The sequence below is a fragment of the Emticicia fontis genome (assembly GCF_054779675.1).
In genome coordinates, this window is the sequence record NZ_BAAGXU010000051.1 from 1 (window position 1) to 57,671 (window position 57,671).

Genomic DNA, 57,671 nt, shown 5'->3' on the forward strand with positions numbered 1-57,671 from the left:
GGTTACTGTTACCGTATAAGTACCCGGAATGGTGATGGTCGCTGTCGCATTCGTCCCTAAGCCTGATGACCATTGGTAAATATCTCCACCATTTGCTGTTCTGGTTACACTTGTAGTTGTACAAGTCAAATTATCTGTGCCTGTGATACTTACACTTGGTGGCGTTGTGCTTTGAGTCACACTTGTGGTCGCTGTGGCGGTACAGCCATTTGTGCCTGTCACTGTTACCGTATATGTACCCGGAATGGTGATGGTCGCTGTCGCATTCGTCCCTAAACTATTGGACCATAAATAAATCCCTCCGCCACTGGCTTGCCTTGTGACACTCGTTGTGGTACAACTTAGGTTGGTCGTGCCGGTGATATTTGCACTTGGTGGCGTTGTGCTCTGCGTGACACTTGTCGTTGCAGTGGCTGTACAGCCATTTGTGCCTGTTACAGTCACTGTATAAATACCCGGACTGGTGATGGTCGCTGTGGCATTTGTTCCTAAACTATTTGACCATAAGTATGTCTCGCCTCCACTAGCAGTTCTGGTTACACTTGTAGTTGTACAATCCAGATTGGTTGTGCCTGTGATATTGACCGTTGGAGTGGTACAGTTAATAACCTGAGAAAGTGCACTTGATATGCTGTTATCATAGATAGCATCACCATTATACTCAGCAGTAATAGAATGCATACCTACCGATAATGTACTGGTTGTAAAAGTAGCTACGCCACTGGTTAAAGTAGCTGTACCCAATATAGTACTACCTTCTTTAAAAGTAACTGTACCTGTGGCTGCTGTTGGTGTTAAGGTCGCTGTGAATTGAATATTGGCGCCTGCACTAGCGGGATTATTGTTGGAAGTGAGGGTGGTGGTAGTAGATGAAATACTGTATTTTGCTAAAAAAGATTCAAACGGTCCAACTGCTACTAATTCATTGCTTCCGGAAGCATAAGTTGAGCTGAAACCAGCCTTTTGTTTAAAAGTTCCACCCAGATAGAGCGCAGTTTCAGAAACGGCTATCATGGGATCTGCTTCTAAGTCCGGTCCTCCCATTCTTTTCACTAATTGAAAATCTCCGTTAAAGCTATATCTGGCCAGGAATACATCAGACACTCCGGCACTGGTAATCATATTGGTATTAAAGTCAGATGGTGTATTGAAGTTGGCTGTTCCCCGAAAAATTCCTGAAACATAAAGATGATTTCCCGATACTGCTATACACTCTCCACTATCCGTATCTGTTCCGCCGGCGCGTTTCATCCATAGTATGTTCCCATTAGCATCATACTTAGCTATGAATGCATCAATCTGGCCCTCACTCGTCAATTCATTGCCTCCACTGGCAGTCGGAGTGTTAAAATTAGCTATTCCAGTAAAAGAACCTGCCAGATAAACATCTGTTCCGGATGATGCCAGGCTTACTCCTCCATCAAAACCTGTGCCTCCAGCCCTCTTAAACCATAGAATATCTCCTGAACTATTATATTTGGCCAAAAACATATCTGTATTACCAGCACTTATCAATGTGTTACTACCTGTTGAAGACGGGGTATTAAAATTGGCTGTTCCTTCAAAATAACCCGTAATATACACCTCTGAACCCACTGTTAAAACACTGAATACATCCTCATTCCCATTTCCACCTGCTCTTTTAACCCATTGAAAATCACCTGAAGTATTAAATTTTGCTAGAAATACATCTAATGCACTTGCACTTGTTATCTGTGTATTGGCTGAACTTGCTGACGGATTAAAATCTGAGGTTCCAGTAAATGTTCCTGTTAAATATACCTCAGAACCTGATACCGTGACAGCACGTCCTTCATCAGAAGTTGAACTTCCTGCGCTTTTTAACCATTTCAATATCCCATCGGTATCATATTTTGCAAGAAATATATCTCCATGCCCCAGACTCACCAATTCATTACTACCAGTGGCCGAAGGTGTATTAAAATTAGCCGTATTACTGAAGTATCCTGTAATATATAAATCTGTACCTGATATGGCAATGCTGTTTGCTCTGTCATATCCTGTTCCTCCTGCTCTTTTGGCCCATTGAATCGCTCCTAAACTATTGTATTTGGCCATAAAAATATCATAATCGCCAGCGCTTGTCAGAGTTATTCCATCAAGCTGAATGGTGCCTTTAAAATAACCTGCCTTATAAACATTACCCATTGCATCCTGAACTATACTGACAGCACGCGTATCCAGTGTAGCTGAAGTATTTGCTGATTGCCTGATAAAACTTAAACCCGGTTCTGTAAGCGCATTTACCACTTGTGATACTGCGCTTGATGTGCTTGCTAAATTTGTGCCATCACCGCTGTATTCGGCAGTGATACCATGTGTACCAACTGTCAGTAAACTGGTATTCAGGTTTGCTACGCCACTACTTAAAATAGCTGTGCCTAAGATAGTGCTACCTTCTTTAAACATAACAGTACCTGTGGCTGTGCTTGGTGTGAGGGTAGCGGTTAGTTGCACGTTGGCGCCTACACTGGCGGGGTTGTTGTTGGAGGTGAGGACGGTGGTGGTAGCACTACCAGCAATAGTTAAACCAGCTGTAGCTGTAACTGCACTACAACCCCCACTCGCAGTAATCGTATAAGTCACTGTATAATTGTCTGTAGTACTGGTAGCTGGTGTGATTTGTCCTGATAAAGCATTAATGGTCAATCCTGTAGGCGTAGAGCTAAAAGTACCACCTGTTGTACCTGAGAAGGTTACATCTGCAACACTGCCAGTCTGTGCATAGGGAGAGCCCGGATAGCTGATACTGGCGGTTGCGTTACACCTTTCATAAATAAAAGGCACTACGTATGAACAAGCTCCGCCACTCGGGGTTATTTTGGCATAAAGTGTTGATGAGCCTGTTATGACATTGGCATTGGGAGTAAAAGTATTGGGTGCAGTAAATGTACCTGCCGAGGTTGTTGCACCAGCATCCGTAAAAATACCATTGACTGTTCCGTCATAAGTACCTCCATAAGTAAAAATAGGTGTTGGATTATTGTTGACTATGATGGATGAGTTCGTATTGCTATTAAAAGTACCTCCGTTGTCTAGTATGGCATACTTCAATACGCCATTATTCGCAAAAGTACCGCTATTGCTTAACCTCCCTCCAATCTCTATGTTACCATTATTTGTTAATGTCGAGGGAGGAAAGATATAGAAATCACTTGTATTTTTAAGTGTTGCGCAGGCATAATTAGTAAGTGAAGTTCCAGTGTATAATGTATTTTCTCCTGTGATATTAATCAAGCCATAGTTGTTCGCAGAACCACTAGAAACCTGAAATGCATAATTCCCCATTCCAGTAATTGTTGCGCCTGTTTCGTTGGTAAATGACGCTGTACTACCATGCAGGATACAGGTTTTAGCGTTTATGTCTACAGTTCCTCCAGTTTTATTAATAAAACTGGCTGTAAAAGACGTAACAAGCCCTCTATTGTTTGGCGAAGATATTGAAAGAGTGCCATAATTATTAAATGTAGAAGAACCGTCTACTTTTAAAGCTGCATACCCATAGTCGCTTCCGACAGTATTACTTACATTGATGGTGCCATAGTTTGTTAGAGTAGCATCAGAAAGTAAAATTGGATTATCATCACTTGTTGAAACTGTTAGTGTTGCCTCTCTAGCATTGAGGATAAGACTTGCGCCTGGGTCATATAGAACTACGTTTTTCGCTACGGCAGCAGTTCCTGAAAATATAACAGGGTCGTTCGTCACGTCTATGATATACACAGGATTAGTAGCCGTAGGCACTCCATTAGGCGACCAGTTACATGGATTTGACCAATCGGTGCTGGCTACGCCTGTCCAGGTCATAATTTCTGTTGCTGTGGCTACCTGAGTGCATGTTCCTGTTCCCTGGATGTTGAAATTATACGGATTTTCATTACTATCATTATTAGCAATACTTATTGAAGCACTTCTGAGACCATCCCCATATGGGTCAAAAGTGATCTGAAAGGTGGTACTGCCGGATGCTGAAACCGGAGATGAAGGCGGTGCTGTAACACTGAAATCTGAAGCGTTTGTGCCACTAATAGCTACTTTGGGAGTGCCGCTCAGAATCAAATTTCCCTGCCCGGAGTTTTCGATAGTAAAAGTTTTTACTACGGTTTCACCAGTTACTGCCGCTGAACCAAAATCTGTATAGTCTGCGCTTGAAGGACTTGTGTCTCCGTCCAAAATGGAAACATTATTTCCTTTGATGTTTATTTCAGGAGATGCACCTGTGCCCTGAATTGAAAAAGTATACGGATTCTCATTACTATCGTTATTAGTGATACTCACAGAGGCAGTTCTGGTTCCAGGTGCAGAGGCGGTAAAACTTATCTCAAATGTCGTAGAGCCAAGACCTGTTACAGGTGAATTTGGCTGACTTGTTACTGTAAAATCGGAAGCATTAGTACCGCTGATAGCTACTTTGGGATTGGCACTTAAAGTAATTGGGGCGTTACCTGTATTATTAATAGTAAAGGTTCTGGTTATACTAGGAATTGCAGATGTTTGTGTACCAAAATTAGTATGGTCAGTTGTAGTAGGGCTAGTGTCTCCACTATTGATAACCACACTATTTCCTCTTACTTCTATTTCGGGAGAATAATCATACGTAAAAGGAACGACATAACTACATGCCCCACCACTTGGCGTTATTTTAGCATATAATGTCTGTGACCCTGCCGATAATCCTGAGGGTACAAAAGTATTAGGGGCTGTAAATGTTCCTGCTGAAGTAGTAGCTCCGGTATTTTTGTAGATTCCGTTAATAGTACCATTAAATGTACCTCCATAACTAAAGATTGAACCATTAGTAGGGTTATTATTGACAATAGCAGAGCCATTACCGGTATTGCTGACCGAACCTGAAAGTGAAACATATTTTAAGATACCACTATTAGTAAAGGACTTACCACTATCTAACACCAAATCTCCTGCAATTTGAATTAAGCCGCTATTATTGGTTGTTTTGCAATAGTAAACTCCGGCAGTTGCTATTATTTTCCCACAGGCATTATTTGTAACTGTTCCATCATTAGAATAAATTATATAGGGAGAGCTTACGGAAGAGTTATAATTGATACTTCCACTATTAGTAATAGTGAGATGGTCATCATAAAAACCTGTTTCTGCATCATAGATACTTATTGTGCCTGTATTGGTTAAAGTTAAATAATCTCCTCTAAAAGCATATGGCGTATTAGTAGAATTTATAGTGCCACTATTATTTACTTTCAATGGGTTTACATCGCTTGAACGAATACTGATTATACTAACGTTTATATTTACAGTTCCATTATTCGTAAAAGTTGATGAAGTTCCTGCGCCTGAGCCAAAAGATGATAAAAACATTCCTGTTAAAGTTCCACCAGCGCTTGTTTCAGCTCGTATTGTACCATTATTTATTAGGTTTGCACCTTCCAAGATATTAATCGTACAACTATTTTCTCCTACTCCTATACCTTTCAGCGTGGCTCCACTATTAATAGTTAAGGTTCTGCTTGAACCTTCTAATCTAATAAATGTCACACTGATACTTCCGCTATAAATAACTGCATTCCGTTGAGCGCTGGCGTCAATAACAATATAGTCGGTAGAATTAGGGACCCTTCCAAGATCCCAGTTAGAAGTGGTGGCCCAGTTGTCACTTGTTGTGCCTGTCCAGGTGATATAGGTTTGGGCAAAAGCATGTTGGCTTAGCAATAAAGCCACAAAGAGGTAAAATATTTTTTTCATGGGGTAGAGATTTTTTTCAATAGCTGTATTTTAATTATAAATAAGAGTCGGGTTTATCAACTTTTTTGTTTTATGCTTCTTCTTACATGCTTATTTCTTCTTCTTGAAACCTGTATAACCTCGTTATTACTCAATTTGACAGAAGCTTCTTTCTTTTCATAGCCAACTATACAATCGAGGTTTATGAGCACCGAGCGACTGGCTCTGAAAAATTTATAAGGCGGTAAGCGCTTGGCTAAAATCCCAAGCGTGGTGGCAGACAAAATCTTGCTGCCGTCATGCAAATGAACCATGGTATAATTACTATCAGACCGCATGAAGAGTATGGTATTCGGGTCTATTTTATGGTGCCAGCCAAGGCGTATCAAGGCGGGTTGGGTCATGGTTTTAGAGTGGGTGTGATGATAAAAAATTATGTCCAAAAGTAGCATAGAAGGCAAGGCAGGGGTTATCGTAAAAATTACGTTCTTTTCCTCTTTTCTTTCATTTTTAAAAAAGTAATATATCTTTCGGCTTTTTTAGACATAAAACAAGGTATTTTAACCACTCAATAACTGACCTTATGCATTGCTTTTATTGTTCCGCTTCTATGTTTAACTTTGGTATCTAAAGAGTCTGAACCTGTATGTTGATAAGAATACTACTTTTACAATTCCTTTCTTTTGCCTGTCTTGCACAGCAGAATCTATGGCAGTCTATCAGCATTGCCAATGGTCTTTCGCAGGGTATGATTTATGACATGATGCAAGACCGGGAGGGCTTTATGTGGATTGCTACCAAGGATGGTCTGAACAGATATGATGGCTATAACTTCAAGGTCTTTACACATAACCCATATAAAGAATATAGTATTTCGGGCAATACCTGCACGGCTCTGCTGGAAGATTCTCAAGGGCGTATCTGGGTAAGTACGGAGAAAGACGGGCTGAATTTATTTGACCCGAGAACTCAGAGATTTTATCATGCTACTCCTCCTATTGCTGCCAACGAAAGTATTTTTATCATTACGTTCATCAAAGAAGATATTGCAGGTAATATATGGCTCATTACCGATAATCCCGAAAAAGTATTTTTTATTGCAAAAAAGGGCTTCCCTACTAAACCCGATTTCAGCAAATGGTTTCAGAAACCTGATGCCTACGCTAAAAAAAAAGCTCAATTTAAATTTGACGCACACTCGATAGGAGTCCGATTCATAAAAGATTTCTTCTGGAGAGAAAATCTGGTGGATACTCCTAAAGAAGAATTCAAAGTTTTGCAGGATAAGCAAAAACGCTATTGGGTTTTTGGGCAAGACAAAGTCATTTGCTATGCGGGGCAGAATGCCATTAAAACAATTCCATTTCCATCAGCCGGAATACCTATTGCCAACCTGTTAGAAGACGGAAGCATTGCTATTTCGAATCAGCAATATCTTTGGGTTTTTAAGCCGGAAGAACTCTTAAAAACCGACCAGCTGAATCCTCGGAATGCACTGGCAACAATGCCTATTTTATTAAAGGGAATAAGGGAGGTTTTTAAAGATAAAAATGAGAATATCTGGGCAGGGACTTATGGCTATGGCTTATTGAAACTAAACAATAATTTCAAGCTATTTCATTCTATTTTGCCGCTATATTCTCCCAGCCATCTTTTAGAAAGTAGTGATGGAAAATTATTTATGCATGGCAATTACAGGCCTCGCTATCGCTTTTATGAGATTAATGCTACTGATAACGCTATTACACAAATACCCGTTGAGATAAATCACCCGAATTATGTACAGGATGCACTCTTCCAGAGTAAAAATGGTAATTACTATTTAATTCATCATATACTCGAAAACAAATACATGAGTTGTTATTCGGCCAATTGGCAATTGCTGAAACAATATGATATTACTCAATACAGTAATCCCTTTAATTATAGTCATAAATTTATAGAAGAGAAGGACGGGCAGTTGTGGATTGGACTAGCCAACGGCAATATATTAAAACTAAATCCAGAGACTGAGCAATTTCAGTATTTTAGTTATCAGCATGTACTACCAAAAAATAATTCTTTAACAGAAACCTTCGCCTTTTACAAGGATGACAATCAGGTTTTCTGGATTGGTACGCAGAAGGGCTTAATCAAAGCAGAAAATCTTACAACCAAGCCTAAATACACCATTTTTAAAAACAGCCAGACTGATGAGCAAAGCCTGAGTAATGATTTTGTGTCGGCAATAATTAATGACCCTTACCAAGCTCAAAGATATTTATGGGTAAGCACTAAGGGAGGCGGATTAGAAAGATTAGATAAGCAAACAGGTAAGTTTGAGCATTTTACTGAAGAACAAGGTCTACCAAATAGGGTTGTTTATGGTATTCTGCCAGACGAAAAAAATAATCTATGGCTTTCGACTAATCGTGGGTTATCACGCTTTAACCCTAAAACGCTAACCTTTACCAATTATAATAAATCAGATGGCTTGCAGGAGGATGAATTTAATACGAACTCTTATTATAAAGGGCCATCGGGTAAATTGTATTTTGGGGGAATAAACGGGATTAGTATTGTTAATCCGGCGGCAGCTAATGATGGCAAACGAGCACCCGTCTTGAAAATGATTGGCCTGAAAATCAATAATAGAACTATAGATGTAATCACTGAAGAATCTATTTTAAAACTACCTATAGAACAACTAGACAAACTGGAAGTAGCCCATAACCAGAATCAGCTATCGTTTGAATTTGGTATTATGAATTTTACCAATCCTGTAAAAAATCGTTACCGCTATCAATTGGTCGGTATAGATGATGATTGGGTTGAGGCAGGCACAAACCATTTTGCCAATTATGCCCAGCTTCCAGCAGGGAGTTACACTTTTAAAGTGATGGGCACTGTTGATGGAGAAGTCTGGAGCAAGCCCATCGCTTTAGCTATTCAGGTTAATCCACCCTTTTATCTGAGCTGGTGGGCTTATCTGCTTTATCTCAGTATTTTTGTTTATGTAATTTATCGATTATATCAGAACCAGTTAAATAGAGTCCGCTTACAGGAGCAACTCTTATATAAAGGAAAAGAAGCCGAAAGATTAGCAGAATTAGACTCGCTGAAAACCCGTTTTTTTGCCAATATTTCACATGAGTTCCGTACTCCTCTTACACTTCTGGCTGGCCCCTTAGCTGATGTCAGTAAAAAATATCCGAAAGAAAGTATCTTTGGGGTAATGCAACGTAATCTAAGCAGGTTACAGACGCTTATCAACCAGATGCTTGATTTATCGAAACTGGAGGCAGGAAAAATGAATCCACAGATTCAACAAGATGATTTAGCGGCTTTTATCAAACATCTGCTGTCTTCGTTTGATTCATTAGCTGAAAGCAAACATATCACTTTCAGTTATGAAAAAAGCCAGATACCTCATCAGGCGTATTTTGATGCAGATAAACTGGAGAAGATTATTACTAACCTGTTATCTAATGCTTTTAAGTTTACACCCAATGATGGGACAGTTGATATAGAGACCACTTTTACAGACAAGCAAATCACTATTAGTATACAAGATTCGGGCATTGGTATTGAACAGGAGCGACTTCCGTTTATCTTTGACCGCTTCTATCAGGTTGAAGATACTATTTCGTCGAAAAGTTATACCCGGAATTATGAGGGAACAGGTATAGGGCTGGCCTTAGTAAAAGAGTTAGTAGACATATTGAAAGGCAAAATAAACGTTGAAAGTCAGCTTGGAAAAGGCACACAATTCACCTTGAGTATACCTATTGATAAAGCGACCTGGGAGTCATGGATTAGTCAGGAATCTCCGGCTGTATATGAAAATACCGTTGACCAGATTAAGACTGACACGACCTCTTTAAATGAGAATCATGTATCTGAAAAATCAGTTGAAAATCCTGTTGATACTGAGCAACCGATTCTTTTGATTATTGAAGATAACGACGATTTAAGGGCTTATATCAGAAGTCATTTTGAATTATCTTATCAGATTGTAGAAGCCTTTGATGGGCAGGATGGTTATGAAAAAGCCATTGCAATGATTCCCGACCTGGTTATTTGCGATTTGATGATGCCAAGGCTTGACGGTTTTAGCTTCTGCAAATTAGTAAAATCAGATATTCGAACTAATCATATTCCGGTGATTATGCTGACGGCTCGTGCTGCGCTTGAAGACCGCCTGGAAGGGTTGGAATTAGGTGCGGATGATTATCTGGCCAAACCATTTAATACAGAAGAGTTACAGATTCGGGTACGTAACCTGATTACTATCAGACAGGCTTTACAACAAAAATACCAAAGGGAAATTAGAACCATTGAAATACCTACCTCTGAATTAAAAGCCAGTTCGCTGGACGAACAGTTTCTGGAAAAGATTTATGGTATTGTTGATCGAAACCTATCAAATACAGACTTTAATATTAATCTTCTGGCTGATGAGATGAGTATGACGACCGGGCAATTGCGCCGTAAGCTGAAAGCCATTACTAACCAGAATATTGTAGAGTTTATCCGCTATTATAAACTGCAAAAGGCATCTATACTTTTGCAGAATAAATCAATCAGTGTATCAGACGTAGCCTATCAACTGGGTTTTGAGAGTTTACCCTATTTCTCAAAAATATTCTTTGATGCCTTTAGAAAGAACCCTTCGGAGTGGAATGGTTAAATGTATTGAGTGAATGAATGATTGATAAATACTATTTAATCACTCATTCACTCAATTTCCTATCATCCTCCTTTAATACGGTTCAATTCATCTTCTGAGCCGCTTCTGCGATTGCGGGCACCTTTGATTTCGTTGCTACCAAAACGGTAAGTGAAGTTTACTCTTAACTGCTGAGACTCCCATTTGAAACGTAGATTAGTAGCTACCCCACCATATTCAGAATGATACCCTCCCCTACCGGTGTGCAATACATCGGTAAAGCTCACTTTCAGAGTCGCATTGTCTTTCCAGAATTTCTTTTGTACACCTGCATCCATTGTACCCATAGCAGTATTATAATCAATGCGGCGGTAAGGAGAATTATACCAGCCTGAAAGCTCGATTGTCCAGTTGTTTTTCAATTTGAAGGTACTTTGTGCATTGGCATTAGCGGCAGTTGTACTATTGTTTATTCTTAACCCATTCTTTAAATCACCACGGAATACATTGGTATAGCCACTTACATTCACAAAGATATTCCACCATTTGGTTAGGTCAGTTGCCAGACTTATATCAAGACTGAAGCCTTGTGTATAATCTAAGTTCTGAGCGATAAAGTATGTACGGCTCTCATCATAAGGCAGTCTAAGACCTACTACCGGGAATCTTGTTCGCCAATAACCTAACGAGGTAGTTAATTTACCTTTGTAGACGTGCGTTAGTTTGAAGTTATTGGCGTACTCAGGTCTTAAGAAAGGATTACCTTTTGAATATACCAGTTCGTCAATACGATATTCAAACGGATTAAGGTTCTGATAGCTTGGTCGGTTAATGCGACGACTATAATTCAGGTTTAAGTTATGGTGTTCTGACAATTTATAAGAAATAGCCCCACTTGGGAAAAGGTTAATATAAGTTGTATCTACCTTATCTAAAGCATTTTGTTTGTAACTGGTCAGTTTGCCTAATGAATGGGTGCGCTCTGCTCTTAAACCTAATTGTAAATCCCATTTTTTGCTTAATGATTTATTGTAATTGACATAAGCCGCATAGACTCTCTCGGTATATACAAAGTTATTGCTTCTATCCAGATCTCTTACTTCGATATCGTTCAGAACATTAAAGAAATCGAAGGTATTATCAGATTTTACATCTGATAACTTGATTCCATAGCCTAGTTTACCTTTAAAAAAAGGCTGCTCGTAATCTATCTTGAATGATTTGATACTAATATCAATCGGTGTTTTAGTTACGAAATTACGACTAAATGAAGGTCTGTCAGAATTAGGAAATTCATAAGTATTTGGCTGATAACTTACCCCTCTTGAAGTAAAAATACCATAATCGGCATCAATATTCAGCTCATGCCCTGTGGTATCGGCAAAGCGATAGTTCAGGTTCAGGTTGAGGTTTTTGTTTTTCTCAGGGTTCGATGTGCGAGAGTTCAGAACGGCGGAGTCTGGTTGGGCACGGTTGCCAATTAAAGTCTGGCTTTCACCACCACCATTATGATCGCTGGCACGGCCGTTAGCGCTAAAACCTATGGTATGCTTCGAGTTGATGAAGTAATCAATCCCGGCTTTGGCATTGTGCGAAGTATCGCGGAAGATACCATTCCAGGTTTTGTTATAGGCAATGTTATTCAATATCTGGTCGTCAAGGGTACGGTTATGCCATGCGCCCTGGTTATAGCTATAATTACCATAGATATTGATTTTTTTATCGCGGTGATTAAGATTGATAGAACCATTAAGTTTAGGAGTAATACCGAAGTTAGAACCCAAAGCTATATTTCCATTGGTACCTATTTTCTTATTCTTTTTCAAACGGATATTGATGATGCCTAAATCTCCGGCGGCATCATATTTAGCCGATGGGTTGGTGATAACCTCAATGGCTTCAATATCGGCAGAGTTCATACTTTTTAGTATAGAAGCCAGGTCTTTTCCACTCATGGGCGATGGGCGACCATCAATATAGATACGCACCCCTGATTTACCTTTTACTAAGATATTTTCATCTTTATCTACCTGTACGCCAGGGGATTTCTGGAGAATTTCAAGCCCATTTAAACCGGTAGAATTAATACTTCCTTCTACATTGAATATGATTTTATCATTTTGTACTTCTATCAGCGGTTTAGTGGCTACAACTTTTACCTCGCCCAGTTGCTTGGTATCAGATGAGATGGTAAATGGCTGAAATTCTACATCTTTATCAACTACATCAAATACAGCAGACTTGAAAGGGCTATAGCCTACGGCTGTAATCTTAATAAAATACTTCCCTGTATTAATATGACTGATTTTAAAACTGCCATTGTCATCGGCAATATCCGCTTTTGTGAGCGAAGAGTCTTTGGTAGTATGAATGGCAATCGTAGCAAAAGAAACTACTTCATTCTGTTGATTTTTTACCTGACCTTTGATGGTGAATGTTTGAGCATACAATAAATTAGTTATGCTCGTAAAGAGTAATACGAGTAATAGATTTTTCATGATAATTGTTATAGCTTTTCAATAATTTTGTAAATAGCATCAGATACCTTGGGGCTCTAAATGCTTATCGCCTATTCGATTATGTGATGTTATAGCAAAATTAGGCATTAACATTTACTTAGTAATCACCCAATTTGCGTTTAACACCGCTCAACTACGAATAATTTCGTAGCAAATATATTACCTCTTTTCTTATCCTCCAAAATTTATTACGAAAAATTTCGTAGATAATTAATTAATGAGATAAATGGTTGTTGGCTTCCGGTTTATGAGTGGAAACTCAGGTAGAGGAAAAAGGTTACGCAGGAATTTTATTAAATTTTTAATCATACATTGTCGTCTTTAAAATGTGTTTTCTTAAAGACGATTAAGCATAATATTTGTTACAAAGGTGTTTTCTTTTTTACATCAATGAAGTTAGTACAATAGTTTTAAAGACATCTGTTAAAACCAAACCTGTCACTTTATCAATCAGATAAAGTGACAGGTTTGTAGATTATCTAAAAATCAAAAATCCGTATTTGCTTCTTTTATATCCATTCGTTTAATCCAGATGTTACGATACAGCACATCATGTCCTTCGGCTTGTAGTTTCAAACCGCCCGGTGTATCTGTGATGCCTTTCCCACCGTCATTCCCGCCATCAATACCTGAGTTCGGGCCACCCCAAACCTGGCTGATTTTCTGATTGATGTGTACTTTCTTGCCGTTGAAATACATCGTAACCATCGGTTGTTCTACCAGTTTGCCATCTTTAAAACGGGCTGCACGGAAAACGATGTCGTAGGCATTCCATTTACCAACGCCATTATAGGCATAATAAGGTGATTTTGATTCGTTGATCACAGCAGCTAAGCCATGTGAGGTAGAATCGCCATCTAATACCTGAATCTCATAGCGGTTTTGTAGGTAGACACCACTATTTCCTCCCGGCTTGCTGATATAAAACTCTACGTGTGCTCTGAAATCACGGAAAGTATCTTTGGTTACAATATCGGCTGCGCCATATTTTCCGCCTGCTGCGGCCGGGTCGTTGGTATTTACGGCTGTACCTTTTCCAGTTGGGTCGTCTACAATAAACCATTTGATAGGCAAAGTGGCTGAAAGTCTTGGGCCTTCCCAATAGGTCCATTTTTCGTCAAGCATTTTACGGGTGCCATCCATATATACAACTGCGCCTTTTGGGGCTTTTGTGCCAACTCCGATTTGTGCTTGCGCAAAAGTTCCGGAAACTAGGAAAAGTACCAAAAGTCTGAATAATCTGCTTCTACTCATAGGTTTTATCATATAGTTTTAAAAAGTGAAATGGTTGATTTTTTTGAAATGGTAAGAATACAAAATAAAAAAAAGATAATTCAATAAATGTGTGTAATTTTAACGTAACTTTAAGCTTATTGCTCAAAAATAAGATAATTCTGGCATTTGCCTTCCATTATTCAGCATCATTCAACAATAGTATTTTTCGTTTAGCTGGCTTTTCTATTCATTTGATTTACGAATAAGAAATTGTATTTTTACAATTCTATAAACCCAACTATTTAAACCGCATGACTATACTTAACTATACAATTATTCTTGCTGACGATGATGAAGATGACAGGATTTTTTTTAAAGAAGCGATGTCGGAGGCAGCAAGTTCGGTAACAGTCAATACTGCTAGTGATGGAATAGAGCTTATGAATATGCTTTCACATACAGTGCCTGATGCCATTTTTCTTGATTTGAACATGCCCTTCAAAAACGGACAAGAATGCCTATCCGAAATAAAAAACAATAGACGGTTTAAGAACATTCCGGTAGTGATTTATTCTACTAGTTCTAATATCGACCAGATCAATTCCACTTTTAAAGCAGGAGCTAATTTATATATAGCAAAGCCTGACTCATACCTAAAACTTAAAATTATCCTAAAGAAGGTTTTTACGCTTGAATGCGAAGAGTATAAACCACAACCTGACAAAGAAAAATTTGTTTTAAAGTATTAAAATTTTGAAGCATGTCTCTTTCTAAAGATACATCAGACGTAAACCTATCTGAGGTTGGTACGCCTAATTTACTGCATTTTAAATACTTACCTGCCTATGCACAATATCTTCTGGATAATAAACTGGAAGACTTTACTCGCATTTCTTTGGCTATCTCCCGTGAGGTAAAAATACCATTACTACGTTTTTTTGAGGGTATGCCAGAGGATGAACTCATTAAAATGTCGGTACAAGGCACGCAGGATTATCTGACTTATTTTGCTACTAACCGGGTAAAAGAATTTATTGACTTCTCGATAGACAGGTGGAAAGAAAACCAGCTCCCGTTGGTACAGAATAACGAGATTGTGGCACAGGACATTTCGACAGTAAGTTATACCCGTCGGAAGGCTTTACGCCATTTCCTGCCTGAGTACACAACTGATTTTACTATTTATGATCAAATTTTAGACGAAATAGATGTATTTGTACTGACTGTTGAAGAACAGTCTTACAATACATTATTCGATATCAAGCAACAAAAAATAAACGAACACCTCTATTTCATTGAAAAAGTAAACAATACCCTTCCAGGTGTTGTCTATGTGTTTGATATTCTTGACTTTCAAGAAATCTATTCAACTAGTAAAAGAGAGGAATTGATTGGCTATACCAGCGAAGAAATCAAAAGTTTTGGCGCAAATGTCTTTGCAGCCTTGCTTCATCCGGATGATTTAGAGAACAGACTCGAACATATCCGGAATTTTACTTCAGCCAAAGATGGAGAAATCCGTAGTATGGAATATCGACTGAAAAACAAAAAGGGTGGCTATCATTGGCAAAGGGTTTACGAAACGGGATTCAGGAGAAATGAAGCTGGTGAAATATCGCAGATTATCGGAATGTCGCTTGATATAAACAAAGAGAAAGATGCGGCGCATAAATTACAGGTACGTGAGCAGCAATTAAGAGAAGCGCAGGAGATAGCAGGATTGGGTAGCTTTGAGTGGGATTTACAGGCACATAATTCTCTGTATTCAGAGCAGTTATTAAAAATATTTGAACTGGAGGAAAGCAAAGATTATCTGACATTTCTTCAATATGTACACCCAGCAGACCAGACCCGATTGACAGCCGCGATTAATGAAGCTATTACAGGCAATGGTATCTATGAATGTGAGTATCGTTATCAGAAAGAAACAGAGAAGGTTATCTGGTCACGCGGACTGGTTACTTTTCAGGATGGTAAGCCGCTTAAAATGCGTGGTACAGTGATGGATGTTACCGAGCGTAACACGATGTTGAAACAATTGGAACACACCATTGAGCTACATAAACAGGCACAAGCGCTGACACATATAGGCAACTGGACCTGGAATATACCAAAAAATACTATTGACTGGAGCGACGAAATGTATCGCATCTATGGGCTTGAGCCACAGTCGGAGGAAATACATTTTGAGCGCTTTTTATCATTAGTTCACCCCGAAGACCGCGGGCGTAGAGTTGAAGAAATACAAAGGGCTTTGGCTACGCATATTGCTGAAGATTATGTGATGCGCATTGTATGGGACGATGGAACCATCAGGGTATTGCAAGGTAGAGGTGAGCTAATACTAGATGAGTTTAATAAGCCTCATAAACTATCAGGCACCTGTCAGGATGTGACAGAGCAATATCATATTAATCAGCAACTGGAGCAGAAAAATATTGAATTGCAGCGAAGCAATGAAGAGTTAACTTCGTTTAACTACATTGCCAGCCATGATTTACAGGAACCATTGCGAAAAATCAAACTATTCAGCAATCGGATTTTCGAGAAAGATTTTGAGCACCTCTCTCCTACTGCCAAAGAGTTTTTGCCTCGTATCATTACTTCGGCTAATCAGATGCAGAAGTTGATTAATGATTTACTGGCATTCTCACGAGCAACTTCTGCTGATAAGGTATTCGAAAAAACTGATCTGAATGATTTATTAGAAGAAGTAAAGAATACCCTAAAGGATAGTATTGAAGAAAAGCAGGTGACGATTACACAGGGCAAACTTCCTGAACTATATCTGATTTCGTTCCAGTTTCAGCAATTGTTGGAAAATATTATTGGCAATGCTATTAAATATAGTAAGACTGACAATCCTGTAGAAATTAATATTAGTTTTAAGACAGTTAATGGTAAAAACTATGTCAACCAGGGAGCAATAGCAGGTAAAAACTATAATATGTTAAGCGTTGCCGATAACGGCATTGGTTTTGACCAGCAATATGCCCAGAAGATATTTGAGCTTTTCCAGCGTCTGCATAATAAAAATGAGTACTCTGGCACTGGCATCGGTTTGGCTATCTGTAAGAAAATTATCCAGAACCATAATGGATTTATTATTGCTTCAGGAGAACCTGATAAAGGGGCTACCTTTCATATTTTTACGCCTTTGAGTTAAAACCCTGCCAGACCCGATGAGAATAAAGTCTCGATGAATTAATATGGGTTTGAGTAGAGTATTTGTTTTACTTATCCTCTACTCCATTTCAAAATAATCAAATTCGCCTTTATTACATCTGGCTGACACAGTTTTATCGCAACTCTCCCATAAGAAATAATCGCCTTTTTGCTGGAATTTTCCTTCAGCGGCCATCAGATCTTCACCTAGATAAATAGGTTTGGCTGGTAGCGCATTGTAAAAGCCATCGCCTTCGATACTATAATAATTCCCATCTGATAACTGTACCAGTACAAAAAACACAGTTTTGTCTTTATTCTGGTATTGTCCTATGCGTAAAGGCGCATTACGCGCATTCATATTAGGCTTATCGCAAGGTTCAGCTAAAATCAGTTTCATCAAGGCAGGTTGAGTGGTAATTGCATTAACTATGATGGCGCGATAAGCAAATTCAAGGCTTTTCAACTCATAGTAATCTTCCTTGATTGGTTTAAAAATCCTTTGATAAGTATTCTGTTCGGTTTTATCTGTGGTCACATATTTGGCATAAACATAGCCTATATCATTCAGATTAAACAGATAACTTATGAAAGGGAAATCACTCATGATAACTTTGTAGAATGCCCCTTGTTTTTCGTTTGAGTACAATTTCAGTTCAGCAAAAGTCAAGGTTTCTTTATTGTCTCTGCCCTTTGCTTTGCCGAACAGGTTCATACTACCCAATACTTTCCCGTTTTTATCTGAAGATGTTCTTACCAATAACTCATCCGTTAAAACATATACATATCCTAATTTCTGGTAGGCAATGAATTTATAAATCGTATAGATTGATGCCAGAATCAGGAAAATAACCGTTCCAATACGCCAGTAATTATATTTATAACGCGATTTTACCGCTTGCTCTCTGTTTATAGGAGGTCTAGGTGGAGCTATATTTGTCGGAGTATTAGCCGCCGGTTTAGCAGGGGTTGGACTTACCGCTGGCTTTTCAGATACGGTTGGCGTAACTGATTTTGCCGGTAAATTATTCTCTTTAACTGGCTGGGGCTGTTCAACTTTTTTGGGTTCGGGTGCTGGTTCCGGGCTTGGCTCTATCGGAATAGTAATGGGTAACTGAATCGGTACCCTTTCTTCTATTACCTCAGGCTCAATTACAGGAACTTCTTCGGTTTCAACCTCAATTATTTCCGGTATTTCTTTTATTGGATTGATGGTATTCAGAAAGCTTTTTTCTTCGTAAGCACCATTCAATTCAAATTTCTGATAGAGTAATTGCAGGTATTGATTAATCTGCTGGTCGTTCAATAGTTTCAGTTTATCCAGTTTTTCTTGTGGAAGCACCAGCTTATCGTATCGTTTCCCTAGGAAATTCAGGTATTCAATAAAATGTGAGTGTTCAATGTTAGTCATATAATCTACTTATTAAACGCCAGCTCTGATAATTTATAAACAACGTCAGTTGGTACAAAAGCGTATTTCTGTTGGTTAATGCTTTCTATTTTAAAAATGGCTTCTATCCTGCTACCTGTTTTTTTTATTGAAAAACGCTCATCTTTTGTTTCTAATAACCGAGGATTATCATTATAGAAATTACTGATTTCATTCCCCTGATTCTGAACTTTCACCACATAGTTTTCTGAATCATTCGTCGAAATAGTAGCATCGCTTCCGTATACTTCTTTAATGATATGCGTAAGGCTATCTACCTGAATACTGACAATATTTCTGTCTGATAATTCTTCTGTAATATCCACTTTTGCTAATTCAAAGGCTTTGGGTTTTATTAAAGATGCCCACAAGACAATCCCGATAACCAAGACTACCAGCCCAAGAAAAATATAGATTTTTGATGTACTTTTCATTCTTTCATATAGTTTTTAAACGACTCGGACTCTAAGATCTGGTCGATGATGAGACGGTAAGTAATCCACTCCTGATTATTGGCCTCATTAGCTGTGAAATAAACTGTATAGAATTTATTCCCCTTCACAGGTGCTTCCATCAGATTGTTTTTAGAAATTACCAGTGCCAATCGTTTGGAATCATTCTGTTCACCTTCTTTAATTGTACCTGTTTTTCCGTAGAAATAATATCCTTTGTATACGTTACTGCCTCCGAAAAGGGCTGCTGATGTGCCACTTGTCATGACCTGCTCCATTCCTTTAATCACATTATTACGCAGGAAATCATTGAAGCCACTTCTCCACGTAGTGCTATCTACTTTCCAGCTTGATTGCTGCGGATTTCGTTCGGTCAGGTATAACTGATAATCTTTATTCTGGCTGAATAGCTTCCCATACATCTCAGTCATTTTCAGTGGTGTGACACTATAAGGTGTACCGCCAAGCGTTGGGTTCTTCAGGCCATTAAAGAAGTTGGTGAGTTTATTGGCGTGCTTTCGCTCAGCCTGAATGAAAAATGATTGCTCAGGAAAACTCCATAAAAACCCTCCCAATTGCTGTTTATAAAGGGTTTGATAGACAGCAGTATCAGCATAATCCACTCTGCCTCTATCTTTAATATTGAAATCTGTCTTGTCAACATCCTCTACAATCAGCCCTAAATTTTTGTCTAGCCCTTCTGCCAGTAATGATTTTTCATTGCCGAAATAAGTATTTTCATCTTTTGAGCTTTTGGGCCAGCCTTTATCTTTCAAAGATCTCAGTCGATATGCAGTACCTTCCATTTCTATAGCAGGAAACTGATTTTCAGGATCATTGAGCTGATGGGATAATACATTTTGAATGCGATAAGATTCATTCAGCTTGAAATCATTGCGGGTATATGAACCTAAGAACATCAGCACCGAATGATAAAAATTACTTGATTGACGCAAGTATTCTACGGCATTGATATTACCAAAATGTTCGCCATGTTCGTCTTGCCAACCTTTGCGCTCCGGCAATTTATAGCCTGCATATTGCCCTACCGATTCTTTTTTATTACCTGGTTTTAATTCGAACTGGTTAGATGCCTGCAAAATCAGATTTTCCCAGCCTGCATTCAATCTGGATGCTAAAGAGGCAAAAACCAGCGGTTTGATGGAAGAACCCGGACCATAGGCCAGATGCAGCAAATTAGTATTGCCCCATTGGTCTCTTTCATTTTTATTATTGCTGAAAAAGAAATAGCGCTGATTCATTTTATCGATGGCAGACGTATTATTCGGATCAATCAGGGTACGATTTTTCACAAAATCCTGCATTAATCTTATTTTACCATCTCCATCTGCCGCCATCACTGCAAATTTGAAATTAGGCGTTTTATTGAATTTATTGCTGAAAGCCCTTACAATGGTGTCACCTACTTCTTTGTTCAGTTTGTAATCAAGCGTAATATTGGCATCTTTCAGCAAGAGCGTATCGGCTGTATAAGCAGTTTTGAGTGCATTTGCATAATGATAAACCCACAATAACCGATCGGCCATCGGGTATACCATTCTCTGCTTGCCATTGACCCAATAGCTACCCATGAAAGCATAGTTATTATCTTTGGCATATGATACCAGAAAATGGTTTTTGCCTTCACTTACCTTGGCAATTTCATCGAGGCTCAGTTTATTCACAAAGCCGCTCACTTGCTGGCTGAGTATCTCTTCTTTATGGCTTGATACTATATCAATGGAGGCAGGCGTACGCTTAACTGCATTTTCAAGATTCATTAGTACCAATGGTTCAGTCGCATTAGCGAACCATGCATTCGGCAGAACAGCTACTTTGAGTGTGCCACCTTGTGAACCTGCAAAGTAAGGCAATGCCTGACCTGTGACCGGCTGATTATAGATTCTCACCACAGGATGATGCAAGGAATCCAGATTCTCCTGATACAAATTCCCCTTCCAGGTGATGCGGTCTTCGTAGGGAGGTAATTCCAGGTACAAATGTTTATTGTAGACCGATTGGTAGCGGTCATCATCAAAGCGAAGATAAATAGGGCTATCCTGCTTGAAAGCCTGAGCAGGGTTATCTTTCAGAATGTCCAGAATACTTTGAGAATATTTATCAGATTGATCGTATAGCTCTTTATACTCTTTTGACCTTAACAGGCTGTTCAATATTCTGGATAAATCCTGCGGGATTCTGTTCGTCTGGTTAAAGGCCGCTCTATTATCCACTTTAACAGTATCCTGAATATTATTCAGCAATGTATTCAGTTTATCGTTAATGGTTTCTTCTGTCTTTTTGAGCGAAATCTGGAAATTGGTTTCCTGTACGTTATTCGACCGACCACTCAGTAACAAGAAAATAATAACAATGACGAAAAAGATACCCATTCTTGAAAAATCAAACGTTGGGGAAATGGTTTTGATTTTTCGTTCAATTGGCTGATTAAGCAATGGAATAAAGAACAAAGTTAAGGGTAATAATAAACTTAACTTACTCGTAAGGCTCAGAAAAGGAAAATCCTGCCCGAAAAATACGAAACGATTGGTTGAAGCTAGCCATACGAAAAAGCCTAGCGTAAATACCAGAATGAGAGCCACGCTTCCATTATAGGATGTTGGTGCAAAAGTCACTTCACCATTTTTATCCTTCTGGTAAAGTTGATACGCTATCAGATAGAAAATCATCGGGATAGCCAGCACTACCAGTATCCAAACGATTATCCAATTGCCGAATTCGGCAATGATATAGCGAGGTACGACTACATCGCGGGTTTGGGTAGAATAATTGACTCCCCTATTGAAATGTGGTTTGAAATCGATTCGCTTTGATTCGTTGCGGGTTTTGTTGAGGTAACTGTTAATGAACCATTGCCCCTCAGCAGTTTCTACAATTTTGCGTTCTCTGAACGAATCATAATCATTTTCACTAATCAATTCATCGACAGGTTGATAAATTAAAGACGCACGATGCACTACGTTTTTCAGTTGGTCGTCAACAAACGAATCAATGTAGTTTTTGGTGAAGGGAATTAACAATAAAGCTACCATCACTACCCCACCAATCAGGAATCTGTTTTTGTGTTTATTATTCGCCAGATACACGTATACCACCACCAGCACAATGGCAATGATGAGGAATATATCCCGATGAATCAGGATTTTATGGAATAATGGTTTATAACCAATAAATAAGACATAGACGATGAACGAAAGAATGCCATAAATCCAGTAATTATCAGGCTTCCAGAACATGGCAAATCGGCTACCGGATTTAGCTGTATAAGGCTTGCGTAAGAAATTGGTAAAGACATTCTTCAACAACAGGAACAATAAGAATAATACCGCAAAGCCTCTATCGAAAATAGCGAAAAAGGCAAAGGTAGTTAGCGTGAGATAAAACTCATTGTTGGCTGTGAGGTAATAATAAAACTGATGCAGGTAATTGAGAAATTTTGCGCGGGATGGTTTCGGCAAAAAAGCTGATTGTTGTTGCTGCTGATTGACTTTAGCTGAAAAGAACAGATAAGCTACAAGTGGCACAAATACCCCTGCAATACGGTTAATGAGGTCATAACCGGTAAGCATCAATAAAGCCCCACAAACGACTAAAACCTGTGAATGATAATAAAGATACTTCTTTTGTGAAAACAGTGCCTTAGCCAATAATTTGCTGAATGTATCTTTCTGAAAACGATAGAGATTAAGCAGAATAATGAAAATTGCCGGAAGTATAAAGGTCAGCGGCAATGCCATAGATAGATTAAGAAACGAGAAATCGAACCGGATAAGGGTAGTTTCTAATTCGTATTTATTAATGTTTTCGAGCGGTGGGAAGGTGGCCACCCGCCAGAGCAAAATAAAGCGATAGGCAAGCAAAGCATAAACAACTGTATAAATAACTGCCTCAATACGCTCCAAGCCATGATTAGCATTGAACAGGAGTGTAAAGACAAACAACAAAAACAGGATTGAAAGATAGAGCAGATTGCTTGGAAAAGCAAAGCCATTATCGGCAAAATCACGAATCTGGAAGAGCCATTCGTATTCGGTATTCTGCGAATGCAATGAGAAATCCTTTCCAAAAGTTTCGCTTTGCTGATCGTTTTTAAAATTATCAGTTACTTCACCTGAAAAAGCTACGCCCGTTGGATTGAGGGTATAAATCATCGTTCCAGAAAACACATTGGAACGGGCATTGCGTAAGTCTTCATGAAAAAGGAAACCCTCTTTCAAAGATGAATTAAGCAATTGGGTATAATGATTATCAAGAAAACGGATTTGTTTTGTGCCTATTTCGGCATTATCCTGCTGGGCAGACAATACAAAGTACTGAGGAAAATCAAAATTCAGCACAGCTGTTTTAGTGCTTTTCGGATACAGATTTTTATCAAGCACACTGAAAAAATATTGCTTGCGGGCATTGTAAAAACCTACAAAAAACTTATCTCCAGCGGCAATACTGGCATTTGATTGTAGTTCTGGAAGCTGGCGGTTGCCATCAACACTTAGAGTGAATCTATTCTTGAAAAAATCATTGGTCGGAAAAATAGTAATGTTTTTTTCTTTAGCTGATGAATTCTGACTGGCTAATAAATAGATTTCGCCTGTAGTTTGCAGGATTCGTTCTAATACTTGTTTGGTCTGGGCTTTGCTGGAAACAAAACGATCGTTTTCAATCAGCAGAGAATAAAAACTTTTACCTTTTTCAATCGGTAAATCCTTTACTTCAATTTCGTCTTCATATGTACTAAGTATATTCAATTGTCTCAGAATGCTTTTCGCACTACATCTGATATTGATATGATAGGCCTTACGCAATTTCTTCTTAAACAGAAAACCCTCATCTTTGGTCTCAATATTAGTACACACAAGGCTGATACTATCATTACTGATGGTAAAGCTGTTTTGTATGGGTGTCGGGAAGATTGGGTTGATTGGTCTGAAATCTTCCTGCGGATTCGAACGACTAAAAACGGGTTCAAAGTATTTATCAAAACTCAAAACAAAACGACCATCGGTAGTTTGTCTGGCTTTAAATGTTCCGCTTTCGTTGCTCCATAAGCCGTTGGCGCTGCTCTGTTTTTCGTTGGTTGAAAGCACCAGATTCTGCTTGAAAGCTACTCCCGAGTTGCTCAGTGCATGATGGTCAGCATTGTTAAAATAAGGTCTGGCTTCGTTGGGTTGCTGAAATTTTTTCAGCACAAATACCGAAATCAGATATACGATAGTTAATAAACTAATACCTAATAAAGTAGTAGTAAATCGGTAAGCCTGTAAACGTTTGACATTGAGTGCAGCCGTTTCCAGCCGGGGAAATTTCTTCCTAAAATTCTCACTATCAATATTTTTCTCGGCAATGATAACCCCTAAAAAACATAGTGAGCAGAAAATGATTACACTACAAAAAAACAGCGAAAACAGATTGACGAAAAAATAGAGAGTCACTACCAGACCAATGCCTAGCAGCAGAAATATCAATGATTTTATCTTAGGCATTCGACTTGTCGTTTTTAATGATATAACCGTTGATATTTACTTTTTCGAGTTCTGATACGTGGTATTGTTTCAGCAGTTCAATGATATGCAACACAAGTTTATTATCGGTATTAGTTGTATTAGCCGAAAGATCGACTTTCTTCAATTGACTTGAAGTAAAAGCCGGATTCAGCAATTGTTGCATATTCATTTTATCGTATTCAACACCTTCTTTATTTTTCAATTTCACGAAACTCATGAAATGAAACGCCAGCGGAATAAGGTTTTCAATTAGTTTTTCCTGCGTTTCTTCATCGGCTGGATATGGCGTATCATCTTTAAAATGACGTACGAATGGTTTAATATATGCCTCTGATATCAGTCTGAAATACTGCTTTTCTTCTTCGCTTTCCGCATTTACCTGTGTTTGCAGGGTCTGGTAGTTTTGCTTTACGTTTTCCAGTTCGGCGCTTAGTTTACTATAATCTTTGTTGAGGCTTATCTGGTCGTAGTAGCGTTGGCATAGAATATCTATCACCTCAGCATCAGTTATATCCTTGTTTTGTCTTTCTTCTATCAGTTCGGCTTTAAAGCGTTTGATTTTCTCTTTCACCAGTTTGGTTTCACTGGCAGGTTTTTTAGATTTTTCCATAGCATATAAAATGATTAGAACGAGCACAACAGCGGCTAATACACCTACCAGAATCCAGGCCAGCTGGTTGGTTTCCAATGTAGTAGCTTCAACAGCGGGCAATTGCGGGGTAACAACAATAGTTAGCTGATGTTTGGGCAAATGAAAAACTCGGTTTATCAGATGATTGAACACAATATTGCCATAACGCGGGTCTGGCAGATAATACTTCTGTTTTAAGTCAGATTCCTGGCAGCCCAATAATCCATAAATTCTGCTGAGGGCATTCTGGCTTGAATCCTGTATCGTAAAGATGGTATCATTGGCCATAACACGGCTATTCAGTACAATACCGATGCTATCATCTTTGGTTGAAATCTTCAAGGTACCATTCTGTAATTTACCTTGACTCTGATTCAGTTTTACTTCAAAAAAAGCAGTTCGTGGTACAAAGTCGGCCTCAGCACTGATAATTTTAAGCGTATCGGCCTCAGCCTGGCAAAATAGAGGAACAATAAATAATATGATAATTACAATGTTTTTTAACATATGTATAAGCGGTTTCGGTTTTGTGTACAGAAAATCAATCCGGTAAAAGGCTCATCAGGTTTGCCAGTTCTTCATCTTCTTCCTTGGGCTCGGGCACATCCTGTTTTAAAGCCTGAATATAATCGGTATCTATTTTGGCCGGGAATAAAGACGGAATCAGGTATTGAAGCGTGATATTATCAATCGCTGAGTTCTGAATCAGGTTCGAATAGCCTATAATCTTATTATCCTTGCCGATATTACGAGCATAGAAACCATCTTTTGTAAATATCAGATCTACTGATTCAATCCATTTGCTATCATAAAAAATATTATCAGCAATGGTATAAAGCGTATTCCCGATTAAGAATTTCAACGAATCAAGATTATCTATACGATAGCTGTTTTTGGTTTCGTCGTAGTTATCCTGCATATTAGCCAGACGCAGAATGAAATCAAAGAATCTCGGAAACTTCGGTTTGGTGGTATCTACAACCGGGGCTTGTTTTTTTGTAGAAATATGAATTGGAAAACCCACCAGTTCTGGGTGAATGACATAGCCATTGGTAAAGATACCATCCAGACAGATAGCCTTCAACTGGCTGGCTTCATCCGGCATTTTAATTAAATCCGGTGCAAATGCCAGCTCTGTAGTCAGACGACCTTTTAGTTTTTCTAATAGAGGTTTAAATAAAAATCCTCTACCCGTCAACAAGATTCCATCACAACTGATTGATTTGTCGATATTATTAATAACCCCTTTGAGGTTTTCTACAATATTAGATGTAATGGCCTCACAGGCGTTTTCTATATAGCCACCCCAGTCATAAAAGCCATCAACCTTTTGCAAAAGCTGGGCTAGGTTGAGCACTGTAGCTGTGATTTCGCTATTGGCGAGGTTCTTTAAAGTAATGTCACCATTCTGGGCACTATTCCAATTGTTTTCTACGGTTTGCTGAGTAGTATTAGATTTATTGCTGTATTGAAACTTCAAGCTTTCCAGTTTCTCAAAAATCACATTCATCTGGGCTTTTTCTGATTTTTCCAGGGTCTGGAAGAAAGCCTTTGCTTCAGCAGGATTCGATGCATTTTTGATAACGAAATCAATCATTGATTCAAAAAAAGCATAGCTTATCAGGTTACCTGCTCCGGCAAAACCATTGCGGTATAATGATTTGATTTTCTTGGCATTGCTCCCACTTGTCTGGATAATCGAGAAGTCGGTAGTACCCTTGCCACAGTCAATAATGATATAATATTTATTCGGATTAATGTGGTGCATTCCCTGGTCGAAATAGCCTAGAAAAGCGGCATCACTTTCTGAAACCGTTACCACCTCCCAAGCCCTGATTTGTCCGTCATAAGCAGGGGTTTGTTGTAACTTGCGGAAAATATCGTTGATTACTTCCTTCGTATTGGCTACCTCATGAATGCTATAAATATTCGGGACAAGAATCGTGAATCGGATATAGTTATTGCTTCCATCTTCATCCAATACATTCTGGAGTGTAGCTTCGATAAATGATTTGAGAATGGTTGAATAGGCTTGGTTCTTCAAATCATCCATACTCAACGAACGCACTCTTTCGCCCTGAACAGACTGAAAATCCATAAAGCGAAGGATTTCTCCGTGCTTATGTGCCAATTTCAGGTTGGAGAGTTGATGGAACTGATTGGTAAGTGTGCTATTGAGTTCGTTTTTCTGTACCAGATATTTTAGTTCATCATCATTCTGAATAAACTTATCTTTCAGACTGAAATTCGAGAGTTTCTTTTTAAGGAAGAAAATAGACTTGATGAAATCAGTATTAGGCTCATGTTGAATAAAATCCTGATTACTTTCGGTCATTCCTTTGAAGTCTTTTACCATCTCAAAGAGGTTTTTCGACTTCGTTTTCTTATGATAATGCTGCCCTACTGACTGATAACCGCTTATTTTCAATTGAGAGGATTCTGAACCAAAATCAAGCCCAAAATGGTGGAAAGTGCTGGCATGCGCCAGATAAAAATGCAGCTCGGATTGATAAGTTTTAGTATTGGCTTCAAACACAAACTGGCACCTGATAAAATCTTCTTGGAGGGGCTCTTCTGGCACGTGGTCTACATACGAACCCTCAATTTTAAATTCAGATGCGTGATCTACGCAGGTATATCTGATTTGCCCCAAAACAAAAGAGCTTTGCTGAGGTGCATTAACATTTTTTGATTTAGGCTGTGTTCTGGAAGGATTCTTCCAGTCGTTTTCCTCCTCTGTCTCTTCCTGAACTACCGTTGGGTTAGCTGAGGTTGACAATCTAATGGTCAATAAAGAATCAGATTCATCAAAAGAGGCTGAAAAATGGATATGATGAAGCGAAATATCGCTTGCATGGCTGATGAGCGCCTGCATGGATTTGCTTTTATCGATTGAGAGAATCGTAAAAGGGTTGTCCATCAGGGGTAATTCTATCAAAAAGGACTCATGGGTTTGTGAGGCTCTGTTTTTTAAATCGAGATAATTGGTTCGTCTTCTGTTAATTATCAGCGGAAGGATATATTTCATACAAAAGGGGTTATGACAGTCTGATTAGTAAACGTAAATATCCGCTTATAGGCAATCTGATTATTGATTTGAATTAATAGCTTTTCAGTATGGATGCGTAAAAATATAGAATTTTAGCAAAGGCAGCCAATTTATCAGGGTGGAAAAGAATAGTTTTAATACGTTTTATTTCATAATGCTGTAATTACAAGCAATAACGAAAAAATTGGGGGATATTATAAAAAAGTGTAGGTAAATATTTTGGTTGCTTAAAGATATTATTTTGCGCTCTGCAACTGCAAAAAAACAATTCCCATTTCAACACACTTTGGAGTGAAATTTGCTATAAAAATGAGTAAGTGGACCCAAAAAAATAAGCAGATGTAGCCGCCCCTTGCCAAGGCTTTTAGTCTGCGCTTAGAATCAATTAAACCTTTATTTACAGACAAACTCTTCTGATTATGAACGGTAAGCCACTAAAAACGTATCTATTAACTAAAAATAACTTTTGCGTGAAAACCACTGTCCAATCCCAAAATCGGTCGTCGGCTGACTTACAAGACAATCTCCTCAGAGAAATAAACAGAGTCAAAGAACTGCTGAACCTCTACCTTTCCCTTCCAAATAATGTAGGTATTGTAGGTGCCCAACGGTTAAAAATCCATCTGGCTCATGCCGAAAAAGCGATGCGGGATAATGACATTATTCAGATGCTGCAGATGTTTGGAATTTTGAAGGAGTGTCAATAATAACGGACTTCTTTCTGATTTGATTTTTATGGAACGATAGTAGAATATGCCTATTTCGTAATAGGTTAATTGAACTTGTATACACTGGATTAATTGAAAAATGCTAAAGAGGGATTATACCAACCCCTCATACCTCTCTTTTATTACATTCAGATGCCAACGTTGGTGGCCTACGGTGGTGAAACCAATGGCTAATACTGAATAAGTACCTTTAAAAGACAATCCGGCTCTCAAAAGCACTTCCTCAGTAAAGGAATTATACATAGCAATGAATGAGGCTCTATTGATTTTTAGCTCATCTAATAAATCCTCCAGCGTTCTTTGGGTGGCATTGGCGTTTTGGCCGTAGGCTTCTTCGTCAAATGAGGGCATTCTGGCAGTTTCTCCACGGGCGAAACATAGCGCACGATAGGCAAAAATTCGTTCAGTATCTATCATGTGTTGCAGAATATCTTTGATAGTCCATTTTCCAGGAGCATATACTTTGTCGCCGATGGCTTTCCATTTTTCAATAGGTAGCTTATTTAATTCTGCTACGCTCATTGCTAGGGCTTCTTTTAATTCTACGTCATCTGCCAGATTAATGTATCTGTCAAAATACTCTGGCATTGGATTAATGTCTGATTTCTTCATTGGTTTGCTTATACTTTAATGGTGCGATTAACAAAGGTTTTCAAAATAGCTTTTTCGTAATTTGTATGATTAATTGTTTAGTACAACTTTATAATTGCTTTAATAAACGTATAATCTGCCTTTCGCTTTTCAAGCCGCATTGTCTGGCAATCTGGCTGCGGGTCATATCGGGCTTTTTAATCAGGGCTTTTATCTTTTCCTTTCGGATTAAAGTCGTAAAATCATTAACTGAAATACCTGTTTCTTTTTTGAATACGCGTGTAAAATTGCGCGTACTCATACAGGCTTCGGCTAAATCGGGCAAAGAGGATTTCTGATGAATATTGTCCTGCAACCAGTCCTGTACTTTATGAATGCCTGAATGAATATGATTACGGTATTGCAGAAAAATACTTTGTTGCGCATGGTTGCCCTGTCTGCGCATATAGATTACGAGTTCACGGGCTACCTTATACGCAAAAAACTCATCTTCCAGTTTACTTACAATATGCAAAGCCAGATCAATACCTGAGGTTACACCTGCGCTGGTCAGGATATGTTCGTCTTCTATAAAAAGAATATTTTCTATTACCTCCGTTTTTGGGAAGAGTGCTTGCAGTTGCGCTGTTCGTTTCCAGTGGGTGGTGCATTTGCGGCCATCAAGCAATCCGGCTATGGCTAAGACAAATGCTCCCGTACAAACAGAACATAAAATCACTTTCTGAGTATACGCCATTTTGAGCCATTCGAAAACTTCTGTTTTTGCTCTGAATTCTTCTGATAATAAATAAGGTGTTTCAGCGCCTGGGATAATCAGGTAATCGCCGGACTTGAATGTGATTTCGTGTATATCTTTTACCTTACCAATTGGCAATAAGGTAGAGGTTTTTATATCATTTTCGAAAGAACAGTATTGAATTTCGAGGTCAGAACCATAGCATTTGGCTTCATAGAATACCTGATCTGCTCCTGCCAAATCGAGCAGCTGGATTTCGGGCAATACCAGAAAAACAATTTTTGTAGCCATTGATGATTCATTTTCTGCTACAAAATTAGAAGAAATAAAAGAAATGAAACAGACAAGATACAGACATTTTGAGCCAACAGCTATTTCACCGACTGATTAATGACTTCATAAAAAGCCTGCCGATAACTATCTGAAATAGGAATGAGGGTGTTGTCAATACGAATACGATCTTTTTCTATTGAATCTATTTTATCAATAGCCACCATATAAGACTTATGTACGCGGCAAATGATGGATGATGGAATTTCCTGCTCAAAGTCAGTAAAGGTCTGAAGAGTCATAATTTTTTTATTGAGGGTGTGGATGCGTCTGTAATCTCCCTTGCCTTCGATAAAAAGCATTTCATCAAATAATATTTTTTCCAGTCTATATTCGGTTTTGACAAAGATAAATTTCTTCGGTTGCGGTAATTCGGTTTTGGCAAAAAACTCCTTTACTCTGTCCATTGCCTGTACAAATCGCTCGAATGTAAAGGGTTTCAAGAGATAATCAGTTACTTTTAAATCAAAGCCTTTGATGGCGTATTCATGATAAGCTGTCGTAAAAATCACCTGACTTTTGATATGGGCAGTTTCCAGCAGACGGATGCCTGAAAAATCACCCAGATTTATATCCAGAAACAGTAAATCAACTGATTGGGTTTTCAGAAAAACTAGTGCATCAATGGCATTGTCGAAGGTAGCCAGCAGGTTCAGAAAGGGCAATTTCTGTACATAATTCTGCAAGCGTTCCATGGCCAGCGGTTCGTCTTCTACAATAATACAGCTAATTTTCATGAATATTGATGGCTAGTTTTACGCTATAAATATCAGCGTTTTTGCTGATTAATAAAACATGGTTGAGCGGATAAAGCAATTCCAGTCGCCGCTTGATAAGTTCGTTGCCCAAACCGCCAAATTCCTGTTCTATTTCTGTTCTGGAATATTTATTCACACATTCAAATAGCAACTGTTTTTTATCAATTGTAATCTCAATCCTGATTACATTTTCATTTTTGCGATTATCGGCGTGTTTAAAGGCATTTTCAATAAAGGGTAATAAAATCATGGGCGAAATCCTGAAATTGTCTACATTACCCTTTACCTCAAAATCAACATAATTGGGGTTAGCTGTACGGATTTTTTGCAGGTCGATGTATTTCTCAATATAGACAATTTCGTTTCGCAGAGGTATTTTTTCATGCTTTGTTTCGTAGAGCATAAATCGCATAATGTCTGATAATTTATTGAGATATAAAGATGCCTTCTCGGCATTCTTGGTAATCAGTACATCAATATTATTGAGGGTATTAAACAGGAAATGCGGGCTGATCTGAGATTTAATTAATGCCAGTTCCATCTCATAGTTTTTGCGCATGAGTTCTTCTTTCCATTTCAGCTCTGCATACCACCGGATGAAACTTCTGGTTAATAAACCCATCCCACCATTCAGAACAGCAATGATTGAAATAACTATCAGGATGGTAATAACGGCGTAGATATTTTCGCCAAATACTCCAGGGCCAATGCCATAATAATGCAAAATGGAAATAACAGTGCCACTAAACAAACCAATTATAACAGATGCTGAAATACCAAAAACAAACAAGAGAACGATATTACGCCTAATCAGGAATTTATCAAAAAGCAGGTTATAAAAAGTATAAAACCCTAATACAGCCGGCAATAATGCAAAAGAGGCAAAGAAGGCCTCAAAGCGATAATCTAAAAACAGTGACTGTGTTTTGAGTCTTGTACCTATCTGCAAAAGCAATAGAATAATAAATAGCAGAAACAGGTACAAAACCCAGTATCCTATGTGAAGCGACACAACAGTCATTTTTTTCATACCAACGTTTGTTTAACCTTTTTCTTTTTTGTTAAGGTATAGAAAATAACCCACCAATGTAGCTCCAACAAAATATCCTATAGCCCAATAGTGGAAATTAATCCCTTTTGGGAGCATTTGTGGCTGTTTTGCAGAGAAAAAATTATACGGGCAATACGTATAAGGGATGGTATAGCCATATTTCCATTGCACAGCTATCAATGATGCCAGAAGCAAGCCTATCCCAAAACCTAGAGGCACGATAAAGTTTTTGAATTGCAGGCTTACCAAGTATTGAATGGCAACAATAGGTAAACAATCGATAAAGAATAAACCGGCAGTTTCCAGCACTGACGAAAAAGGCACTGAACGTTGATAAAAATCAGCACTGCCATATATTATGGCGGGTATAAATGCCGAAAGATATATGCCCACATGAAAAAGCAGGAAGAATTGTAGAAGCATGACGATGATCACTGCAAATTTGCTCCAGTATATCACAGATAAGCTCTGAGGTGTCGTGTTGAGTTGTTTCCAGGTATTGTTTCTGAACTCAATCTGGGTTATGAGGCTGGTGGCTAAGGCTACCCCCATCGGCAGGAGCAGTATAGCCATAAATTGCCAGCTTCGGCTGATAAGTACTTCCCAGAACATGGGGCTTTTGGTTTCAGCCAGAAAATCGGCCGAATAAATAAGACCCCTTGAAAGAAAAATAAGGGGGATAAAAAAGCTTCCGACAAATACAAGCCAGAAAGCCAGCGTACCTTTCTTTTTTAGCCATTCACTCTGAAAACTATGTATAAAGCTTATCATAATCAATTGTTGGTTAGATTCATAAAAATACTTTCTAGGTCATTTTCTACGGCTTTGATGCCGTATACATCAATGCTATTGCCTACGAGCATCTGATTGACTTTAGCAATATCAGGCTTTGATAATTCTGATACCACAATGCGCTCATTCTCAATCTGTGCTTCGATTTTTTGCTTTTGCATCAATTGTAGTGCCTCGGCATTGTTGTTAGTATCGAAATAGATAGTAGATGCCTGATGTTGCCTTTTCATTAAATCAACTAAAGAACTTTCGAAGAGCATTTTGCCTTTGTTGATGATGCCCACATCAGTCACCAGTTTTTCGATTTCACCTAGCAAATGGCTTGAAATAATGATGGTAATGCCTTGCTGCTGGTTGAGTTGCTTCAATAATTCTCTGATCTCTACAATACCACTTGGATCGAGGCCATTGGTAGGTTCGTCTAAAATCAATAGTGAGGGATCATTTAAGAGTGCATTGGCGATGCCCAATCGCTGTTTCATTCCTAATGAAAACTGGCTGGCTTTTTTGCTTTTGGTATGAGCCAAGCCTACCAGTTGTAGTACTTCTCCTATACGATTATCAGGTGATTGATAAATCTTTTGCCAGACTCTCAGGTTATCAACGGCAGAAAGATGTCCATAGAGTGATGGACTTTCGATTAATGAGCCAATTTTGCTTAGAATTTCGATGCGGTTACTATCGAATGGTTTTCCAAAAATGTCGATTTCACCTTTTTGTTTTTTGAGTAGTCCGAGAATCAGGCGAAGGGTTGTGGTTTTTCCGGCCCCATTAGGGCCGAGAAAACCATAAATACTACCCTGCCGCACGTTGATGTTAATGTTGTCTAATACATAATCCTGATTAGAAAACTGGTGTGATACATTGCGTACTTGAATAGTGGTCATAATAGCTTTTTAATAATTTCTCAAAAATAGCTACAATGCCTAAGGCATGAAACAATATTAGGTCAACAGGTTTAATTCATCTGTTAAATGGGTGATTTATCGGGTAAGTGAATAACCGAGCAAAACAGGATAATTTTCCTATTCGCTGCAACGCTGCCTTTCTATATCGCATCTAGGTGTCAGAATGAGTCAATTACCGTAAAAATTTACTATTATGAAAAAACTATTTACCTGCCTGTGCATGCTTTGTACGTTCATTGTTAAGGCGCAGAACACTCCTGATTTTCAGATTATTGATATTTCTCAGAAAGAAATCCTTATCTTTAATCAATCTAAAAGCCTTGATTCTACTAACCGGGCCAAGTTATTAGTGGATTCTCTTTTTACGCCTTATAAGAAATTCTGGAATGGTTATTTAGGTGACGAGAAGGGTTTTGTTGAGTGGGTGCATGAGAGTGTTTATCCTAATCTGGTTGGGTATAATCAAAGAAATAACCAGATCAATGGAGAGAAACTCCTACAACAATTCAATGAAGTAAAGCAGCAGATGTATCAGCTAACGGGTTATAAGCCTAAAGGAATCTGGTATATTGTGTTTGGACCTGCATGGACGGATCTAGGTGGTTTTTCAGATGGTACTATGCTGATTGACTTATCGCATGGTAGTAATACATCGAATGAACGAATTATGAAGATGTTTCCGCATGAAATCAACCATCAGATTCATTCAAATATGAATACGACCAGTGAAAATACGGTTACAGCACGTGTGATTAGTGAGGGATTTGCGGTTTATATGAATGGGGTTTACTGGAAGGATAAGTTTTCAGATGCTGAGAATCTGGGATATAGTGAACCACAACTGGAAGCCTGTAAAAAGCAGATGGATTATATTAAATCTATTTTTAAGAAAAGCTATAATTCTACTGATAAGGCAACCATAGATAATTTTGCCAATCGAAGTTATTTTTTCACCAAAGAATTACCCGGTGCATTGGGTTATTTTATAGGTCTCGAAATCGTAAAGAATTATGTGGCTCTACATGGCAAAGATTCATGGAAGAATATCTATAAACTAAGCCCACAGCAGGTGTACGAGCAAAGCGGGTTTTAAAAAAGATTAAATGATTCCAACCATTTAAACAAAAACGGCATCCTACATATAAACCTATGCAGCGATGCTTATAGGTAAACTATACCCTTTTTATTGAAAAAGCTATAAATATGCAAAAACACCAGAGAACGTACCTCATTATTCTTACTATAATGTTAGGAATAGCCTTTCCTTTGATTATTCGTGAGCACAATTCTTTCAACTATGGCGTAAAAGCTGGATTAACCTTGTCTGACACCTCTTATAATCGTTCTTTTTATGACAAAAAAATCCTGAAACCAGGCGCTTGTCAGATTGGTATTACAGGCAAAAATGGCCTTAATAAGGAATTATTCCTGCAATTGAACTGACCTTTACTACCAAAGAAGTAATTGATAAAGGAGCTGAATTGTGGATTCCAGGATGTAATCTACCATCTACACATTGGAAGAACATAGTTGACCAGTTGAATTTTCAAATACCTCTTAAGTGTATTATAAATTTAATATGGCCTCAATAGCTAGTTTAATGAAAAGATGTAGAATAGATTTCATACAGGTATACTGGCAGGCATAGGTGCTGAATATGGTAAGCTGGCTGTGAGCATTAACTATGAATTAAGTTTAAAAGATATAGGTCTGCCAATGTCCAACAGCTCTAAAGGTTTTGAATATCATAACCGAAACATTGCATTGACTCTAGGGTATCGTTTTAAACAATGTTAATCTTTCTTAAAAATTTGAAAGACGTTCCAACCATTTTTAAATTCACGGCATCAATATAAGTATTGGAAAATGAAAAAAAGGAGGAAAGAAAACGGAATAGATTTTATATATAGCTTGTCCATTTGCCCAATATTAATTTTATACTTGATTCACTTAACCACTATAATCAATACTTGTTCCTTGTACCATTTTCTTTTAAGCAAATCATATGAAAAAGTTAATGTTTGGCTTTGGCCTTTTCTCTCTACTAAGTCTTAACGCTTGCAAAAGTGCAGATGAAGAAATTCCTGCACAAAACATGATTAAATCAGAATCTATTCTGGATTTTGACTGTCTGCGCAATTCGGCAGATGTGCCCTTAAAAATTGCTGATGTCAAAAAAGAAATTTATGGCGAATGGCAATTGAAAGGCATGATTACCATGATGCCTCCTACCACTGAAGATATGCCTGATATAAGGCTGGTTATCTCTCAGAAAGCAAATGGCAAACAGTTAGCTGAAATATTTAGAGATGGAAAAATTGTGAATACAATGACTTACGATTTAGAGCAATTTGAACAGGATAAACTGGCTTGGGTGATCATCAAACCAGATAAAGAAACTTTTGATGATGGCTCTTATAATTATATCAAGGGCTCAATCAGAATTTGTCCGGGCCAATTAATGATTGATAATGGGATGGCTTTTGATGCCCCGGCTTATCTTTTCAGAAAGAATAAATAACTAATTGAAATACGTACTAATCTATTATGAATGGGGGATTTTTGGAAAGAAGATCTCCCTTTGTTTATTTAGTAATTGTCTTGAACAGCGATCTAACTGATTAAATTAGACAAGAATTAATTGTAAAATCATATTCAATCAGGTTAATCAGTTAAATCACTGTTCAGGACAATCGCTCAATTCTTCACCACCTTCCCCATCCCAAACTGGTCGCCGGCTTTTATTGGTTTTTTGCCGTTGAAATGAATTTCTATCATTTTTTCGCTTTGCACACTGTTGTAGTTCTGGTCTTCGAGGCTAACGATGATTTTACGGGTCTTTACATCAATAATATCTCCGGTGGCAGAAAATGCGTGTTTACCATCCATACTAAAGCTAATCCAGCCCGGCATATCTTTTACTGTTATGGTATTTACTTGTCGTGGTGGCAATACTGTATTATCAAAAATGTGAATACGGTTGTTGGCACCATCGCATATCCAGACTTCTTTTTCATCAGGCGTTAAAGCAATACCATGTGTCGGGCAGCCGTGGCGTTTTACTTCGCCTTTGTTAAAGCCTTGCACTTCAACACGATAGAGTTTTTTACCTGTTTTGATATCTCCTATTTCAAAACCCAGTAAGCTATTGATATTCACATAAGCCAAAGTTTCAGCGCCATTAACTGTAAACGGACGCACCTCTGCATTGAACGGGCCAATTTGTTTGGTGATTGTATGCGTTTTGGCATCGGCAACTGCCAGATAAGGAGATTTTAGCCCAGCCAGATATACATAATTACCTGATAGACCATAAAGGGTATTATGCGAACCTGAATTGGTGACAATCTTGGTAATGATGTTCCCTGTTTTGGCATCAATCACATTCCAGAATTCTTTTTCTAAAGAAGGCAAATAAATTGTTTTACCATCTGGCGAAACGGACATTCTATCGGCACCGCCCTCAAATGGTTTTTCCCAGACCAGTTTTTCGGTAGTTAGATCGATGCATTGCAAGCCTTCTAAGGTACTGATATAGATACAATTGGTAGCCAGACTCACACAAACCCCTTTTACGTTCGATGGCGTACCGTCCGGATGAAAGCCAGAGGTTGGGATAAACTTCACAAATTTATAATGATTATCCATGTCGAACACCTGTATGCCGTGCCCGCCATAGCCCAGATAATCGCGCACGCCCGGAGTGGCTACGTATAAATAGCGTTTGATTTTGGGCGTTTGTTGGGTTTCTTTCACAACGGGTTTCCAAGCAGCAATAATAATCGTCACTGCTAATAGAAGCCCCCAGCCCCTGAAGGGGAGTTTCAGAAAAGGAAATAGTGATACCTTAGATTTCATAGTTCGATTGTTAAAAGGTTGATTCTTTAAGGCAAGGCAAAGGCTACGTATTTGTCGCCGGATTTGCTTTTTAGTTTCCCGCCGCCACAAGCTATTACTACATATTGTTTTCCATTGATAGCATAGACACTTGGCGAGGCATATCCGGCAGCTGGTAGTTTATATTGCCATAAGATTTTGCCAGTTTTACGATCAAAGGCTCTGAATTGCTCGTCTTTGGCTGAAGCGATAAATATTAATCCTCCTGCTGTTACTGCTCCACAGCCATAATTATCCGTTCCGGTCGGTGGCACTCCTTTGGCAGTCAATTCAGGATATTCGCCTAGTGGCACCTGCCATTGGCGTTTACCTGTATTCATATTGATGGCAGTTAATGTCCCCCAAGGTGGTGTACTTACAGGGTAGCCACTGGAATCGTACCAGCGATTATAACCAGTGTGGGTATAAGGCGAGGTTGATAGATTTGATTTGCCAGTTGCTTGGGTTGTGGTATTCTTGCCCCCTAGAAAGTCAATAATGGCTTGCTTATCGGTATCTTTTATATGAGTCAGGGCTGGCATCATCCCTCGGCCTTTTGCCATGATTTGTAGGATAGCCGCGTTATTATATTTCGTTGTGATATTTAACAAGCCGGGTATGGTTCCATCATGATTCCCTTCACGGTCGGCACCGTGACAAGCAGCACAATAGGTCTGATACAATTGCTTGCCTGTGATAGCTGATTTACTGGCCGAATAATTTGGAGCATCTACAATTGAACTGAACACCGGGTTTTCTTTAGCGGGTACATACATAATGCTGTTTTCATCAACGGCTGCTCCACCCCACTGCGCACCACCATCACTACCTGGAAAGAAAAGGGTGCGTTCTCTGCCTAAAGGGATGAACGGACTACCTGTATTAGCTTTTTTTAAAGCTTCTATGATTTCTTCCTTGTTAGATGCAGAAGGATTTACATCAGCAACGGTAAAACTTTGTCGGGTAAAAGGCTCTGGTAATTCAGGAATCGGTTGGGTTAAAGCCGCTTTTTCACCGGGGATTTCTGAGGCTGGAAAAGGACGTTCTTTAATCGGGAAGACGGGTTTACCGGTTACTCTGTCAAAAACAAAGGTAAAGCCTTGTTTACTTACTACTGATACGGCATCAATTTTCTTTCCGTCTTTCGTAATCGTAAACAAATTGGGCGGTGCCGGAATGTCTCTGTCCCAGATGTCATGGTGAACAGTCTGAAAATGCCAGAGGCGTTTTCCTGTAGCGGCATTCAGAGCTATCAGGCAATTCGCAAAAAGATTGTCCCCTTTGCGGTTTCCTCCATAAAAATCAAAAGCTGCCGAGCCAGTAGGTATGTAAACTATCCCTCTCTGGCGGTCAATAGCCATTCCCATCCAGCTATTAGCTCCACCTACATTCTGGTAATTCTGCTTCTCCCATGTATTATATCCAAATTCATTGGGGTGTGGAATAGTATGAAAAGCCCAGATTTGTTTTCCTGTTTTCACATCATATGCACGAATATCGCCTAGTAATGCTGAAGCACTTTCTGCTACCCGTGTGCCTACAATCAGCACATTTTTAAAGATTGTAGGTGGGGTATTTGCCACCACATAATCATCGGCACCGGGTCGGGTAATACCGTCTTTCAGGTTGATTTTGCCGTTTTTACCAAAGCTCTCAATGGGTTGGCCGTCTTTAGCATTCAGGGCATACATAAAGGCACCGTAAGCAAAGAATATTCTTGCTTCGTTACCATCAGTCCAATAGGTCACTCCTCTACTGGTCATATTAAAAGTATCATCGTTCAGACGTGTTTTCCAGATTTCCTTGCCGGTGGCGGCTTCTAAAGCAAAAGCCTGAGACCCTGCTGATACACCGTATAAAATACCTTTTATAATAATCGGATTGCATTGGATCTGGGTGGTATTCTTGATGGTATCAGCTCCACCAGAAGCATATACCCATGCGGGTTTCAGATTGGCTACGTTTTTGGTATTAATCTGTGTGAGTGGAGAGAAATGGTTTTTGTCTGCTCCGCCGTTATATTCTGTCCAATCGGTATCCGGTATATGATCGCTGGTTGCACTAAGTGCGATACAGGCAATACCAATTAGGGTAGTGAGGAGTTTGCGTGGTAGTTGTTGGTTAGGTTTCATTGTTTAATTGAGGAAAATGGCGTTACAAAATGCCCAATTAGCCAGTCTGATAAAGGCTGACTAAATTTTGCAATAAGAATTTATTTTTTAGTTGAATAGAGTTCTCAAATTTAATAAAAATTGTGTCACTCCGAAAATCAGCAAATGAATTCTCCGTCTAAAAGAACAAAGGCGGACGCAATCCAGAATTATTTTAATAGGCAAGCTCGACTCAAGTCGTGCAAAGAAGTAATATTGAGATAAATCACCTAATCCTCTGCTCTGATTTATTATATAGTCAGGTAGAAAATCCTTAAAAATCATATAACAAAAAATTTAAAATTCTCTTCCTGTACGATGGTACCTTTTCGGGCAAAGAGAGTATTGTAGATGTGATTAGATAACAATTCAAATGACAGGAAAGGGTTTAAGCGTCCCATCCTGACTGCCATAATTTCTCTGTAGAAATTAATCAATTACGCCATACAAAAACTATAAACTGTTGGACAATGACTTTATAAAACATAAAGCCTATTTACCAATGGGCAAAAAATTCTAAATACTTATGAACATAGGGGTTGACTTGGGAGGAACTAAAATTAAAGCAGGCGTTGAATTAAACGGCGCAGTTATTAAGCAGGAAACTATTTTGCTGAAAGAAAAAGATTCTCTGACATCCACACTACAACAATTAATCGATTTAATCAGGCCTTTAATGGCTTATTCAGCAAGTAGTATTGGCATTGGTGTACCCTCGGTAGTAGATACTGAGAAAGGTATTGTATATGATGTAGCCAATATTCCGTCCTGGAAAAGAGTGGAGTTGAAAGACATTTTGCAAGAGGAATTCAATGTTCCGGTTTTTGTGAATAATGATGTCAATTGCTTTGCTTTGGGAGAATGTCGCTTTGGAGTTGCTAAGGGTTTTCGTTCGGTGGTGGGTGTAACCACAGGCACTGGATTAGGGTCGGGAATTGTTATTGACGATGAACTCTATGCTGGTAGCAATTGCGGGGCTGGTGAAATAGGTCTATTACCATATCTGGACAAAAATATTGAGTATTATGCCAGCAATAATTTTTTTGAGGCTGTTCATGGCATCACTGCTTTAGAAGCGAATAAGGCCGCAGCGGCCGGAGATACACACGCCATTGGACTTTGGGAAAAATTCGGTACTCATTTAGGTGTGGCCTTGAAAGCCGTTATGTATACCTACGACCCTGAAGCTATTGTGTTAGGTGGCTCATTAGCCAAAGCTTATCCGTTTTTTGAGGCGGGTATGTATCAGGAATTAAGCGATTTCTCTTTCCCGCAATCATTGAAAAGACTTAAGATTTTCCAATCTACCGATGAGAATATTGCACTTTTAGGTGCTGCAGCTCTGATTCCTCAAGAATTAAAGAAATATGCCCTGAAGAATTAAGCTACAAAACAGGCATAATTCGATTATCAATATTACCGATGGTTGATTTTTGATTTTATCGACAAATGCCTTACCTTTAAAAACCTTAACCGAACAAAACTGGCGCTTTATGAAAAGTAATAAATTTATTGTTGTTCTGATTCTGTTTATCTTCTTTGTTATTTCTTTTCTGAGCAATATTCTTGGACCGATTATCCCCGATATATCCAATAGTTTTAATCTAAGTCTTGGTTGGGCAGGTTTTTTACCGTTTGCGTTCTTTGTATCATATGCGGTTGCTTCTATTCCGTCGGGGATTCTGGTAGAAAAATATCGTGAGAAACGGGTGTTGTTATTGGCTTTTGCCCTGGCTTTTGCAGGAGCGTTATTGTTTGCCGTTAAACCAACTTTTCAGGTTGCCCTTGTTTCCTTGTTTATTATTGGGTTAGGCATGGCTATGTTGCAGGTAGTGATTAATCCATTACTCAGAGTATCGGGGGGTGAAGAAAACTTTGCTTTCAACTCTGTGATGGGACAATTGTTTTTTGGAGGAGCTTCATTTCTCAGTCCTATGCTCTACAGCTATTTTGTGGCCAATGTGCATACGGATCCAAATCCGAATTTCATTATCTCTACACTTAACAGTCTGGTACCTGCAAATTTGAAATGGGTATCGGTTTACTGGACATTTGCGCTGATTGCACTATTAATGGTGGTCGTTATATGGTTTGTTAAATTTCCTGAGGTAGTTCTAAAAGATGACGAGCGCATTGATACTGGAAAAGCCTTTTCAGATTTACTGGGTAATAAAACTGTCTGGTTATTTTTCTTGGGTATTTTCTGTTATGTAGGTACAGAACAGGGTATTGCCAACTGGACTTCGAAGTTTTTACAAATCTATCATAATGTTGATCCTACCACTTTAGGGGCGTCTGTTATTTCCTACTTCTGGGGGCTATTGACTATTGGCTGCTTCTTAGGCTTAGTGTTATTGAAGTTTTTTGATAGTCGTAAGGTATTGATAATGTTTACTATCGGGGCCATCGTTTCTCTTTTATCAGGTTTATTCGGGCCATTGAATGTAGCATTAATTGCATTCCCTGCTGCCGGGTTCTTTGCCTCCGTCATGTGGTCAATTGTGGTATCGTTGGCACTTAACTCTGTGCCTTACCATCATGGAACATTCTCTGGCATATTGTGTACTGGAATTGCCGGCGGCGCTGTGGTGCCATTGATTATCGGTGGACTGGGGGATTTATTTGAACTACGCTTTGCCATGCTATTCTTATTACTTACGCTAGGTTATATATTGAGCATAGGTATCTGGGCGAAACCTTTGGTAAACAATGCAACAGTGAGTAGCTGGAAGGATTTGTTGAAATAGCATAGGGCTTGGAGCAATGGACATGGGGTATCGAAAAAGGTTGTAGAATTTTTGATGAGGGAATTTAGTGTGAATCTAATAATCAGGTATGTATAAAATTATTCTTTTAATTGACTTTGCCGAAGAATATAGCAAGGCTCTTTTGAAAGGCATCGCCAAATACTCGAAAGAACATGGCCCCTGGATTTTCTGTCGGATGCCGCTTTTTCAGCGTGAAACGATTGGGATGGAGGGGATTCTCGAATGGGCGTTGGAATGGGGTGCAGACGGCATCATTGGTCAGTTATATAATGACCCGGCCGTTGAGAAATTTGTAGAAGCAGGTATACCAGTGATTGCTCAAGACTTTAAAGAACGCTTCCGGGAGATTCCAAATATCACGGGTGCGCACAAAGAAGCCGGGGAAATGGGGGCTGAATATTTTCTGAGAAAAGGCTTCAAGAACTTTGCTTTTTATGGATTCAAAGACATTGTATGGTCGAGAGAACGTGCGGAAGGTTTTGAAGAACGGATTAGCAAGGCGGGTTATAAAGTGCATTATTTTGAGCATGTAATGGCACGCTCTACTGAGATATGGTATTATAAACCCAGCTCATTGAGCCAGTGGTTAAAATCGCTGCCCAAGCCTATTGCCCTGATGGCCTGTGATGATAACCAGGGGCAACATATTACAGAAGCCTGCCGACACTCCAATATTCGTATTCCAGAGGAAGTGGCGGTATTGGGAGTTGACAATGATGAAATGATTTGTGAGTTCTCTGACCCTCCCCTATCAAGTATCGGGCAAGATGCTGAGAAAGGCGGATATGATGCCGCTAAGTTGTTGGAACAAATGATAAAAAACGGCACAGCTGATTATTATGATATTGTTGTAAAACCTACGCAGGTAGTTACTCGTCATTCAACAGATATTTATGCTACGAATGATGACTATATCGCTACTTCGCTCAAGTACATTCACCAGAACATTGACAAGAATCTACAGGTAGATGATGTAGTAAAGCAAGTGCCACTTTCAAGACGCGCTTTGGAGAAACGCTTTCAATACATTACCGGCTTGCCTATCTATAAGTATATTTTCAATCTGCGTATAGAGAAACTCACCCAAAAATTGAGAGAGACGGATCTAACCGTTTTTGAAATTGCCTTAGACATGGGCCTGACCGATAGCAAGAACATCGCTCGCCAGTTCAGACAAGTAAAAGGTTGCACACCAATTGAGTATCGAAACAGGTATCTGGCGGGCAAGTAATCTTTACGTTTATACTTCTCCTTCAAATGCCATCACTCTTTCTATCAATTGATTAGCTATCTCTTCGTGAACCTCATCAAAGGGCAATAAAGACGCTCGCACATTTGGGGTTTTATACACTCCCTGCTTATGTAGCAGGCGTTTAAAGAAGTGAATAGAAATATCCAGGTGCTGATTAGAGAAAGCTAAAACCGGTAATATCTGATAGAAAAGTTGTTCAGCCTTTGCTAATTCTCCGGCTTTGAAATGTTTATAGATAGCGCAATATGTTCTGTGCATACCAGTAGGCATAAAAGCATGAACACCTCTTTTCAATCCCTCTATCATCTGGGTTACTGCCCAGCCGCCACTCAAATGGAGTTTGCCGTCTGTCAATGCTAATAAGCGGCTATATTTTACCCCCGCAGGAACTGTCTCTACTTTCAGACAACGGAAGGCTTCTACCTCTTGAAATAACGCTAAAATCAACTCATCGGGCAAGCCATAGCCATTGGCGCTCCAATCTTGTAACATGATGGTTTCTACACCCAGATTGGCTAATTCATAGAACTGTTTTTTGAAAGTTGCTTCATTTTCAAAGGGCATCTGGAACAGAACATTTTTACAGCCCATTGCCAGATACTCTTTTACTATATGCTTCCGTCTTTCAATATCTGGTTCTCCTGCTCCCGCAAAGACTGGTACCTTATTGGCTACTTCTTCGGTTACTGCTTCTACCATTTGCAAGCGCTCCGCTATATTGAGTGAAACTACTTCAGAGGCCAGTGCAGGCACTAAAAACCCCGCTACGCCAGCTTTCAGGGCATATTGTACATTTCTTTTAAGAGATGCCAAATCAACGTTACCGTGCTTATCAAATGGAGTGTTAAGCACGGTAACGATGCCTGATAGCTGGAATAGCTCCTTCATCAGATTATTGCTTTAAAAGCCATACATCAGAAACTTTTGAGTGTTTTCGCCAGTTAAGATGAGACTCCTCCGGTTCATCGAAAGTAACGCTTATCTTCCCGTCCATACTCAAATTCAATGGCACTATCCACTCTTTGAAAGTCTCGTTTTCGCGGTTGTATACAATCGGACTCAGGCGTTTACCGTCTACTCTCAAAAGTGCCTCTCCCATCCCAGCTACTCTGATAATATAACGGGCATCAGCTTGCAGGTTATCATATACCAGCTCAGGGTTATTCTGGAAAGTCTGGGTAGATAATCTGGCACGGCTGAAACCATTGTCCCACCAGGCAATATCGGTGGCATCATCCACAATGCTTTTTACTCTCGGGCCTTTGCTGGTACTTGATACATCGTCATAAAAACTACCAGCACCCGGATTCTCCCATGTGCTGATAACATTCAGCCTTGCCATTACTTTGGCATTGCTATCGGCTACAATCGGCTTCAGTTTCTTGAATTCGTCTTCCAGCCACCAGCGGTTATTGAGTGGATAGTCTACAAAGTCTAATAAACAACCACGCTCATAACCCTTGGCCTGATGTTTAGGCACACTGGTCTGCAAGCCAATAGAAGTGTATAGTGCCTGACACAATTGCTCTATCTTCTTTCTTAAATCGTAGCCTACCGGCGCTTTTTCGGCTTTCTCCAAAACCTCCCAAGCCGCTGACATCGCTTTATCCGCACCCATTTGTGGCGCTTTTGCCAGCATGATATTGGCTTGTTTTTCAAGGTCTTGCTCGTAGATTAATCTGCGACGTGTATAAGTGTCATAATACCCTCTTAGCAACAATATCTGCCAGCGCCAGTTTTCGTTGAGCTGTGGGGTGGCTGTCGCCTCCATACCTTTCCAGAAAGCAAACGTAGCTTCTACTCCTCCGTTTTGTGCTAATGGGCCTTTCCAGTTGTTTTCAAGGGCGGCAATACCATCAGCTATATTTTCGGACAGATTCTTTCCGAAGAAGAAGTTGCCATAATCAACCAGTATTTCTCTTACATCAGTTTGTGTATCCCATGCGCGCATACTCCAGGTTATCTTGTTAATATCATCATGACAACCATCCGAATACGACAAGAAACCATCCGTATAAGCAGCATAGGTTTTATGAATCGCCGCAAACTCATACGGGCGAGGATTACAAGCCTCTCTACCCAAGGTCAAAGCATAAGCCTGATCCCATTGACGAACCGGAAACTCACATCTCACGTTGTGCGTCAGGTCTGGGTATTCTCTGTGCTTATAATTCTTAGGCAGTCTATAACGCGTCTCAGCCATTGGCGGGCTGCTCGGGCCTGATACCACCCCTTCAAACCACGTAGGTTTATTCTCTTTCAGGTATTGGTAGAAATAATCAACCTGCTCTACACTAAAGCCTTGTAATGATAACCATATTTTAGCCTTAGGATGATACTTAACCAAGCGCTCGTGTAAGTCTTTCAAAAACGGCATCACATCTTTGGGATGATTATCACCGGGGTCACCACCCGGAATAAAAATATGATCCAGGCGAGGGCATTTTTTATACATATCTTCATGTAGATTCAATTCGGCCGTACGTTTTTTGGTATCGGTTAAATCAAAAGTAACAGGTGTCCAGATCCAGTAATCCTGATCATAAGCCTGACATATCTCGCTTAATTTTACACGCATCTCTGCCGAAGATATTTTAAAATGCGGGCTTGGGTTCTCATCTTCATGAAAAGGAATCCCTTCAACAGCATTCGAACCAAAAATTGCCAGTTCTCTGATATATTGGTCAAATTGGGCCACTGTCCAGGCATCATAAGAATTAGCCGTATGCCGATAACCCAACTGATGCCCTCTGATAGCATATTCAGGTGAAGTTGCCACATTGGTTTTAGCTTCTAATTGAATAGTCTTGGGCAATAAAGTGGCTTTGCGTAATACCCAGCCTGCCCCAAACAATACGCCTCTGGCATCAGCCCCGATTATCCATAGAATGCCGCCTTTGTCGGTCAGCTCAGAAACAACTCTATAACCCTCTGCCTTAAACTCAGGCTCGGTTTTGTCTGTGCTTGTCGGAATAGTTTTACCTGCTAAATCTTTGTCGCTTGATAATACCAACGCGATAGTATATTCATTGCTTTTGGGTTGCCCTGTAATAGACTTCAAACCAATAGACGTCCGCTTCTGAATCTCCTCAGTCAGCATTTTCACGGTCGTTTCTTTTACCGGAGAAGGTATCGAATTAGAGGCAATAATACTGGCACTTTTAATGGTAATGGGTTGTGCGATTGCTGAAACAAAGCAAACGAGCAACAGGGTGGTTAGTTGAATAGATTTTCTTAGCATGAGTTTATAAAGTCATCGGTTTTAATAGATTGTAGCCTTGTATTTTGATAGATGGATTACCTTTCAGGTCTTTTTTATAATACTTCACTGTAATAGTTTTACTCTCTTTCGGAGGAATAGACACATAATTGTCAGACCAGAAAACCGGAGCAACCACACTACCATTGGCACCATCAGCCAGTTCAGCTTCTACAAAGAAAGCCAGTTTATCAGACGTATTGGTCAGTTTCAGCGTCACTTCAAACTCATCTTTACTCAGTTCTTTGATGCTTTTCTCTGCCTTTATTTCTGCTTTAGGTAAAGTATTGAGTCCACTAAAATCAGCATATTGTTTCTGTGGCGTGTAAAACCAGAAATACTTTGACCAATCCAACTGATCTTTCTGCGAAGCCAACCAATAGAAATTATCAGCAATCAACTCACCTTTGCTGTTTTTCAAGGTAAGCGATAAGAAATAAACTCCATTCTTGCCTTGTAAAGCAGGCAGGTTCAACCATTTATTGGTCGTATTTTCTCCCATTTTTACACTTTCAGTCTTCGCAAATATCTGCTTTGAGTTTTTATCAAAAAGCCTCACTTCTGCCTTTATATCGGCCAATGCCTGACGGGTATCATTGCTTAGATGAACAGTCTGGTTATAATAATCATAAATGATATTCACGGGTTGAGCAGCTTTTTTTACGCCATAATAAGCTCCTGTTGGCATCAGGTAATAATCGTACATCTGCCAGTAGAAATCAGGCCATGGCGAATTGAGCATCCACTGCACAACACCGGTTGCTACCGGACGATTAATGACAAAAGCTTCAAACATGGGGCGAATGGCTTCATATTCCATTACCTGTGCTTTTAAGGCTAATTCTTCCAGATTCTGTGGCTTTCCGTATCTTTTATCTAAGGCATTCAGGAAAACACCCAGCGTATTGAAGTCCTTGCGGCCAGAATGGTAATTCCACATCTTGTTATCTGGTGGCCATAAATCAGCCGCAGGAATTGCCTTTTTGATACCGCTAATCGGAGGTAATTGGGGCCCTGGGCCGGTTTCGCTATTAAAGCCAAAAGCACCACCCAGTTTTTTATCTTCAAACCAATAGACAGGCGGCACATACTCATAAGGCCCGTTCATTTTCATGCCTGACTTTCCAGTCAACTCACTGGTAAAATCACCGGAGGATATCAGAAATGGTCGCGTCGGATCATATTGTTTCAGAATATCCTGGTAGCGTTTTTCAAGCGAAGGTTTTGGCATGGCATCGCTCCCACCCGCCCATGTGAAGATGCTTGGGTGGTTGCGTAACCATTTCACCTGGTCTCTTAAATAATTCGATAGTAAGGTCTCTTCGTCTGGTGTCAGTTTTACGGCGTATAAATCTACCCCCTCGTTAATCGGCAGGTTTTCATCGCCGGGTTTCATTTTCAGCTCCATGCCCAGATAATCCGGCCATTCCCATTGACAACTCCAGCCAACCATGAGCAGGATACCGTTTTCATCGCATAAATCATAGATATGATGATTATTTCCCCACACCCCTTCAAATCTCAGCGAGTTCAGATTCATTTCTTTTACATACCGAATCTGTGCTTCATCTTTTTCAGGCATATAGCGCAAAAACAAATCATCTACCCAGCCTGCGCTTTTAATCAACACATCTCTCCCATTTACTTTATAGCCTCTCACACCCTTATCATTCAGATAGGTTTCTATCTTGCGGATACCAAATCGGGTACTTTGTTTATCTGATAATTTCCCATTTTCGTTTACTTCCAGGTTCAACGTATACATTTCAGGGTTACCCAAGCCATTCGGCCACCATAAACGTGGGTTCTTAATCAATAACTCTTTGGTATCAGCAGGTGTAAATTTCACTTCCCTGTGTTCGTGAGGTGCCAAAGTAAAACTCTTTTTGAAAGAAATATCTTCAATAATGCCTTTTACTTCTACCGTTTTTGAGGCATCACTATGGTTGGTTAATTCAGTACTGATGGTCAGCGAAGCCTGCGTTAAATCTTTCGGGTCAAGGTCAGGAGCAATAAAGGTAGTCACCGTAACGTCTACCTTTCCAGAACGTTTGAGGGTTATGTCCCGGAAGATCCCCATATAATGATCAGGAGGGGTTGGCGCCCAGTCTACAAAACCCATATAAAAGTCACGTACCTGAGGGGGGAATACCTCTACTAAAAGCACGTTTTCGCCACTTTTAGCTGCTTTGGTAATATCAATCTGAAACTGACGGAAGGCACCAAAAAGCGTATCCTGAGAAGCTACCTTTACCCCGTTCAACCAGAAATTAGCCCGATAGTTTATTCCATCGATCTTCAAAGCCAGGTATTCTTCCTGTGTATTTACGTCTTCTAATTCGAATGTATTTCTAAACCACCAAGAGTTTTCGAAAGGTGCGCGAGGTATTTTTTCAAGATTTTTACCTACAAAGGGGTCTTTATACACGCCTGCTTCTACCAATGCGCCTAACACCGTAGTTGGCACGGTAGCTTTTACCCATTTTTCAGGATTAATTAACTGTGTTGAAAGTGATTTGGCATCGGCATTGATCTCTTTCGTAGAGGCAATTGTCCAGTTTTCACTTAAGGTACGTTCTTCCACTTTTACTTTTGAGCCACAGCTAAGCAGGAAAAAACTGCTGAGCAACCCCAAAAGCAAACACCATCTTTGATTCATATCTGTTTGTGCTTGATTGTTTGTCTTTGTCTTGTAATACTGGCAAAAATAATTTTCGGACTATTGTTGTGCAAAATATCTGAACCCAGATAGCCTTTTTTTAAGCACCCGAAGTATAGTAATAAATTCTATTCGACCCTAATTATCATACCTAAACAAATGAAAAACATACAGTTATATTTAAGTATGCTTGTAGTGGCCTTGTCACTCGGAACGGCATGGGCTATTCGCGGGCAATTCGGCCATGAACACGGCGCCGCATGGGCCGGTGGTATCGGTTGTCTGAGCCTGATATTGGTTGCGAAAAGAAGCGATTGGTATAGCCGGTTTTTCAGTATTATGATGGCTGGTGCTTTGGGTTGGGGATTGGGCGGAATTATGAGTTATGGAATTGTGGTGGGTTATGGACGTGCAGATGATTTTGCGAATGCTTATTATGGCTTAATGATGTTGTTTGTGATTGGCGGATTGTATGGCTATATCGGTGGTGGTTTATTTGGCCTGGCTTTATCAGATACGACTAAAAATCCAGTCAAATGGGTGAATCTGATTGTAGAAATGCTGGCTGGGGCATTTTTGTTCTATTATTTCATCATTACCGAATTTGAATGGTTCATGACTCCCCCACGCTCTGAAATGTGGGCAGCTTGTTTCGGCGCAGCTGTGGCTCTGACCTGGTTTATGGTGAGACATCAGAGAAATTCTGCTTTAAGAGTGGCTGTTTTTTCTGGCTTAGGTGGCGGTTTTGGTTTTGCCTTTGGAAATTTCTTACAGGTTCTTGGTAGTGTTTCGGGTATCAAGTTCAATTTCTGGAATGTAATGGAATATACACTGGGCTTCTTTGGTGGCCTGGGCATGTCTTATGGCACCTTGACTTCTTCATGGGAGCCTCTGGAAAGTTCACAAAAGAAAAATTCTCAGCTATTTCCCTTGCTGATGGTCGTGTTGATTATTCCATTCACTGTGTGGCAACAGAATTTTGAAACCAAGCGTGTATATGAAATGCTTACCAAGCTTAATGTATTAGAGGGCAGCCCATTATTTGGTATAACTGAATGGATTGGTTTGGGGCTTATCTTACTGTTTACCCTCATCTGGTTGTATAAATATTACTTTTCTCAACCCGCAAAGGTTGCTTATAGCTATAAGGCCATACTTACTTTTTTTATAGGACATTTAAGCTTATATATTGTTTTAAGTTGGGTTATAACAGGCGCTTTTGTGAGCACTTATCGCCCTGAGCAATATCTTTATGCCCTCAATCTGGTTGTGATTCTACTATTAATCAATAAAACCCAACCCTCATTTGCCGACCATCAGATTGGCCTTAAAAAATGGTCTTTCAATGTGGCTGGAGTGGCGGTTTTCATTGCCTTGCTGGCCCTGATTGCTATCAACTCACATGAAGAATTAAAGGGTGCGCAGAAAAGATTTGGCGCTGAGCCTGTGGAAGAGGCCGCTAAATAGGTTGTTTCAAATGATTTATCTATGAATTGTCATTTCAGAACCTGACGTTCATCATACCCTATCGTTTCTAAAATCAGGTACTTTGTAAAAAATATCTGACGATGAAATCTTTTCTTAGTACACTTGCTTCTGTTCTGTTATTGTTCAATGGTTTCGGTGCCTTATATGGCGGTTGGAATCTTATCAGATACCCTGATGGCAGTAGCTTGGATATGTCTGTCAGTTTATTAAATCGCAGTCCATTTGAAGATTTTCTTATTCCGGGTATTGTGCTATTGATTTGCAACGGGCTTGGGAGTATAGCTGCTTTTATAGGCTTTCTGATAAAACCCAGAAAATGGGCCTGGATGGTATGGATGCAAGGAATAATCTTAATAGTCTGGCTTATAGCTCAGCTTTATCTGATACAAACCTTGCACCCACTTCAATTTATTATGGGAGCCGTGGGCTTGGCGCTTATCTGGCTGGGTGTTAATATAACCAGCAAGCCTACCCGTTAATTTTTCTCTAATAGTGTTGTATATACTTTTCTCACACGGTCGGTCTGGATGAGGTCCACGCCCATTGCGGCAGCTTTTCTATAATTAGGAGATGTATCTAAAAGCCCTAATACATCAGAAAATACTTTTACCTTGTATTTGTGAATATCTGCCACTAATTGCTCGTTCAGGATGGTCCATTTCACATCAAAAGCATAAGGCTGTAATTTAGATACTTTCGCTTCTATTTCTTCCGGCTTATTTAATGAGGGCATGAGTTTTGCCTTTGGATATACTTTTTTCAAGGCTAGCAGAAAATCATCATTACCATAAAAAACGGCATCTTTCAGCAGATTACTTGCTTTTAGTTCTTTTACCAAGGGTTCAGGAGCTACGTCTTTACAATCGACATATAGATTGGTCTGGTGTTTATGGGTTTTATTCCATTTTGCCAATAGTTGAGTAGTTTCCTGCAAAGTCGGGATCCGCTCTTCTTTAAATTTATCCGGGTAGCCCTTACCCGCTGACAATTGTTTCAATTCTGCCAGTGTAAAGTTTTTCATTGGGCCTTCGCCAGAGGTGGTACGGTTTAATGTGCCATCGTGCAAAATAGCCAGTTGATTGTCTTTTGTTGTACGCACATCAATTTCAATATAATCTACGCCCATTTCCAGCACGGTTTTAAAGGTGGCCAGTGTATTTTCAGGAGCGATGATTGAACTACCTCTATGTGCCGATAAACCCAGGTGATACTTTTCTTTTAAGACTTTTGATGAATCTGTTCCTGTAGAAGGACCCTTATCTATAAATGACGAGGCGGGGACAAAAGCACTTATGCCGCAGAAGGCACTGACTGTAATTAAAAGTGTAAGCGATTTCATGGGTAATTTTATTGGTCTTGTTCAGACACGATGGTTTTATCTGGGTGTGCTTCTGCCAGAAGCTGGTTAAAATAACGTTCGAGGATATCTGAGTACTCTGGCGACATTTCAGTCTCTCCAATACCAGCCAATAGCTCTGCCAATTCATCTTTGGAGAGTTGATTGTTGATAAGCCGATCCATTAAATAATCAGGACGAGAGCGCTCCATGTAGCTTATAGGTTGAATATTCTCAATTAATAGAGTTAACCACGGAGTGACACAGAGTTATACACGGAGTAACACGGTGCAACTCCGTGCAAGACCGGGCGACGTTCGCTCAGTGAAACTCAGTGGTTAGATAATATATTTTATAACACCTTATTCCCATCAGTTACAAATACTCTTGTGCTAACAGTATAAGTGCCGCCGTTAGGGTCTTTGTATTTCAAATCTACATAAAAGGCTGCATATCCTTTAGTTGGGTAAGGAACTGTTATTTTTACAACAGGCTCTTTTGTTAATTTCATATTATCACTTAACCAAAGATTATTACGGAAATCACGGTCTGATGAAGTGGTGTGCCAGATGGTAGCCCCAACTAAATCTGTTTGTTGGGCATTAATAGCCAGTTCTACGCCCTCTTTTGTATCAGTCGTTTTCCAGGTATTAGCAGGGTATTCTTTGTTCATTAATGTTAAGCCAAAGAATGCGGTTAATGACTCGAATGCCTGTTTGCCACCACCTAAATCATGACCTGCATTTGGTGTATAATGAATCATATTCTTACCCGGAATCTGGTCATAATAATGTTTGATAGCGTCAACCGTCCAGTATTCATCGTTAGTACCGATAAAGATAATTTTCGGAATAGTCAACTTAGCTCTATACGAATAAGGGTCTACCATAGCTGTAATAGCTCTACCTTCTTTTGAATCAGAAGTTTGCGGAATACCCAATTTGGTATAATCTTCAATCTGAATGCTATACTCGCCATAGGTTTTAAACTGATAGTCAAGTGTTGCTGGCATATTCAGCATATCAATTACCATCGGGCCGATACCCACTACTCGTTTATCATCAATCGCACTTGATAACCAGGTGGTCCAGCCACGTTTTGAAGCACCCGAAATCACAAATCTGTTTACGGTAAAGTTATTGTTCTTCTTCGCAAACTCCTGTACCGCGTCCATCGCTTTCACCGCCGATTTTACCATCGGAAAAAGCAAAGGCCAGGTATAATCATTGTCTTTTTTGAAGTTATGCAAGGTATAAGAAATCAGGGCATCTTCAGTCAAATCACCATATAATGGTTGGTTTGGCACTTGTTTAATCAAAGCCACAATCGCCTTGGTTTTTGCAGCAGCACCTGCCAACGACGACCAAAGTTTATCTTCTTTGCTCCAGTTAGGTTGTTCGTCTTTGTTTGAGCCTCCGGTGATGAATAACAAAGCGCCATCATACTGTTTATCTTTTGGCACAAAGATAGTCAATTGGTGTCTCCAGGTATATTGTCTCCATTTTTGCGAAGTCAATACCAGATTATACATCGTTACATTGTCTTTGGTTAATGAATCTCTTACTTCCCATTTATAAGTCTTGTCACCATTATTGATATAACTCTTAAGGGCAGTTTCTGGGGTAACTGAATTCTGTGCATAAATACAAACCGATGTCATGACAAGGGCTGTACATAATGTAAGCAATCTTACTAAAGTACTTTTCATAGATGAGGTATTTAATCTGTTAATAAAAAGGCTTGTCTTTTAGTGATGAAAATTTATTGTGGTTTTGGACTATCTTTTACCAGTTTCAGGGCTTGCTCGATATAAATTTCTCCGGTCATTTCGCCTAGACTGGTTCGGCTGACATATTCATATCGTTTGAAACTATTGAAGTCTACTTTGGTGAGCATATAACCAAAGGCATCATTTGTCAACCCGAATAGAAACGGCAATTTGGTATTCATATTACGTTTGACATAATAGCCGATGTTGGGCAATGCTTCTCCCGGAACTGTCAATATCTGTGCCGGGCCAATATTCAATAAATTCAATTGCGTGCTTACTACATTTTCCTTGTTCAAATCATGCTTCAACGGCGAGTTTTTCAGAATATAACGCATAATCTCTGAATCGACCGGAAAATCTATTTTGCGAGACACACAATAAATATCCGGATTTGCTAACACTGGGGCTTTTTCTACAATTCGTAGGGCTTCATCAGCCAACAATTCACCAATTCGGATACATTCTTCCCAGGTATTGGCTTCTTTTTGTCCGGCTCCTTCTTTACCATATTCCAGACGGGTATCAGCCGTAACCATTCCGCCTTGTGCTCCGTTCATAAACAGCGCAACCCCTCCAACTTTCGATTCAATACGGTCATACAATGGGCCGCAAAGGTCCGGGCTCAGAATCCCCCTGCCAGAACCTATTACCTCTGGGTGAACGGCATAGTTTACCAAAGTAGCAATGGGTTTTCCTTGTTTACTACCCGTTGTGGCAATCGCCTGAATGATACCACAACGTGGGTCATACAAGGCCGGTGCATAATAATTATACGCAATTTTACCTTTGGCTTCATCAACAGCAATTTTCAGAGAAGCAGGCTCTAATTTACTGATCGCTTCATTTACAGCATCAGCAATTTGTTGTACGCACCAGTCTAAGTATTTTAAATCGGCAGATGATTTTCCGGTTGCATCCGGAAACGCATAGGCATCAGGACCGCTATGGGTATGGGTAGCACCAATCAGAATATTTTCAGCAGGGATACCTTTTATTAATGCGCGTGATTTATTGCCTAAAATTGAAGTCCAGCCTAAATTATCTATATTCACAATCGCAATGCGCGTCGATCCTTTTTCAAAAACCATCGCTCTGGCAAAAAGGTCTCCTTTCTTTTCGGTAGAGGCTTTAGGTGTACCGATACCCCCCGATACAGGTAATAAAGGATTAGGTGTAATAACCCGGACGGCCGCGCCTACTTTCAGGGTTTGGGCGTATCCGAACGATATATTGATAAGGCAATAAACAAACAGAGTAATAGCAAGGGAGTACTTTTTCATTCTTTCATAGGTAGTTTATAGATGTTATATTTTGCGCTTGTATAGGTCAAATTTCATACAAGAATCTTAATCGCTTGTATCCTTTATACTAATTGTTTAAAGAAACGGGCTATTGTAGAGCGAAAGTTTTTTGGAAAGCAACCCCGCATATGATTACGCTACAACGATTGGTGGTTAGCTTACTCAATTGCCACACGGATCTGTGAGAGATAAGTTTTGGCTAAAGCCGATATGGATGTTTTTTTCTTGTTACCCCATTTAAAAATGGGCGGACGCTGCGCGGGGCTATTGATTCAATTGCTGCCAGCTTTAGCTGGTGGTTACTAAATTGCTAGAATCCCATTTGGCTTTAGCCAAAACTATCATTTATGAGAACATTTATTTCTAGAAACCTAATAAGGTCGTGGCAATTGAATACCTATGAAAGGTCTCATTGAAGTAGTAAGTTTCATTTAACGAAGAAGAAAATATTTCAAATAAAAAAAGGGATAAGAGTCTCCTCCTATCCCCATTCTCACTCTATAGCAAAATCATTTTTTCTCAGGTGTCTTAGGAATCTTATTGACCAAGACATTAGGCTTACCAGCTTGTTTTTGTAAATCAAAGGCATCATATAATTCTCCGGTGGCTGTAAAAGCTTTGTATGTCAGCACATTTCCTTTGATGGTAAGCAACTGAAATAATTGGGTATTGCTAGCCTTGCGAATCATCCAGGGGTCGTTAGATGCATCATACATCTTTGGGCCTGAGACTGAAACTACATAAACTGTGCCCGATGATTGATTTTTGTTGCTTGCCACATCCATCGAATTACTTACCATTCCGCGTCCATAAGCATGATCATGGCCCTGAAGCACAATATCAACTTTGTGCTTATCTACTATTGGTTTAAGTAGTTCGCGTAATTCTTTATTATCTCGTCTTGGATTGGTTGAAAAGAAAGGATAATGAAGGGTAATCGCGGTCCATTTACGAGGATTATGGGTCAGAACCGAATCCAGCCATTTAGCTTGTGCAGAAGCATAATGCGCCGATTCATCAATCTGCTCAGCATCTAAAGAAATTACCTTTAAATCAGAATAATTTATCTCGTAACAGGTTTCATCCAGGCCTTTCGGACCATTCTTAGGTAACGTAAATTGAGGTTTCCAATTCGGAGATAATTTCCCTCCACCATACTCATGGTTACCTGGTGTCATGATACTTGGAACAGTAGCATGAATAAACGAACCCGCATAAAACCACTCACCCCATTCCACATCGCGGTCGTTACGGTTAATCAGGTCACCTGCATGCAACATAAATGTTACATCAGGCATGGTTTTATAAGACTCTCTGATAACTCTTGACCACATAGATTTTATATCATTCTGGGCATCGCCGAAATACAACAAAGAAATCGGGCGATTCGGGTCTTTAGACGGCATACGAAACTGGAACCACTCGCTCCAGTGTTTGCCATTTCCTACACGATATACGTACAACCCACCTGGTTCGAGATTTTCAATAACACCCGAATGATAGTAGGCTTGCACTTCCGGTTCGGTTTTGTGTGTCACTTTCAGATATTCGGATGTAGCATAAATC

37 protein-coding genes (1 of these 37 running past the window's edge) are annotated in these 57,671 nt (G+C 39.4%); 12 read left to right on the top strand and 25 right to left on the bottom strand.

Annotation, left to right across the window (positions count from 1 at the left end; genetic code table 11):
- Both ACYVFA_RS21095 and ACYVFA_RS21100 read right to left on the bottom strand, forming a co-directional pair.
- Window positions 1-5,742 (bottom strand): beta strand repeat-containing protein (locus tag ACYVFA_RS21095; RefSeq protein ID WP_460473845.1); only part of this gene is annotated, 5,742 nt, incomplete at its 3' end.
- A gap of 56 nt (window positions 5,743-5,798) precedes the next feature.
- Window positions 5,799-6,125, bottom strand: a complete 327-nt coding sequence (locus tag ACYVFA_RS21100; RefSeq protein ID WP_460473846.1) for a LytR/AlgR family response regulator transcription factor — start codon at window positions 6,123-6,125, stop codon at window positions 5,799-5,801.
- Between the two features lie 242 nt (window positions 6,126-6,367).
- Here ACYVFA_RS21100 and ACYVFA_RS21105 point away from each other — a divergent pair, with 242 nt between their 5' ends.
- Entirely contained in the window at window positions 6,368-10,390 is a 4,023-nt protein-coding gene (locus ACYVFA_RS21105; protein WP_460473847.1) for a hybrid sensor histidine kinase/response regulator transcription factor, read from the top strand.
- Window positions 10,391-10,452: 62 nt separating this feature from the next.
- On the opposite strand, the gene ACYVFA_RS21110 is transcribed toward ACYVFA_RS21105, so the two are convergent.
- Together ACYVFA_RS21110 and ACYVFA_RS21115 are read right to left on the bottom strand one after the other, a co-directional pair.
- Entirely contained in the window at window positions 10,453-12,867 is a 2,415-nt protein-coding gene (locus tag ACYVFA_RS21110; RefSeq protein WP_460473848.1) for a TonB-dependent receptor domain-containing protein, read from the bottom strand.
- Between the two features lie 507 nt (window positions 12,868-13,374).
- Window positions 13,375-14,142, bottom strand: a complete 768-nt coding sequence (locus tag ACYVFA_RS21115; protein ID WP_460473849.1) for a 3-keto-disaccharide hydrolase — start codon at window positions 14,140-14,142, stop codon at window positions 13,375-13,377.
- Between the two features lie 272 nt (window positions 14,143-14,414).
- Here ACYVFA_RS21115 and ACYVFA_RS21120 point away from each other — a divergent pair, with 272 nt between their 5' ends.
- Window positions 14,415-14,852, top strand: a complete 438-nt coding sequence (locus ACYVFA_RS21120) for a response regulator (protein ID WP_460473850.1) — start codon at window positions 14,415-14,417, stop codon at window positions 14,850-14,852.
- 11 nt (window positions 14,853-14,863) lie between these two features.
- Window positions 14,864-17,269 (top strand): PAS domain-containing sensor histidine kinase, encoded by a 2,406-nt coding sequence (locus tag ACYVFA_RS21125; protein WP_460473851.1) that lies wholly within the window; start codon window positions 14,864-14,866, stop codon window positions 17,267-17,269.
- 78 nt (window positions 17,270-17,347) lie between these two features.
- On the opposite strand, the gene ACYVFA_RS21130 is transcribed toward ACYVFA_RS21125, so the two are convergent.
- The 5 genes from ACYVFA_RS21130 to ACYVFA_RS21150 are packed head-to-tail and all read right to left on the bottom strand — an operon-like array spanning window position 17,348 to window position 28,330.
- Window positions 17,348-18,679: a hypothetical protein gene (locus ACYVFA_RS21130; RefSeq protein WP_460473852.1), complete on the bottom strand. Its 1,332-nt coding sequence runs from the start codon at window positions 18,677-18,679 to the stop codon at window positions 17,348-17,350.
- A gap of 5 nt (window positions 18,680-18,684) precedes the next feature.
- Window positions 18,685-19,131, bottom strand: a complete 447-nt coding sequence (locus ACYVFA_RS21135) for a hypothetical protein (protein WP_460473853.1) — start codon at window positions 19,129-19,131, stop codon at window positions 18,685-18,687.
- Complete coding sequence (locus ACYVFA_RS21140; protein ID WP_460473854.1) at window positions 19,128-24,650, bottom strand: hypothetical protein; 5,523 nt, start codon at window positions 24,648-24,650, stop codon at window positions 19,128-19,130. Before ACYVFA_RS21140 ends, ACYVFA_RS21135 begins: the two co-directional genes overlap by 4 nt.
- A complete protein-coding gene (locus ACYVFA_RS21145) occupies window positions 24,643-25,809 on the bottom strand; it encodes a hypothetical protein (protein ID WP_460473855.1) in 1,167 nt (388 codons plus the stop codon). The genes ACYVFA_RS21140 and ACYVFA_RS21145 overlap by 8 nt, the downstream gene beginning before the upstream one ends.
- A gap of 34 nt (window positions 25,810-25,843) precedes the next feature.
- Complete coding sequence (locus tag ACYVFA_RS21150; RefSeq protein WP_460473856.1) at window positions 25,844-28,330, bottom strand: hypothetical protein; 2,487 nt, start codon at window positions 28,328-28,330, stop codon at window positions 25,844-25,846.
- Window positions 28,331-28,770: 440 nt separating this feature from the next.
- On the opposite strand from ACYVFA_RS21150, the gene ACYVFA_RS21155 reads away from it, so the two are divergent.
- Window positions 28,771-29,058 carry a hypothetical protein gene (locus ACYVFA_RS21155; RefSeq protein ID WP_460473857.1) on the top strand — a complete coding sequence of 96 codons (288 nt, stop codon included), beginning with the start codon at window positions 28,771-28,773 and terminating at the stop codon, window positions 29,056-29,058.
- Window positions 29,059-29,172: 114 nt separating this feature from the next.
- Here ACYVFA_RS21155 and ACYVFA_RS21160 read toward each other — a convergent pair whose 3' ends face one another.
- The 6 genes from ACYVFA_RS21160 to ACYVFA_RS21185 form a co-directional block, all read right to left on the bottom strand.
- Window positions 29,173-29,691, bottom strand: coding sequence for a DinB family protein (locus tag ACYVFA_RS21160; RefSeq protein ID WP_460473858.1), 519 nt, complete (start codon window positions 29,689-29,691; stop codon window positions 29,173-29,175).
- A gap of 88 nt (window positions 29,692-29,779) precedes the next feature.
- Complete coding sequence (locus ACYVFA_RS21165; RefSeq protein WP_460473859.1) at window positions 29,780-30,697, bottom strand: GlxA family transcriptional regulator; 918 nt, start codon at window positions 30,695-30,697, stop codon at window positions 29,780-29,782.
- An 80-nt stretch (window positions 30,698-30,777) separates the two neighbouring features.
- Window positions 30,778-31,473, bottom strand: coding sequence for a LytR/AlgR family response regulator transcription factor (locus tag ACYVFA_RS21170; protein WP_460473860.1), 696 nt, complete (start codon window positions 31,471-31,473; stop codon window positions 30,778-30,780).
- On the bottom strand, window positions 31,463-32,524 hold the full coding sequence (locus ACYVFA_RS21175) for a sensor histidine kinase (RefSeq protein ID WP_460473861.1): 1,062 nt from the start codon (window positions 32,522-32,524) through the stop codon (window positions 31,463-31,465). Before ACYVFA_RS21175 ends, ACYVFA_RS21170 begins: the two co-directional genes overlap by 11 nt.
- A 12-nt stretch (window positions 32,525-32,536) precedes the next feature.
- Window positions 32,537-33,316: an ABC transporter permease gene (locus ACYVFA_RS21180; protein WP_460473862.1), complete on the bottom strand. Its 780-nt coding sequence runs from the start codon at window positions 33,314-33,316 to the stop codon at window positions 32,537-32,539.
- Between the two features lie 2 nt (window positions 33,317-33,318).
- Window positions 33,319-34,224 (bottom strand): ABC transporter ATP-binding protein, encoded by a 906-nt coding sequence (locus ACYVFA_RS21185; protein ID WP_460473863.1) that lies wholly within the window; start codon window positions 34,222-34,224, stop codon window positions 33,319-33,321.
- Between the two features lie 214 nt (window positions 34,225-34,438).
- Here ACYVFA_RS21185 and ACYVFA_RS21190 point away from each other — a divergent pair, with 214 nt between their 5' ends.
- The 3 genes from ACYVFA_RS21190 to ACYVFA_RS21200 all read left to right on the top strand — a co-directional run bounded on the left by ACYVFA_RS21190 (window position 34,439) and on the right by ACYVFA_RS21200 (window position 36,766).
- The gene (locus ACYVFA_RS21190; protein ID WP_460473864.1) at window positions 34,439-35,338 is read left to right on the top strand and encodes a gliding motility protein GldB-related protein; all 900 of its coding nucleotides are present in this window, start codon (window positions 34,439-34,441) and stop codon (window positions 35,336-35,338) included.
- A gap of 110 nt (window positions 35,339-35,448) precedes the next feature.
- On the top strand, window positions 35,449-35,688 hold the full coding sequence (locus ACYVFA_RS21195) for a hypothetical protein (protein ID WP_460473865.1): 240 nt from the start codon (window positions 35,449-35,451) through the stop codon (window positions 35,686-35,688).
- A 562-nt stretch (window positions 35,689-36,250) separates the two neighbouring features.
- Window positions 36,251-36,766, top strand: a complete 516-nt coding sequence (locus tag ACYVFA_RS21200) for a hypothetical protein (protein WP_460473866.1) — start codon at window positions 36,251-36,253, stop codon at window positions 36,764-36,766.
- 176 nt (window positions 36,767-36,942) lie between these two features.
- On the opposite strand, the gene ACYVFA_RS21205 is transcribed toward ACYVFA_RS21200, so the two are convergent.
- Together ACYVFA_RS21205 and ACYVFA_RS21210 are read right to left on the bottom strand one after the other, a co-directional pair.
- The gene (locus tag ACYVFA_RS21205) at window positions 36,943-38,103 is read right to left on the bottom strand and encodes a YncE family protein (protein ID WP_460473867.1); all 1,161 of its coding nucleotides are present in this window, start codon (window positions 38,101-38,103) and stop codon (window positions 36,943-36,945) included.
- Between the two features lie 26 nt (window positions 38,104-38,129).
- On the bottom strand, window positions 38,130-40,253 hold the full coding sequence (locus tag ACYVFA_RS21210; protein ID WP_460473868.1) for an outer membrane protein assembly factor BamB family protein: 2,124 nt from the start codon (window positions 40,251-40,253) through the stop codon (window positions 38,130-38,132).
- Between the two features lie 544 nt (window positions 40,254-40,797).
- Between ACYVFA_RS21210 and ACYVFA_RS21215 the strand changes: the two genes are divergently transcribed.
- The 3 genes from ACYVFA_RS21215 (at window position 40,798) to ACYVFA_RS21225 (ending at window position 44,270) form a co-directional block, all read left to right on the top strand.
- Window positions 40,798-41,655 carry an ROK family protein gene (locus ACYVFA_RS21215; protein ID WP_460473869.1) on the top strand — a complete coding sequence of 286 codons (858 nt, stop codon included), beginning with the start codon at window positions 40,798-40,800 and terminating at the stop codon, window positions 41,653-41,655.
- Window positions 41,656-41,764: 109 nt separating this feature from the next.
- Complete coding sequence (locus tag ACYVFA_RS21220; RefSeq protein WP_460473870.1) at window positions 41,765-43,018, top strand: MFS transporter; 1,254 nt, start codon at window positions 41,765-41,767, stop codon at window positions 43,016-43,018.
- 88 nt (window positions 43,019-43,106) lie between these two features.
- A complete protein-coding gene (locus ACYVFA_RS21225) occupies window positions 43,107-44,270 on the top strand; it encodes a XylR family transcriptional regulator (RefSeq protein WP_460473871.1) in 1,164 nt (387 codons plus the stop codon).
- A gap of 9 nt (window positions 44,271-44,279) precedes the next feature.
- Here the strand turns inward: ACYVFA_RS21225 and ACYVFA_RS21230 are convergent, their stop codons facing one another.
- The 3 genes from ACYVFA_RS21230 to ACYVFA_RS21240 are packed head-to-tail and all read right to left on the bottom strand — an operon-like array spanning window position 44,280 to window position 50,209.
- Window positions 44,280-45,179, bottom strand: coding sequence for a dihydrodipicolinate synthase family protein (locus ACYVFA_RS21230; protein WP_460473872.1), 900 nt, complete (start codon window positions 45,177-45,179; stop codon window positions 44,280-44,282).
- 4 nt (window positions 45,180-45,183) lie between these two features.
- A complete protein-coding gene (locus ACYVFA_RS21235) occupies window positions 45,184-47,532 on the bottom strand; it encodes a beta-N-acetylhexosaminidase family protein (protein WP_460473873.1) in 2,349 nt (782 codons plus the stop codon).
- Between the two features lie 4 nt (window positions 47,533-47,536).
- Complete coding sequence (locus ACYVFA_RS21240; protein ID WP_460473874.1) at window positions 47,537-50,209, bottom strand: glycoside hydrolase family 2 protein; 2,673 nt, start codon at window positions 50,207-50,209, stop codon at window positions 47,537-47,539.
- 159 nt (window positions 50,210-50,368) lie between these two features.
- On the opposite strand from ACYVFA_RS21240, the gene ACYVFA_RS21245 reads away from it, so the two are divergent.
- Window positions 50,369-51,676, top strand: coding sequence for a photosystem II biosynthesis protein (locus tag ACYVFA_RS21245; protein WP_460473875.1), 1,308 nt, complete (start codon window positions 50,369-50,371; stop codon window positions 51,674-51,676).
- Window positions 51,677-51,777: 101 nt separating this feature from the next.
- On the top strand, window positions 51,778-52,176 hold the full coding sequence (locus ACYVFA_RS21250) for a hypothetical protein (RefSeq protein ID WP_460473876.1): 399 nt from the start codon (window positions 51,778-51,780) through the stop codon (window positions 52,174-52,176).
- Here the strand turns inward: ACYVFA_RS21250 and ACYVFA_RS21255 are convergent.
- The 5 genes from ACYVFA_RS21255 to ACYVFA_RS21275 form a co-directional block, all read right to left on the bottom strand.
- On the bottom strand, window positions 52,173-53,036 hold the full coding sequence (locus ACYVFA_RS21255; RefSeq protein WP_460473877.1) for a glycerophosphodiester phosphodiesterase: 864 nt from the start codon (window positions 53,034-53,036) through the stop codon (window positions 52,173-52,175). The two genes, ACYVFA_RS21250 and ACYVFA_RS21255, sit on opposite strands and share 4 nt — an antisense overlap.
- An 8-nt stretch (window positions 53,037-53,044) precedes the next feature.
- Window positions 53,045-53,245 carry a hypothetical protein gene (locus ACYVFA_RS21260; protein ID WP_460473878.1) on the bottom strand — a complete coding sequence of 67 codons (201 nt, stop codon included), beginning with the start codon at window positions 53,243-53,245 and terminating at the stop codon, window positions 53,045-53,047.
- 140 nt (window positions 53,246-53,385) lie between these two features.
- A complete protein-coding gene (locus ACYVFA_RS21265) occupies window positions 53,386-54,741 on the bottom strand; it encodes a PhoPQ-activated pathogenicity-related family protein (protein ID WP_460473879.1) in 1,356 nt (451 codons plus the stop codon).
- Between the two features lie 53 nt (window positions 54,742-54,794).
- The gene (locus tag ACYVFA_RS21270; protein WP_460473880.1) at window positions 54,795-56,084 is read right to left on the bottom strand and encodes a hypothetical protein; all 1,290 of its coding nucleotides are present in this window, start codon (window positions 56,082-56,084) and stop codon (window positions 54,795-54,797) included.
- Window positions 56,085-56,614: 530 nt separating this feature from the next.
- Window positions 56,615-57,671: the 3' portion of a purple acid phosphatase family protein gene (locus tag ACYVFA_RS21275; RefSeq protein ID WP_460473881.1), read on the bottom strand. The gene runs 296 nt beyond the window's last position; 1,057 of the gene's 1,353 nt are visible here — the last part of the coding sequence; its start codon lies off the right edge, out of view — the gene reads right to left on this strand; it ends in the stop codon at window positions 56,615-56,617.

Coding starts and splice junctions, on each gene's coding strand:
- ACYVFA_RS21100 (WP_460473846.1), bottom strand. CDS start 6,125: ATGACCCAACCCGCCTTGATACGCCTTGGCTGGCACCATAAAATAGAC.
- ACYVFA_RS21105 (WP_460473847.1), top strand. CDS start 6,368: ATGTTGATAAGAATACTACTTTTACAATTCCTTTCTTTTGCCTGTCTT.
- ACYVFA_RS21110 (WP_460473848.1), bottom strand. CDS start 12,867: ATGAAAAATCTATTACTCGTATTACTCTTTACGAGCATAACTAATTTA.
- ACYVFA_RS21115 (WP_460473849.1), bottom strand. CDS start 14,142: ATGAGTAGAAGCAGATTATTCAGACTTTTGGTACTTTTCCTAGTTTCC.
- ACYVFA_RS21120 (WP_460473850.1), top strand. CDS start 14,415: ATGACTATACTTAACTATACAATTATTCTTGCTGACGATGATGAAGAT.
- ACYVFA_RS21125 (WP_460473851.1), top strand. CDS start 14,864: ATGTCTCTTTCTAAAGATACATCAGACGTAAACCTATCTGAGGTTGGT.
- ACYVFA_RS21130 (WP_460473852.1), bottom strand. CDS start 18,679: ATGACTAACATTGAACACTCACATTTTATTGAATACCTGAATTTCCTA.
- ACYVFA_RS21135 (WP_460473853.1), bottom strand. CDS start 19,131: ATGAAAAGTACATCAAAAATCTATATTTTTCTTGGGCTGGTAGTCTTG.
- ACYVFA_RS21140 (WP_460473854.1), bottom strand. CDS start 24,650: ATGCCTAAGATAAAATCATTGATATTTCTGCTGCTAGGCATTGGTCTG.
- ACYVFA_RS21145 (WP_460473855.1), bottom strand. CDS start 25,809: ATGTTAAAAAACATTGTAATTATCATATTATTTATTGTTCCTCTATTT.
- ACYVFA_RS21150 (WP_460473856.1), bottom strand. CDS start 28,330: ATGAAATATATCCTTCCGCTGATAATTAACAGAAGACGAACCAATTAT.
- ACYVFA_RS21155 (WP_460473857.1), top strand. CDS start 28,771: ATGAACGGTAAGCCACTAAAAACGTATCTATTAACTAAAAATAACTTT.
- ACYVFA_RS21160 (WP_460473858.1), bottom strand. CDS start 29,691: ATGAAGAAATCAGACATTAATCCAATGCCAGAGTATTTTGACAGATAC.
- ACYVFA_RS21165 (WP_460473859.1), bottom strand. CDS start 30,697: ATGGCTACAAAAATTGTTTTTCTGGTATTGCCCGAAATCCAGCTGCTC.
- ACYVFA_RS21170 (WP_460473860.1), bottom strand. CDS start 31,473: ATGAAAATTAGCTGTATTATTGTAGAAGACGAACCGCTGGCCATGGAA.
- ACYVFA_RS21175 (WP_460473861.1), bottom strand. CDS start 32,524: ATGAAAAAAATGACTGTTGTGTCGCTTCACATAGGATACTGGGTTTTG.
- ACYVFA_RS21180 (WP_460473862.1), bottom strand. CDS start 33,316: ATGATAAGCTTTATACATAGTTTTCAGAGTGAATGGCTAAAAAAGAAA.
- ACYVFA_RS21185 (WP_460473863.1), bottom strand. CDS start 34,224: ATGACCACTATTCAAGTACGCAATGTATCACACCAGTTTTCTAATCAG.
- ACYVFA_RS21190 (WP_460473864.1), top strand. CDS start 34,439: ATGAAAAAACTATTTACCTGCCTGTGCATGCTTTGTACGTTCATTGTT.
- ACYVFA_RS21195 (WP_460473865.1), top strand. CDS start 35,449: ATGCAAAAACACCAGAGAACGTACCTCATTATTCTTACTATAATGTTA.
- ACYVFA_RS21200 (WP_460473866.1), top strand. CDS start 36,251: ATGAAAAAGTTAATGTTTGGCTTTGGCCTTTTCTCTCTACTAAGTCTT.
- ACYVFA_RS21205 (WP_460473867.1), bottom strand. CDS start 38,103: ATGAAATCTAAGGTATCACTATTTCCTTTTCTGAAACTCCCCTTCAGG.
- ACYVFA_RS21210 (WP_460473868.1), bottom strand. CDS start 40,253: ATGAAACCTAACCAACAACTACCACGCAAACTCCTCACTACCCTAATT.
- ACYVFA_RS21215 (WP_460473869.1), top strand. CDS start 40,798: ATGAACATAGGGGTTGACTTGGGAGGAACTAAAATTAAAGCAGGCGTT.
- ACYVFA_RS21220 (WP_460473870.1), top strand. CDS start 41,765: ATGAAAAGTAATAAATTTATTGTTGTTCTGATTCTGTTTATCTTCTTT.
- ACYVFA_RS21225 (WP_460473871.1), top strand. CDS start 43,107: ATGTATAAAATTATTCTTTTAATTGACTTTGCCGAAGAATATAGCAAG.
- ACYVFA_RS21230 (WP_460473872.1), bottom strand. CDS start 45,179: ATGAAGGAGCTATTCCAGCTATCAGGCATCGTTACCGTGCTTAACACT.
- ACYVFA_RS21235 (WP_460473873.1), bottom strand. CDS start 47,532: ATGCTAAGAAAATCTATTCAACTAACCACCCTGTTGCTCGTTTGCTTT.
- ACYVFA_RS21240 (WP_460473874.1), bottom strand. CDS start 50,209: ATGAATCAAAGATGGTGTTTGCTTTTGGGGTTGCTCAGCAGTTTTTTC.
- ACYVFA_RS21245 (WP_460473875.1), top strand. CDS start 50,369: ATGAAAAACATACAGTTATATTTAAGTATGCTTGTAGTGGCCTTGTCA.
- ACYVFA_RS21250 (WP_460473876.1), top strand. CDS start 51,778: ATGAAATCTTTTCTTAGTACACTTGCTTCTGTTCTGTTATTGTTCAAT.
- ACYVFA_RS21255 (WP_460473877.1), bottom strand. CDS start 53,036: ATGAAATCGCTTACACTTTTAATTACAGTCAGTGCCTTCTGCGGCATA.
- ACYVFA_RS21260 (WP_460473878.1), bottom strand. CDS start 53,245: ATGGAGCGCTCTCGTCCTGATTATTTAATGGATCGGCTTATCAACAAT.
- ACYVFA_RS21265 (WP_460473879.1), bottom strand. CDS start 54,741: ATGAAAAGTACTTTAGTAAGATTGCTTACATTATGTACAGCCCTTGTC.
- ACYVFA_RS21270 (WP_460473880.1), bottom strand. CDS start 56,084: ATGAAAAAGTACTCCCTTGCTATTACTCTGTTTGTTTATTGCCTTATC.